The organism is Halobacteriovorax sp. HFRX-2_2, from assembly GCF_043196705.1.
Lineage (GTDB): Bacteria > Bdellovibrionota > Bacteriovoracia > Bacteriovoracales > Bacteriovoracaceae > Halobacteriovorax_A.
In genome coordinates, this window is record NZ_JBEBMT010000002.1 from 585,378 (window position 1) to 640,705 (window position 55,328).

The following is a 55,328-nucleotide window of genomic DNA, read 5'->3' on the forward strand; positions in this document are numbered from 1 at the left end:
AGGCCATATGCCCAGCCTGGATCAGCAAGGTTCCAGAAGCGATCTGTTGGTTTCAAATCAACTGCAAGATCCATATACTGCTTAAACGAAGAGAGGGCAAAGAGTGGAACTGGCACGGCCTTTGGAAGTCCTGTGGTTCCAGAAGTTGAAAGAAGACAGAATGTATCTTCACCTTTTTTCATTACTGGGGTGAAGTCTACACTTTGTTCGGTCATGGCCTTATGAAAGTCAAAATCGTCTTGTGCTAATTGGTAGTCATTAGAACGTACGAGAACACATTTCTTAGGCTTCATTGGAAGCTCATCTAATTTTGCACGATTGGTATCATCGGTAAAAACAATCTTGGCCTGACTTGAATTTAGTCTTTGTTCAATTGCCTTAGGTCCAAACGCTGTAAAGAGTGGCTGATAGATTACGCCAGCTTTCCACGCTCCTAGGATTGTATACAAGAGTTCCGGAGTTCGTGGCAGAAGACCTGAAATAACTTCTCCTGGTTTGACTCCTTGAGCGACAAGAAAGTTTGCAAGTCTAGAGGTTTCATCTTTTAATTTTTTAAAAGTGATAACTTCTTCTTCGCCATTGACGCCTTCCCAGTAGAGGGCAACCTTATCTGAATCTGCATAGCGGTCACAACACTCGACAGCAGCATTGATTGAGTTATTGATATCTCCATCAAAGAATTTATTGAATTCATTAATGTCGAAATTACTATAGTGGTCTACGTACTTTCTTTTCATAACTTCTCCTTAAGGTATGAGTTTAATTATAAGGGGAATTTGATCTGTGTAAAACTTAATATGGTTAAGATGGTTAACTTTAAGCTGTGTTATTAGGTACTTAGTGAAGATTTCTCCTTGTCATAAAATTATCTTATTAGATATTACTCATAAATTTATTGTATTTATTAAGTAGGATTTTCTATCTTACTCTTAACCAAAGGGAGGAGAGATGAAGAATTTTCTACTAATCGCACTTACAATTTTTACGTCTACAAGTCTGCTAGCAAGTGATGGGAGTATCGTTCGCAAAGATTTTGAGGTTCAAAACTACGCTTGTTACACTGATAGTATTGGGGCGCTAAGCGGTGCTGTGGATATGATTCTACATGATGCTCAGAAGTGGTGCGATGGCCTAAATGGAGAATTGAGTCGCCTGAATAGTAACGATCTCGAGGTCGTTGTTCACAACGAATCGCCATTTCCAGGTGGATGTAGCGGTGACGTTACTGTGAAATCGACATTTACTTGCTTTGCTAATGGGAAAATTACTATAATCGAATAGGAGACACCTTTTAAGACTTAAAGAAAAGGCCTATATGAAATCGATTAATGTTGAAAAAATTAACTCTGAAGTAAGTAAATTTATTAGTGAGAGAGATTGGGATCAGTTTCACTCGATTAAGAACTTGGCCATGGCACTTAGTGTGGAAACCTCTGAGCTTGTTGAGATCTTTCAGTGGCTAAAAGAGAGTGAGTCCAATGATATCGCTTCAAATGCAAGTCTTAAGGAGAAGCTTGAGGATGAAGTTGCTGATATCTTTGTTTACCTGATGAGAATCGCTATTAAAGCAGATATTGATATTGAAGAGGTTACTCTTAGAAAAATGCATAAGAATGCAAAGAAATATCCGGTTGAAAAAGCAAAGGGCTCAGCAAAGAAATATACTGAGCTCTAAGCTTTCTTTATTATTTTATATTTACTTCAAAATATCTTTTATCTGAATCAATATTAACTTGATCAGTTACTTCATCAATCGTGAAGTATTCATTCACAAGTTTTCGATACTTTGATCTAAAGATAGTTATTGGCCCTCGGCCACTTAATTCATCAATTAAGTCTTGGTTGAATAGTTCCTTATCGTATTTGACTCTCGCTTCAGCATACTTACCATACTTAAGCTTATGTGCATCTCTCTCTCCTAGGAAAGGATCAAACTTCATAACTCGTCTCTGGTAAATAACTGTAAGCTCGACTTTCTCATTATCTTTTGTCAGCTTAATATCGCCAAGGTGAACAGAGTGGTCGAGTTTATTTAGAGCGACAACTTTAGGTCCTCCACCATAGTCTCCGCCGGCAAGGATACTTGCAGCGATAAAAGATAATACTATCCACTTAAAAAATTTCATAATTCACTCTTTGTAAATGTATCAGTTGTCATATAGGTAAAGACTCTTTTGCCTTTTACATTGGTACGATACTGTTTTGCTATTTCAGCTTTCTTGATAAAGGCTTCTTTATCAATCTCTAACCACATCTGGTAGGCTTCTTCTGGTAGGGATTCTACATAGAGTCCGATGAAGTTATCACCAGTTACTTCACAATTTTGATGCTTAGAATACTTTTCTGACAAAGTAAGCCCAGCCTTCTTAATGATTTCAGCATCGAGCTGAACTCTAGAAGTTCCAAGAGTAATGGCACCATCATCAAGGTACTTAATGGCATTGAGAGAAAACATATTATCAAGAATATGTAGTCCATGCTCACCGTATTTGAACATGATTAGATCACGCGTAACAGGTGCTGTATCAATTAAGAAGTAAATCTCACAAAAGACAGCATTCTTTAAAATTTCACTCTTTATGACTGCGGAGTAATCAACGTCAGTCTCCGGTAAATCAATTCCATCTTTTAAAACAACTTCTTTAATCGAATTTGGAAGCAGGGGAAGGAGCTTCGATGTATTGCTCTCTCCAAGAAGAACGCGGTAAATCTTTAGAATCGTAATGTGTCCCGGAGTATTCTCCTGACGACAGATTCTTTGGATTGTCTTTGGATGGATATCAGCACTTTCGGCCAGCTTCCTTTGACCAATCTTAGGATCCTTGAAATTCACAAGGTAGCGATTGATATCGGCCAGGACTTGTGCCCTAAGGCCAAGCTTTGAATAGGAAGCGGAAATGCTATTTTGCATGGATATATAACTATCGTTCACTATTCATTTAATCAATAATTGTTGTGAAACTATGAAAATTTTGGACAAAAGTCTGGGATTTGTCCGCTCTAGGGCCTTGAAATTAGGATATTGGACAAATGTCTTTGAAAATTTGGACAAAATTTGAAGAATCTATATTTTTTGTCGTGCTTAGTTCAAATTACCTCCATAGAAAACATTGCTAACCAATTCTTGGAGGATTTATGAAAAACTTATTAATCGCACTTACACTAATCGCAGGACTTTCAACTCAAGCAAAAACTATCTCATACGACGTATTCGCAACTGAGAAAAAAGTTGAGTCTTCTAGAACTGTAAAAGTAAACGTATTTGATTTCAAAATTACTGAAGTTGTAAAATCTAAAAATGTTGTTGTTACTAACTGTAACTCTAATGGTCCAGTTAGAGATAGAGCTCAAACAGGTCTTTGTAGTGAAGTAACACTTACAAAAGTTGAAGTTGCTCAAGTTGTTCTAAGCTATAAGCCATTTGGTACAGCTGACCGTCACGGTGAAGTAAATAACGGAAAAAGAAACGAGTTCGTAGCTTTCAATATCTCTCTAGACGAATTATCAAGCTCTGATGTAGAAATTCTTAAGAACGCTAAGAGATCAGATCGTAAAGATCTAGCTCTAGAAATGTTTGAATTTGAAGTTGTTAGAGAAGGTGCTGTTCATACAATCATTCTTCTTTAATTTTATATGTCCATACCTTGATTTCCCTAAGGTCGAGGTATGGACTTTCTCTTAAAATCGCCAACCAAGTATATGCGCGATCTTATTTCCATGAATCATCTCAATTACTCGACTTTCACTTACTCTTTGTTTTATAAGCTCTTTCTCTAGTTCAACGAGATTCTCTTTTTGAGAAATGAGAGTGGTAAACCAGCGACACTGACTCTTAAACTCAACACTTTCTTGAATCATATTTGTCACAAAGGATTTTTCGCCACCTTCGCACCAAAGCTCATTGCTTACACCACCGAAATTTGATTTCGCTGAAGGATTATGACCTTTCTTTACTTTATTAACATTTAAGTTCTTAAGCTTTGTGGCCCTCTCTTTATCGGCTTCTTCTTGTGATGAGTAGAAAGGAGGATTACACATTGTAAAATCGAATTTTTCATCATTCTTAATTAGATCGATAAAGATATGATTTGGTGACTTTTGAAAGCGTGCCTTAATATTCTTCTTAAAGCTTGCATTAGACTTAATGATTGTATTGGCATGATTAATGGCCTCTGAGCTGATATCACTGCCAACAAATTTCCAGCCATAGATACTATTGCCAAGAATAGGGTAGATACAAGTTGTTCCCGTACCAATATCAAGTCCCTTGATTTTTGGGCCAACTGGAATTTTTGCATCATTGTCTTCGGCCAAAAGATCGGCAATATAATGAATATAGTCCACACGTCCGGGTATCGGTGGAACGAGGTTTCCTTGGGGAACACTCCAATTTTCTACTTTGTAGTAATGAGCTAATAGGGCCTGGTTTAAACATAGGACTGCTCCAGCATCAGAGAAGTTCACGCTCTGATTGCCATACTGGTTCTCTTTGACAAAGCCTGCTAGGGAAGGGAATGATTTAATTAAGGCCTTAAAGTCATAGCCCTTATTGTGAAGATTTCTTTGATGTAATGCTTTATTTTCATTTTTCATTCTTTATTTTTAACATATTTTTAGTTCTTTATAAGAAAAAAGGAATTAGCGAAGAAAATACACAATGTTCAGCTGCTTGCAGATAAGAAATTTTTACTATTTATTTGTTGGAGTTTTTTTTGAAATAGAGTGATGATTGAAAAAATATCTCTTGAAAATATCTCTTGGAGGTAGATATGCATCGATCATGGGTTGTTGTCGCAAGTAAGTCTAATGCGCGTATTTATGAGCGTAAAAAAAGAAATACACTAAAATTAATCAAGTCTCTTGAGAACCCAAAAATAAAACTTAAAGAAGGGGAAGTCGACTCTGATCGACATGGTTCAATGGCCAATAGTAATGGCCATGGGTATCAGTCATTTACTCCGAAAAAAACGAATAAGAAGCATCGTGAGGAATTATTTGCAAAAGAAATAAATCAATTTCTCAATCAAAATCATAATAAGAATAACTTTGATGATTTAGTTATCGTTGCTGAGAATTCTTTCTTAGGAGTTATTCGAAATAACTTAAATAGTAAGTTAAATAAGCATGTAAGCAATTACTTAAATAAAGATCTAGGAAACTTACCTGATAGCGAGATTGAAAAAATTATGGCCGCGTAGAGGTTTATAATAGTCTTAAATTGTAAAACATAAGGGCCTTCGATGGCCCTTTTTTATATTCAGATTTTACTTACCAATAATAGATTTATTGACTTTAGACACTATTGTTAAAACTATTAACATAAGTGTGAATTCTTTGTTTGGTACCTATATTTCAACAATCCCAAGTGTTAAATTTGAAAAAAATAAACAAGGGATTAAATATGAGAAAACTTATCTTAGGTATATGTGTACTTTTATCAATCACAACTATTGCATCAGAAGCAAAGGTTCAAGAAGTAAAAAAAGAAAAGGTTAGTAAAGAAGAATCATCAAAAAATTGTCAAAAAAAGAATGAGGCCGGAATCAAAGAATACCGTAGTGAATTCTTTGGAAAATAAGAAAGAGTTAAATACTTTTTGATTCAATTTTATGCTTAAATAAAAATACTCTGAGAGGTGCTGACTTAGGAGATCGATGTGAAAAAGATTGCAATCGTTCAGCTTCCACCGGTATTTTTAAACTTAACTAAAACAATTGAACAGGCCTGTGACTCAATTTCCGAAGCCGCAGCAAATGGTGCCGACTTAGTAATGTTTCCCGAAGCTTACTTGCCAGGCTATCCTTCATGGGTATGGAGGTTAAGACCTGGTGGTGATATCGGTATGTCTAAAGAATTGCACCACCTTCTTTTTAAGAACTCTGTTGACCTTTCCAAGGGACAACTTTCTGAAATTCAAGAAACAGCTAAGAAAGAAAATGTGACAGTCGCAATTGGTTTCAACGAAATTAATTCTGAAGCTAGCGGCTCAACTCTTTTTAATTCCTATGCCATCATTGGACCTGATGGAAAGATTCTAAACAACCATCGTAAGCTTATCCCAACGAACCCTGAGCGTATGGTTTGGGGATGGGGAGATGCTCGGGGATTAAATGTTGTTGATACTCCTGCTGGTAAAATTGGCAGCTTAATTTGCTGGGAAAACTATATGCCGCTTTCTCGCTTCAGCTTATACGCTCAAGGTGTAGAAGTTTACCTCGCACCAACCTGGGATTGTGGAGAGTCTTGGGTCGGTACCCTAAGGCATATTGCTCGTGAAGGAGGCTGCTGGGTTGCCGGATGTTCGACTGCAATTCAATGCCGTGATATTCCAGATGATACCCCATTCAAAGACGACTTGTTTCCAGAACCAGATGATTGGTTATCAGATGGGGATGCGGTTTTATTTAGGCCCTTTGGCGGTGCTGTTGCCGGGCCAATGTCACGTGAGAAAGCAATACTCTATGCTGAATACGATCTTGAAGAAGTTATTGATGCTAGACGATCTCTAGATATTGGGGGCCACTACTCTCGGCCAGATATCTTTGATCTAACTGTCGATAAAAGAAAGATGGACGCTCTTCATTTAAGAAAAGCTAGTTAAACGCGTACCTCCTGCGGTGAAAAACGACGAGTAAAACAAAACATAGCAACCCTACGATGGCACCGATTGGTTGTGCTTGCGCTTTTGAAAGATTTACTCCTATAGGCGCAGTAAGGATATAGGATATCGTAACTGCTGTTCCCACGATAGCTGGAAGACTTACAACCCAATGTATGGCCTTGCGATCAAATAGGTATTTTGTTGCCAACCAGAGTACACTCGTTGATAAGAGCATATTTGAAAATGCAAAGTAGCGCCAAATAAGAGAGAAGTCGATTTTTGTCATAAAGTAGGCGATGGTTAGAATTGGAATCGATACGAAGAGTCGATTCTTTATACTTTGGTGAATATTAAAGGCATCTATGATCGTAAGCCTTAGTGAACGAAAGGCAGTATCTCCAGAAGTTATTGGAAAGATCGCTACAGCAAGTACTGCCATAACTCCACCGAGTGTTCCCAAATAGTTTGATGAGATTTGCTTTACAACTAAACCAGGTCCTCCCTGTGCGATGACTGCCTTTAGTTGAACATAGCCTTCTGGGAATGCCGATATCCCTGCTAGGGCCCAAACACAAGCAACGACTCCCTCTGCTAACATGGCGCCATAGTAAACAGGCCTTACATACTTTTCATTCTTAAGACATCTGGCGATGATAGGGGCTTGGGTTGAATGAAAACCACTGATGGCACCACAAGTGATTGTGACAAATAGTAGTGGCCAGACAGGAGGTCCATTAGGATCTCGATTTAATAATTCATAGTTAAGATGTGAATGAGAAAAATAGGCAAAGATATTTTCGATCTTAGGTAGCATTGGCGCATGGAGTATCAAAGCAAAGGCAATTAAGACCGTCATGACAACCATTAAGAGGCCAAAGAGTGGGTAGAATTTTGTAATGATTTTATCGATAGGAAGAAGAGTTGCAAGTAGGTAATAGGCAAGAATAACTAAAACCCAAAAATTATTACTCGCAAAGATTGTGTCCTTAAAGGCATCAAGGTTACTAATTAAACCGGCCGGACTCATAATAAAGACAACACCAACAAAGAAGAGCAGCATTGCTGTAAAGAGTAGCATGATTGCCTTAAAGTATTGATTCAAGTAATGGCCAGCTATTTCAGGCAAGCTCTTTCCATCTTCTTTGATGCTTAGAACTCCTGAGTAGAAATCATGAACAGAGCCTCCAATGATATTTCCAAGCACGATCCAGACGAGTGCGATAGGGCCGTAGATTGCTCCAAGTATTGGCCCGAAAATTGGCCCCACTCCGGCAATATTTAAGAATTGAATGAGAAAGGCCTTGATAGGTGAAACCTCAACGTAGTCAACACCATCTTCAAACTTTGTAACAGGGGTGTCTTTGCTAGGATCAATGCCGGCCTGTTTCTCGACAAAGGGGCCATAGAAGATATAAGCAAGGGCCAGCATCAGTAGGCAAATAAAAAAAATAATCATTTAACACATCCATGGTTAAGATTTTTCTATTCTTAATTATAAGGGGATAAACAGATGTCGTTGGTTAATTCTAAAAGTAAAATTTCTTGAAATTTATGCTAAACTCCAATCTAAGGAAGTTATAATGAATGAATTTATCTATATTGATTACCTTGGAACATTTGCATTTGCTGTTACTGGCGCGTCAGTAGGAGGCAAGTCAAAACTTGATCTCTTTGGAATGCTATTCTTAGCTTTTCTAACTTCAGTTGGAGGCGGGACAGTTCGAGACCTTATTATTGATGAACCTGTTTTTTGGACGCAAAATACAACTTACCTCTATATTATTATCATTGCGACACTTTCAACATTCTTTATGAGAAAGTTCTATGAGCGCCAGAGCTCTCTCTTGCTCTTCCTTGATACACTAGGACTTGGCTTCTTTGTTGTCATCGGAACTCAAAAGACTTTACTACTAGGTTTTAATAATGAGACTGCTCTTCTTATGGGTGTCATCACTGCTGTTTTAGGTGGTATCTTACGCTCTGCCTTTAGTGGGGAACTTTCAATTCTTTACCAAAAAGAGTTATATGCAACCGTGGCCGCGATCTCATCTCTCGTTTTTATTCTATTGTCTGACGTTGATCTTGAGCCAATTTTTCCTGCAATAACCGTTATCATAACTACTTTTGTTCTTAGATATGGGGCCATTAAATTCGGTTTAAAACTGCCAACAATGAAAGAGTAAAGCTAGTTCCACTTTGGATAGTGGCCAAGTGATTCATGAACGTAGTAGTCATGGGTTGGGATAATAATAAATCCTTCTTCTTGCATACTCTTTACAATTTTAATTTTCTTTTGGGCCACTTCTTTGTCTGTATCAACAAGCTTAGATGAAATGAATGGTTTATTTTGAATTGGGGAGAGCTGTCTAGTAGTCCAGATAGCATCACCAACAAAGAAGTACTTCTTATTCGCTCCATTTAGAATTAGGCCAAGAGAGCCATGCGTGTGTCCAAATAATGGAACAATGATGACTTTATTATCCCCAAAGACGTCATAGTATTTATCAAATCCAAGATAGCTTTCTTGCTTCCACTTAAATGGTTTCGTCTTTGTTCCTTTAAATTGCGAAGGAAATGTTCTATTGGCAATAGGGTGCTCAATTTCTTCCATTTCTTCAGGGCTTACTAGGGTTGTTGTGGTTGGATAATCAACGAGGCCACTGGCATGATCCCAGTGGGCATGAGATAAAATGATATTTTCAATTTGATAATTATCTTTAAGTTGCTCCTTTATTGAATCGAGTTTGTTATAGGCAAAGAGTGGCCTTGCCCACCAGGACATATCTTTATCAAACTGATGATCGACTTCATTTCCTAAACCTGTCTCAAAAAGAATATACTTTCCCATATTTTCAATAAGAAAACCTGCGTGATTAACCATCATTGTTTTAAAGAGACTTCCTTTCTCATATATTAAGGCCTCAAGAGTCTTGGCAGTACCCGTTTGAATAATTGAAAAACGAGGGCCTTCGCTGGCGGCAAATATATTAAGTGCAATTAAGAGAGTGATAAGATATTTCACTTGTTTTCCTTTTTGTTATCAGTTTAGACTAGTATAAACCTTAAACTATACTTTAAGGTCAAGCGTAGGAGAGAAAAAATGAAAATAGGTGATTTATCTAAGCAAACGGGTATACCTTCATCAGCAATACGTTATTATGAGAAGGTTGAATTATTAGTTCCAAGAAGAAGTGGTAATGGTTACCGTGTTTATCCAGAGGAAGCTGTTGATTTACTAAAGCTCATTGTTCAGGCCAAGGAACTAGGATTCTCTCTTGCAGAAATTAAGTCGATGGCAAAAGTTCTAGCAACAAGAAAACCAAATGGGCGACTTAGAAAGCAATTAGAAGAAAAGCTGACTCAATTGGATAATCAAATTAAGGTGATTAGAAAGTTTCAAAAGAATATTAGGGGACTTCTAGACTCTAATTGTCCGCTTTAAAAATATCTACAAGCTTGTCCTTATTAGTAAGGAGATCGGCCAGGGTATAGGCATTCAATGCTTCGTAGAATTGGTTTTGCGCGATCATTAGCGCACCTTTTAACTTGCACGCAGGACTAATAATGCAGCCGCCATTACTTCCAAAGCACTCCACAAGGGGAGAGTCTGCTTCTAGTTCACGTACTAAATTTCCAATGACAATTTGATCTGGAGCACTAGACAGAGTGATGCCTCCGCCTTTTCCTTTATACGAGTCAATGATTCCCATTGATGAAAGATTATGAACAACCTTTACTAAGTGATTACGAGAAATCTTATACTTATCTGCAATTTCACCCACAGTAGAACGTTCATCGCCCTTTGTGGCGATATATAAAAGAACTCTTAGACTGTAATCTGTAAAACTGGCCAAACGCATATTAATTTCCTGTTTACTTTAATACCATTTAAGTCTAGCATACATAATATGTATTTTAGATATATATTAAGGAGATATTATGTCAAAATTATTTGAAAGAATAGGTGGTAGAGATGCTGTTAATGCAGCTGTGGATGTTTTTTATAATAAAGTTTTAGCAGATACACGTATTAAGCACTTCTTTGAGGGGATTGATATGGCCGCACAAAGAAGAAAGCAGATCATGTTCTTAACATATGCTTTTGGTGGCCCAAATACTTATGACGGAAAGGGAATGAGAGAAGCACACGAGGCCCTAGTTGCCCAAGGTCTAAATGATGAGCACTTTGATGCTGTTGTTGAAAACCTTGGTGCTACTTTACAAGAGCTGGGTGTGGCAGATGAGCTAATACAAGAAGCAGCAGCAATTGCTGAGTCGACTAGGGCCGACGTACTTCTTAAATAGGCAGAGAGAAGTGATGGGGTTAAGACCACTATTTTCAATTAGTTTTAGGCCATTTTTTATCATGGCCGGATTAATTGCGGCCCTTAACCCCATTATTTGGGTTTTGACTTATCTGGGACATATTGAAGTTCCAGTCCTTAACTTAAGTTCTCTCTTTTGGCATTCTCATGAAATGCTCTTTGGGTTCACTGGTGCTCTCATTGCTGGGTTTCTACTTACGGCCAGTGCCAATTGGACGGGCTCAAGGCCATATCAAGGAAAGGCCCTCGTTGTTTTACTTCTATTGTGGCTTGTTGAGCGCTTCTCATATTTTTTACCTCTCTCAGGGCCTGCACTACTTATTGCTTTAAATCTTTTCTTTCCAGCGCTTCTACTTATGCTTTTTAGAAAGTTACAAAAATTTCCAAAGCAAAAATATGTCTTTATTCCAATATTATTGGGGTTCACATTTTCTAACTTTTTACATACTTGGGGAAATTTATATTCAGAAGCGGCCATTGCTGATTATGGAAGGGACGTTGCGATTGGCCTAATACGCTTCATTATTCTATTGATAGCTGGAAGAGTCATCCCATTTTTTACGAGAAGTAAAATTCCTAATACTAAGATTGATATTCCTAAGTGGCTTAATCTCCTAAGCTTAGGGTCTGTTCTACTCCTGTCATTTTTTTGGGATCTCATGAACCCATCTGTAGCGTATATTTCAATCCTTATTATTGCAATTATCTCGAACCTTTTTAGACAGCTTTTGTGGCATCCCTTATCAACGAAAAGTATTCCGATTCTCTTTATTCTTCATATTGGGATTGGGTGTATAAATTTAGAGCTGATCTTAAGACTGATTGGAATTTTTGATGTACGTATTAGTCATACAAATGCAGCCTTGCACATGCTACTAGCTGGAGGATTAGCGATTGTTGCCATTGGGATAATGACTCGCGTTTCTCTGGGGCATACTGGCCGAAAAATTATAGCGGATTCATGGACGAAGCTTTCTTATTTATTGATTATAGCAGGGGCCTTAACACGTTCTATAATTCCTATGGTTTCATCACAACACTATTTCACTAGCTTGTATTTTGCAGCTGCCTTATGGTGTTTTGGTTTCTTGATCTTTGTTTTGAGGTACTTTGTTATTTTAACTTCAGAAAGACCAGATGCTAGAGAGTATTAACTGGCCTCCCTCGTTTCAACGATTTCTTCTTCTTTTTCCTTTTCTTCTTTTTTTATTTCCACTAATTTTTCCATGGCCTCTTTTCTCTCATTGTCACCAATATCAGCAGTTCTAGTGCTAATTTCAGTTAACATGTCAGCTCTCCCGTAAAGAATGGCCGTATCTCCCGGAGTGATGACATAGTCTTTTGAGGGAAGTCCTAGATACTCACCATTTGCAACTTGAACTCCCAGGACGATAAGGCCTTCTCTTGGTAGAGAGAGTTCTCGAACATTCTTATTGGCAAACCAGTGCTTATCAGAAACATAGACTTCGCCAATGCCAAAGCGATCACCTAGGTGAAGTAAGTTTGCGTAGTCCACGAGTTCGACATTAGAGAGTTTATTGAGATACTTTTTTAGTTTTTTATTGAGCCATTTATTAAAGAAGCTACTCTGAGTTATATAAATAATAATTGAAAATAAGCAGACTGCGATAGCGAAGCGGCTAAGACCTTGAACCGTCGTATCGATATTTACAAATGATAAGATGGCCGTTGAGATAACGGAGATGATTCCCACATTACTAATTGTCATAAGAAAGCTTAGTACGCGTCTTCTTAGTGGGTGATTGACAAGACTCTCGGATTCACTGGTCGTATACCCTGTGCCTGTAAGAGCTGACTTTGCTTGAAATCTTGCAACTTCGTCACTTAGGCCAGTTAAAACTAAGATCTTTGTTGCTACTTTAACAACAGTAATTGATGTAAATAGTATGATCGTTAACGTTAGTAGGGCCAGCATGATAAACTCCACTTTCCATTATAGAGAAAAACCAGCTAAACTTATCTATAAATGAACTTAAATATACTTAAGGAAGTCTTATGAATTATCTCAAGCTAAAATCGACAGTACTTTGTTTACTCACACTTTCAACATTGCCAACATGGGCAAGTTGTCCAGACCTTGCTGGTACTTGGGAGGGAATGTGTGATCGCGATGGTACAGTGAAGATGGAAAAACTTCATGTAAGACAGCAAAGTTGTGAGCATATCAATTTCTATGGAATGGATTATAAAATTGGTAGGCCTTATAGTGAACAGTATGAGAATAAATTTGAGAAGACATTTAATGTTCATAATCTCTACTGGGGAGCCGATAGGAAAAGTCTCTATTTCAATGTTGACCGCGTCCAGTGGATGAAGGATCGCAATCAAACTTCTAATGCTCAAGGTGTAGGAGTACTTAAGGTCGAAGGTGAGCAAATGGATTATTTAAGAGTCTATAGTGGACGTAGCCGAGATGGACAATATTTTAAAAAGTCGAGAAAGTGTAGCTTTACTCGTATTTAAAAGCAGTGAGAAAACAAATGAATATTAAAGACCTTTTGAATATTGGAAAAGAAATTGAAGCCCTAAAACCTACGGCCGAAGACTTTTCAAAAGTGTGTACTGAATTTCTCATAAAGTCGAAATTCGATTTTGAGCTTGAAGAGCTAGAGTCATTTATCGCGCAGTGGAGTTTAGAGCAAGAAACTTTGCCAGAACAAGTAAATGTATATAATGGATTTGGACAGCCTCCTGTTACCATCTTTAATAATGGACACTTTGTCGTTGATCTTTATTTTTGGCAGACTCTAGATACTTCTATTCACTCTCACTCTTTCTGTGGTGCTTTTCAAGTCGTAGCAGGGGAGTCAAGACATGAAGTGTTTAAGGTTCATAAGAAAGAAGAGTTCTTTCCTGATATTTATACAAGCCAAATTGAATGTGTAATTGATGAAACTCTTGTAAAGGGTGATATTCGTGAGATTAAAAGAGGACTTGAGTTCTCTCATCGAGTGCTTCATGAACAAAATCCAACAGTAACTCTATGTATTCGCACAGTAAATGATAGGACGCCTCAGTGGCATCACTTTGATAATGGCCTTAGTATTCAAAAACGCTCACCTGAGGCCTGTGATATAAAAAGATTATCTATTTATGACTATCTTTTAACTCGAAATCCACAGCATGGGCTGGCCTATCTTGAAAAGCTTATGGATTCCTTTTCGCCAAGTCTTATTATGAATCTCTATGAGCAACTCTCATATGATCAAATGGGGCTTACTGAAGAAGGTGTAGAAGTCTTCTTTGATAAGGTCGTCGAGAGATTTGGAGAAACACCTTGGTTTAAGGTGTATATGGACTTCTTTAATTAATATCTTTTCGTGCTTGATTATAATGATTAAGTACGGAAAGCTTTCGCTCATACTCCGTGTCCATTAAGCTTGAATTAATGAAGTAATCAGCACTTGTTTGATTACAGGCCATTGGAATATTATAGAGTGTTGCAATTCTTAATAAGGCCTTAATATCTGGATCATGTGCCATGGATTCCAATGGGTCCCAAAAAAAGATCAGCATATCAACGCTACCTTCAACTATGGCACTACCAATTTGAAAGTCTCCACCAATTGGTCCACTTAAATACTTATTAATATTGATCCCTAGCTTTTCCTCTAAGAGTCTTCCTGTCGTCCCAGTGGCACAAAGGTTGTAATTGACGAGTTTGTCTTTGTGTTCCAGAGTCCATTGGATAAGGTCATTCTTTCTACTATCGTGGGCCACAAGGGCGATGGTCTTTTTCTTCATAGTATTATTCTATTCTCACACTTTATTTAAGTAAAGTGAACTTAGTGATCATTAATAGAGTGTTTTCCGAGTTATTCCATGCTAAAAGCTCCTATTAGTTTAAAAAAGTGAGATAAAAGTGAAGAAGACGTTTAAGTTAGTAGACGAAAAGCGCGCTCCAGAAAGAGTTGCGGATAAGATAAAATTTGAAGTTAAGAAATATATTAAAAGAGAGCGTAAGAAGGAATTACCTGAAGGTGCTGACTTTTGGGATTTTGACTGTCGTATTGGTACTTCAGAAGAGGCCGCTAAAGAGATTCACGAGAAAGAGATCAATAAGAATATTGATTTAATGGTTAGTGAAAAAGCCGAGTCTTTCTATCTTGAGATTATGGCAAAGCAGGCCCGCCGTACTCGTCGTTTAGATAAATAGAAAATACTAAGTTCCAGGAACCAGTTAAGGTTCCTGGAGATACCAGGAGTTTTGCCAAGGGATAAATTACGCGACTTGTGGTCCACGTAAGTTACTTGCTAAGCTTTTACTAAATCTTTCTCTTTTCCATGTTAATAATTGCTCATCAATAGCCTCTTCAAGAAGTAGAATTGCATGAAATGGGGTATGTGCAACTTTCTTTGCATGAAAGTTCTTGGTATAGGACTTGATACTGAGCTGACCTATGTAATTTGATTCATGCTTTTTGAATTTAAGTTGATAGTGACTATAAATAGGACAGCGATCCATAAGCCTATCCAGTCGTGTTTTAATTTTCTGATACTGCTTTGGCGCTAATTCAATGCCAAATTCTGAAAGTGAAGGTTTTGAAAAATCACATAAATTAGTTTTCTTAAACATAAAGTCTCCTTGATACGGTTTGTAGTAAAAAAGATTCTTTAGAGGTTGAAAAATTAAATATTTACCTCTCGTGATAAAATAATGGTAGCAAAAAAAGTAGTGTCAATGCTAGCTAGGAATTTTTTTTATTTTTGTCTATAACCAGCTTGGTGGGCGATCGGCTTTTGCGTAGCTTAGACGACCTAGTGGGGCCGTGCTAAAGTAAGAGTCTAAACCAGATACACAAATTGTTCCCGCCTTATGAATATCGATATGACCATCTTCTTCGAGGCAATCTTGTGGCAAGTGTACACTTTTAATTTCTCCAATTAAAAAATGAGTACCATTTTCCTCAATTTTAATTTCACGCACAAATTTAATGGCCATCTTTATATTTGCTTCTAAGACAAAGGGTGCAAGGAAGTCGTCTTTATACTCTTCACTTAGGTCACAGGCATCAAACTCACTTTGGTCTTGAGGATAGCGAGCACTCGTTTGATGGGCCTTTTCGACTATTGATTTATTAACATGATTAATTGTGAAGAAACCATTTTCTCGAATATTCTCTAGTGTATCTCTTCTGGCGATATCAGGTCTAATAACGAGTCCAATAAGTGCAGGGGATGCGCCTAGATGAACGACGGAACTAATAATCGATAGGTTTGTTTGTCCTTCATTATTGATTGTTCCTACAAGATTCGCTGACTTAAAACCAGATAAAGCATTAATGAATTTTATTCTTTTTCTTTCATCAAAATTCTTAAAATCAGTATCTTTAATTGTCGTCGTTACCATGGAATTTCTCCGCCGTCCCAAGATAGAAACTTTCCAGTTTCACTAAGTTCTCTATTATTTATAATATTAAGTATATTGGAAGCGGTTTCATGTGTCTCGTGAATTATATAGGAGGTTCTATCAATAAATGGTTCTGACAAGTCTGTTCTAGTAGTCCCTGGGTGAATGGCAAGAACAAGACACTTCTTTCTCTTTCTTTCGAATTCAATGGCAATATTTTTTATAAGCATATTGAGAGCAGCTTTTGAAGCGCGATAGCTATACCAACCACCAATTTTATTATCTTCGATACTACCTACTTTTGCCGAAACTGTAGCAAAGAGGCCAGGAGAGTCGCTTAAGTTCCTTTCGAGGTACTTTGCTAGCAGTGGAGTGACCATGGCATTAACTCTTATGAGTTCAAGAAAGGTATCAGGATCAAATTCACGTAAAGCTTTTTCTGGGGAGATTTTTTTTGTATGAAGAAGGCCTACGCTGTTAATTATTAAATCAAAGGAGCTATCAGTATGCTCTTGGGCAAAGGCACTTATCTGTTCTTCTTTTGTTGGATTCAGCTCTATTACCTCAAGTCTTTTTGGAAATTGTTTCTTTAGATCTAATAAATCTAAGGCATGATCTTTTCTTCGATAAGTTGCCTTAATAGAGAAACCTGAGTAATTCTCTAGTAAATTTTGCACTATCCCAAGTCCAATTCCGTGGCCAGCTCCAATAATTAGAGCGTGCTTGCAATTATTGAGTCGAAAATTCATCCTTTCTCCTTTAGTTAATGCTAGAATAAGAAGGCCAATGAAGAAAATAAATAAAATAAAAAATAAGTTCATTTCAAGACAAGTCGGCGTTGCAAAGCTTGCCCTCAAGATGGGAAAGGACGTTTGGTCTAAACGCAATGAAGATTTAAAAAATAAATTGAGTGGCAGTATTGGGCCTCATGTTGAACTCATTGTAAATGAGTTAGGGGTGATGAAGGGCTCTTTAATGAAGGCCGGACAACTTCTATCAACTTATGCGAGTGCATTTCTTCCTCCTGAGGCGCAAAAAGTTTTAAAACAATTAGAGAGTCAGTCCTACTATTTAGAGTGGGATCAAATCAAAGAACAGCTACCGAAAGAGTTCTTAGAAGAACTTAATATTCAAGAGAAACCAATAGCAGCGGCAAGCCTCGGGCAAGTTCACCTGGCACACTTTAATGGAATCGATTATGCCATGAAGATTCAGTACAAGGGTGTACGTAAGGCCATCAAGAATGATGTGAAGGCATTAAAGATGTTAATGAAGCTTTTGAATGTCATCCCCAAGGAAGTGGATTTAAAAGAAATTTATTCTGAAATTGAAGAAATGCTCTTTCTTGAAACTGATTACCAGGCAGAGGCCAAGTCAATAAATGAGTTTCGTGAAATGCTCAAGGATTATTCGCAATACAAAATTCCCGAAGTATTGGAAGACTTTAGCAATGAGCGAGTTTTAACGATGGAATATCTCGAAGGTCATAGCTTAAGAGACATCGATCAATTGAACTTATCTCAAGAAGATCGAGATGAACTTGGAAGAGACTTTATGAGGCTGATGTTCTTAGAGCTTTTTCAATTCAAAAAAGTACAGACTGATGTTCATATGGGAAATTATATTCTACTACCAAATAATCGTTGGGGCCTAATCGACTTTGGTGCCTCAAAAACTCCACCAGATAATTTCTTAAAAGGTTATCAGACTCTAATCATCGCCTGTGCAAATCTTGACCGCGAACTATTCTTTTCAAATCTTTATGAGATGGAGTACCTATCAAAGAGTAAGAAAACTAATGAAGACTTCTTTTGGGAATATGCCAAAGTTATTGCGGCACCTTTTCAGGGTGGGGTCTATGACTGGGGGAGCTCAAATGTTGCGGACAAGGTCATGGAGATGGCGCCTCAGCTAATGAAAGAAGTAGCTGTCGGTAACCCTTCAAGGCATACCGTTTTCCTCGATCGCAAGATTGGTGGGGTCTTCTTTGTTCTACAAAAGCTTGGAGCACGTTTTGATGTGCGAGCATTACTTGATGAATGCTTATAATTTTTGTGCGGCCTTAATTAGCTTCTCATTGAAGAGTTTAATATGCTCTCTTTGATACTCCCATTGATGTAGAAAAAGTGAAACGCTAAAATCCTTAGAGGGGTTTAGTTGTACAAATTTTCTCTTTTTCATTTCTTTTTCCATATCAATAAAGGGCAGGAGTCCATAGCCATATCCTCCAAGGATTGCTTTTTTAAAGCTTGAGACAGATGGCATAAGGTTAATTTTTGTCAGCTTATCGACTTTAAAGTTTTCTTTTAGATAAGTGTGTTGGGCCTTATCATACTTATCAAAGACGACAAGAGGAGCTTCTGAAAGAGTTTTCTTGTTCACACCTTCACTAAAATATTCTTTATAGAACTTCTTCGAACAAACAAGAGAGTAGACCATATCTCCAAGGTGAGTGGATGTGTGATTAGGAAGTGGCTTCTTCTCAGAGCTAATACACATATCAACCTGGCCACTCTTTAAATACTTCAGTGTATTGTCTTGGTCATCAGCAATAATTTGTAGTGTTAATACTTGTGAGACTTTGCTGTCTGTTAAGACATCGTGAAAGAAGAGATCCAGACTGTCGCGGTTCATGGCGATCTTTAGTGTTGGCTTTGCCTTTTTGATGTCGTCATCTTCTAGCATCTCATTCTCTAAGCTTGTCACCTTACGTAAGAGATTTAAATAAGACTTTCCTTTTTCTGTCGCACGGTAGGGTGTCTTTCGAATTAGTAATTTTGTCCCGAGGAAAGATTCAAAGTTTTGAATACGTTGAGTCACTGCTGACTGTGAGATGCCAATGGCCTTAGAGGCAAGCTCAAAGCTTTGATATTCAATGACGGCCTGTAAGGCCCTTAGTGCATGGTAATCAATCATTATTTACTCTCATAAGTTTTACTAATTAATAATTAAAAAGATTAATTTAACTTATATCACGGTTTGCATTAAATTACGCCTCAGGAGCAGGTTTTATGGAATTTTTTACTCAAGGTTTTTTATTGCAGGCAAGTCTCATTCTGGCATTAGGTGCACAGAACCTATTTCTTATCGATATTGGGACAAAAAAGAAGAATCATTATTTAGCAGCAGCTATTTGTTCTGTCTGTGATATGGCCCTTATTCTATTGGCCGTTCTTGGTGTTTCAGGGATGCTTGTAAAGACTGTTGAGTTTAAAGTTGGTATCGGGCTTCTTGGTGCTTCCTTTCTACTTTACTATGCAGTAATGAAACTTATTGATTCTGTAAAAGGTGTGAAGGAAACTCAAGAGAGTAAGAAATTTGCTCTTTCTCGTCGAATTGTGATTTTAACGACGCTAAGCTTTACGCTTCTTAATCCTCACGTCTATATTGATGCTTTCTTTTTGATCGGCGGTTATTCGACTCGTTTTGATCTTGTTCAACACCGTTTTCTCTTTGGCTTAGGCGCAGGGGTATTTTCAATTGTATGGTTCTACTTTCTTGTTACATTCTCTTCTAAGTTCTCTCATATCTTAACTAAAGAGAAGAACTTAAGAATTTCGTCTCTAGCAACAGCTATCGTTTTAGGATATCTTGCACATAAACTAGGTACAGAGTCGGTAACAGAGTTTATTCAATTGATGTCTTAGGAGATTTTATGTCGACAACAGCTGCTTGGATCATTCTTCTTATAGCGGGACTACTCGAAGTATGTTGGGCCATCGGCCTTAAGTACACTGAAGGGTTCACAAAACTAGTTCCAAGTATTTTTACGCTTGTCACTCTTGCTGCAAGTATGTTCTTGCTTGCTAAGGCCAGTCAGTCCCTGCCTATTGGCACAGCTTATGGTGTATGGGTTGGGATAGGAGCGCTAGGTGCTGCAATTTTAGGAATTGTTCTATTTAATGAACCAATCACTCTTGCACGCACCGTTTTTCTAGCGCTACTTCTTATTTCAATTATAGGACTTAAACTTACTGCTTAAATATTTCAGACAATAATTTTAAGGATTTTATCTTTTTCTCATTATCAAAGATTGAAGTCACAACCATCAACTCGTCAGGTCTGTAGCGCTCAATGAATTGATCGAGACCTTTCTTGACTGTCTCCTTTGAGCCAACAAAAGAGAAGTGAAGCATATGTTGTGCCGTCATCTTCTCATGCATATCCCAATAGGTATCCATATCGTCAATAGGAGCTTGGAATTTCTTCTTTAATCCACGGCGAAGATTGGCAAAGGACTGTTTCTGACTCGTTGAAAGAAATTGAGCTTCTTCATCAGTATCTGCAATAATGACATTTACACCTAACATGACGTAAGGCTTTTCTTGTTGAGCAGATGGCTCAAAGCCTGCATGATAAAGTGATAGCGCTTCTTGAATGGCATCAGGTGCAAAGTGAGAAGCAAAGGCATATGGTAGTCCAAGGTGAGCAGCTAGTTGTGCCCCAAACGTACTTGAACCGAGAATCCAGAGTGGAACTTGTGAGCCAAGGCCAGGTGTTGCCACTATTGGATCACTACCACTTTCTTTAGAAAGGTAGCGCTGAAGTTCGACAATATCTTTTGGGAAGTTATTTGAACTCTGGGCCGTTGTTCTTAGGGCCTGAATAGTCATTTGATCAGTACCTGGGGCTCGGCCAAGTCCTAGGTCGATACGTCCAGGATAGAGTGCCTCTAATGTTCCGAATTGCTCAGCGATAACAAGAGGTGAGTGGTTGGGAAGCATAATTCCTCCCGCACCAATTCGAATAGACTTTGTTTGACTGGCAAGATGTCCAATCACAACAGATGTTGCAGCACTTGCAATGGCCGGCATATTGTGATGTTCGGCCACCCATATGCGATGATATCCATATTCCTCTGCTGCTTGTGCGCTACGTATTGAATGATCAAATGCTTCTTTAAGCTCTTGTCCTTCATTAACAAAGACTAAGTCGAGTAGGGATAATTTTGGAGTCATGGTAAATCCTTTAATGTTGGGTAGTCTGTATAACCAACGTGATCAGGGCCGTAGAATGTTTCAAATACTGGCTCATTTAATGGAGCATCTTTTGCGATCCTCTCAACAAGATCAGGGTTTGCAATAAAGGGAACACCAAATGAAATGGCATCTGCTATTTTATCTTCTAATGCTTTTTCAGCTGTGGCCTTGGTAAATTTCTGATTGGCAATAAGGACGCCGTCAAACTTTTCCTTAAGCTTTGGAAAAAGACTGTCATTATCTAGCGGATCGCGAGTAAAGATAAATGCAATCTTTCTCTTATTTAATTCCTCTACCACATGGCCAAAAAGGGCCAGGGGATCAGAGTCACCCATGTCGTGGCTATCGCAGCGAGGAGCAAGATGAACGCCGACGCGATCAGCGCCCCATACTTCAATGAGTTCGTCTGTAACTTCAAGCAAGAATCTTGTGCGGTTTTCAATACTGCCTCCGTATATATCGTCTCTCTTATTAGTCGAGTCTTGTAAGAACTGGTCAATGAGATATCCATTGGCCGCATGAACTTCAACACCATCAAAGCCTGCCTCCATTGCGTTGATTGCTGCTTGACGATAGTCTTTTACTATTGCTTTTACTTCTTGTGTCTCAAGTGCTCGAGGAGTTTCATAGTTCGTAATTGGACGAACAAGAGAAACATGACCCGCTGGTTGGATCGCACTTGGGGCAACAGGCTTTTGCCCATTTAGAAAACTAGAGTGTGAGATTCTTCCCACGTGCCATAGCTGCATGTAGATCTTTGAGCCTTTGGCATGCACTGCATCTGTAATTCTTCGCCAGCCCTCGATTTGATCTTTCGACCAAATACCAGGAGTATTGGCATAACCAACGGCCGACGGTGTAATAGCGGTTGCCTCTGTGAGGATCATTCCTGCATCAGCACGCTGTTCATAGTATTTAACCATAAGATCATTTGGAACTCGTTCTTCTCCTGCTCTTGCTCGAGTTAGGGGGGCCATAATAATTCTATTTTTGAGCTCAGTTCTTCCAAGCTTTATAGGTGTGAATAAATTCGTACTCAATTGAGACTCCTTTAGTTTGATATTTATCAAACAATAGGCCTGCCCTTGATAAAAATCAAGTCCTTTGTTAGAATTTTATCTAACTATGAATGACTGCACACAGATACCATTGGATAAGATATTTAAATCACTAGGCGACCCTATTCGCATGAGTGTGATTAAGCAGCTAATTGCTTACGAGGAAGAGCATGGACACAAGGAGATAACTTGTGGCGGCTTCGATTATTGTGTGAATAAGGCCACATTTTCACATCATATTAAGATTCTGATTGAGGCCCATATCATTTGCCAGAGGACGGAAGGAGTGAAGAAGTACCTATTTCTCAATCCTAATATCAAAAAGTATTACCCAGGCTTGATCGAAACAATTAAAAAAACATGCGAATAAAATACAGTAAGAAGAATCTCGCTTGTATTAGAGCTTTGGACATAGTATCTTGTGTCAAATTAGGTTTCCTATAGTTCACTTCCTTATTTCGGTTCTGTCTATTTTTAATCTTTTATTATTTAGAAACGACAGAATTGCAGGGAATACCTTAGTGAACGAAGTGCTTAATGCAGACTCAGTACCATTGAAAGATCTTATTAAAAATCCGCGTACATTTATGAGAAGCAATAATCATCCTCTGGAACATGCAAAGGATTTAGATCGGCTGCTTGGTTTTCGTATTCCAAAAATAGAAGGAAAGCTTCTACAGAAATACAAGGCCTATTATAAGCAAAATGATGGCATTAAAGGAAAGCAGCACTTTCAAGGCACGCAAACTTGGATTGGATTACATCCGCAAGTTTTGCAGACACCTTATAATGATATCTTTGATGCACTTTATCTTTTAAAGGATTTTGAGGTTGATAAGATAGTGGATGTTGGTGCTGGCTATGGACGAGTTGGTATTGTGATGAACTCTGTTTTTCCAGAGTCCCGCTTTATCGGCTATGAGATTCTTAAACAAAGAGAGAGCGAAGGAAATCGTCTTTTTGAAAAATTAGATCTCATAAATTGTGAAATTATTTTAGAAGACGTCTTGGATGATGATTTTATTCTACCAAAGGCGCAAATATACTTTATCTATGATTTTAGTGAAATTGAGGATATTTCGAAGATTTTAGATGAATTAGTAAGTCGAATCGGTGACTATAGTTTCTTTTTAGTGACTAGAGGTGATCGAATAGATTTCTTGTTGGAAAGAAAGTATAAACAATTTTGGAAGGCCAATGGCGTTTTAAGCTCTGGCGAATTAAAAATATATAGTTCTAACGTAGACCTAAAGAAACTTAAACATAAGGAGTAAGTATGAAAACAGGTAAAGTTAAGTTTTTTAATGATGAGAAAGGTTTTGGATTTATCGTTCCTGACGATGGAAGCAAAGATCTTTTCGTACACATTTCAGCAGTAAACGGAAACACTCTAAGTGAAAATGACGCTGTTGAATTTGAAGTAGGTGAAGGACAAAAAGGTCCTTGTGCTGTTTCAGTAAGCGTTCTTTCTTAATCTTAAGATTGATACACCGTGCCTTTTAAGAAAGTGAAGAATTTCAGCTTCTTAGAAGGTACACCTTCTTCTAAAGACTATCTGTTTATAAGAATACCTAATATACCCTATAAGATTTAATAAATTTTTTCATTGTGTTCATGTATTTTAGTCGATACTCTCTTTGCATGAAAATCACACACATCACAACTTTTCTAATTTTCATCACAAGCACGGCCTTTGCTTCAACTTGTGATCAAACACAATTTTATTCACGACTTTCTAAGCATGCATCTGGCTACGAGTTTAAATCAGAGCTTTCTTCTCTTTTAAGAAGAGAACATCGTAGTATATCGTATGATGACCTTCTTAAGGCGTATCGTAGCACTGACCTCGATACTACTTACGATGGTGATCGCACGATTATGGATATGTACTCAGAAAATCCAAATGGAAAGGATCCGTATCGTTTTCAACCTGGTCGCAGAACATGTGGCCAATATAAGGGAGAGGGTGACTGCTACAATAGAGAGCACTTATTCCCTCAAGGTCTTTTTAATAAGAGACGCCCAATGAAAACAGATATCTTTCATGTTTATCCTACTGATGGAAAAGTAAACGGACATCGTGGCTCTTATCCTTTTGGAGAAGTTGGTGACGCATCATGGACTTCTAAGAACGGATCAAAGGTTGGGAGAAGCTCAACAAGTGGTTACCGTGGTCGCGTTTTTGAACCAATCGATGAATTCAAAGGTGATATTGCAAGAGCAATGCTTTACTTTGCAGTTCGCTATGAAGCAGAGATTCCAAGATTTAAGAATAACCCAATGACTAATGGTTCACGTGAGCAAACATATAGCACTTGGTTTATTAAACTACTTCTAAAGTGGCACAAGCAAGATCCTGTAAGTGAGCACGAAAGAAGAAGAAATGATATCGCATGTGAATATCAAAAGAACCGCAACCCTTTCATTGACCACCCAGAGTGGGCAATGGCCATTTGGGAGGTTCAATAGATGTTTAGAATTCTAATTACAGTTATTCTAACATTTATTTTTCTCGTTCCGTTCTTCTCCACTCCTGTTGGAGAAGAACTCTACCTCGAATATCAAGACACAGACCTCTACAAATCGATCTATTGCCAATACGTTGAGTGGTTTGGCGCTGAAGGATTTGATAAAATTAAATTTGCAGTAAAGTGTCAGTTGCTAAAGTAATTTCCTTGTTTAAAATTCTATAACCATTTTTCAGCTAGTTAGATCATTTAGCTTGAGTCTTATGTTCTGCTGTGGCATATTCTAGAGTACACGTCTAGACAACTTGTCTACAAATGGAGTGATTGTGAAACAGGATTCAAAAGAGGCCATCTTTGAAGGTGTCTTAGAGCTTTTAAATGAAGAGGCCATTTTAGATATTTCGGTTTCTAAGCTTAAGAAACACACCGGGCTTTCAACTGGAACTTTTTATTATCATTTCCCTGGTGGTATCGAAGATATTTATAAGTCTCTCTTTATAAAGCTTTCATCTAAGATTAGAAATAGGGCCTTTGTCGCTGCCAGTAGTGCAAAGTCGATAGAACAAACTCTAAATGATTTGGTATGCATCTACTTTGGTTGGCATAAGAATGAAGTCAGGGAGAGTGATTTCTTTTGGAAGGCGACAATGTCTGGCTTTCAAGAAATTCGTGAACTCTTAGTGAGTGAGTATGAAATTCTATCCACAAGAATTTATGAAGTCCTCACAAAACAGGCCGAGCTTGAAAATATTAGAATTGTTGATCGCCATATACTTGATGCCATTTTATTTGGTGCGGCCAGAGAGCTTGTTCACTCGTGGATTGGCCGTGGTAGAGATGAGAAAGAATTTGATCTTCTAAAGGAACAATTTATAAAGACGCTAAATCGAGCATGTGTCATTGGAAGCCCTTGTGAAATACAATAAAGACTTCTTTAAACAGTTCGAGCATCGTGGCGAGAAATACGTCATCCGAAGTGTAAGTGAAAAAGATCAAGAAAAATTGATCGAAGCTTTTAAGATGGCCTCTCATCGTACATTGAGTAGTCGCTTTCTAGCGGCAAAGAAAAGTCTCTCAAAAAAGGACTTAGAGTTATTTACTTGTCCTGATTATGTTAACCATGTGGCCTTAACGGTTATGAAGCAAAGTGAAGAGGGGGAGCTTCCGGTAGGCTCCACAAGATTCTACCGTGACTCTGATCATTCACCAAAGGCCGAATTCGCCGTTACAGTGATTGATAAATATCATCGTATGGGATTTGGTGGAATTTTAATTGATCATTTAATTGAGGCCGCCAAAGAGCGCAAGATCAAAGAGATATATGGCACGGCCAGTACTGGCAATCACGCCGTATTAGGGCTTCTAAAGAGCCGCGGCGAAGTTGTCATAGAGCCTGAAACAATGGGAATTGTGAATATAAGATTAAAGCTATAAGAAAAAAGGATATATAAATGAATAAAGTATGGTTAGAGAATTACCCAAAGAATGCTGCAGCAGAAATCAACCCTGATCAATATAATAATATTGTTGAAATGATTGATGAGACTTGTGAAAAATTTTCGGCGAGAAAAGCATTTATCAATATGAATGCTAGTATGACTTATCAAGAGGTAAGAGAGAAGTCTGATGCATTTGCTAACTATCTTATTAAAGATCTAAAGCTTAAGAAAGGTGATGTCATCATGATTCAGATGCCAAACCTTCTTCAATATCCTGTCGCTCTCTTTGGAGCATTCAAGGCGGGGCTAGTTGTTGTTAATACAAATCCACTTTATACAACAAGAGAAGTTAAAAAAGTTCTTGAAGATAGTGGGGCAAAAGCAATTGTTATCTGTTCGAACTTTGTGGCAAATTTAGAAGAGGCCATTGAAGGAAGTAAGATTGAGCATATTATCACAACTGAAATCGGTGACTTCTTTCCTTTAGTAAAGAGAAAGCTTACAAATTTTGTTATTAAGCACGTAAAGAAAATGATTCCTGCTTATAAAGGAACTTACTTAACGCTTAATGAAGCTATTACAAAAGGAAGAGGGGCGAGTGCAACTTTTCCAACGATTGAAAGAGAAGATACTGCTCTTTTCCAATACACTGGTGGAACGACTGGGAAAACTAAGGCCGCGATTCTAACTCACAGAAATATTATTGCTAATATGTTACAAATGGATGTTTGGATCAATGCTGGCCTAGGTACGGAACACGCTAATATTCTAGCTCCACTACCAATTTATCACGTCTTCACTTTATCAGTTAATATCTTTGGGTTCTTTAAGATGGGGATGACAAATGTACTTGTCACAAATCCGCGTGATCTTAATTCATTAATCAAGGACGTCTATACTCATAAGCCTAAAGTTATGATTGTTGTAAACACTCTTCTTCAAGCTCTACTTGCAAATGAGGAATTTAGAAAGCATGACTTAAGCTTTATTGGGTTTAGTGTTGCTGGTGGGATGGCCCTTAAACCTGCTGTGAAACAAGAGTGGGAGAAAGTAACGAAGACAAGAGTTATTGAGGGTTATGGCCTTACTGAAGCGTCTCCAGTTGTTAGTTGTAACCCTACAGATGGGACTGATGAAATTGGTTCAATTGGGCTTCCTCTTCCTTCTACTGATATTAAAATCATTGACGGGGATGAGAATGAATTAGGCTTTAATGAAGAAGGGGAGCTTTGTGTAAAAGGTCCTCAGGTTATGAAGGGCTATTGGAATCAACCTGAAGAGACGAGTAAGACTTTTACAAAAGATGGTTGGCTTAAAACTGGTGATTACGCAACGATTGATGAAAAAGGTTTTCTAAGAATATTAGATCGTAAGAAAGATATGATTGTTGTTTCAGGATTTAATGTTTATCCAAATGAGGTCGAAGGTGTTCTTCTTGAGCTTGATGGGGTTCAGGATGTTGCTGCTATTGGAATTGATAGCGAAAAGTCAGGACAGGTTGTTAAGGTCTTTGTTGTTAAAGCAAATGCCTCTTTAACTGAAGAAGATATTAAGGCCTATGCAAAGAAGAACTTAGCTGGATATAAAGTTCCTAAGCAAATTGCATTTGTCGATGACCTTCCAAAGAATAACGTTGGTAAGGTACTTCGCCGAGAGTTACGTTAAGATGTACTCAAGTTCAAGAAGGTATCGTAAAAATGATTGGTGGGATCTTGTTACCGTCATCGACCAAGAGTTGGAAAAAGATGATGGCCCACAAACGTATTACTATATCCTTGATGAATTAAAGTGGAGAATGGTTGAGTCTATTTCAGAGGGCTCAACCTTTAAAATAAAAAAGAAGGCAACAGAGCTTTATGATCGAATTCAGGTTAGCCAGAAGAAGTGGACTAAAGTTGAACCTGATCTTGCTAAAGAGCTTGAATTGCTTTTAGACTTCTTACTTGATCCTCCGACTAAAATTTTAATTTAATTTACCTACATTGAGATATTGAGGACCGCTATAATATCAAAAATGTAGGAGGAATGATGACGAATGTACTTCACCGCGCGGACTCGCGTGGCTACGCAGAACATGGGTGGTTAAAGAGTAATCATACTTTCAGCTTTGCCAATTATTATGACCCGGAAAGAATTCACTTTGGCACACTTAGGGTTATTAATGACGATGTCGTTGCTCCAGGGGAAGGCTTTGATACCCATCCCCACCGTAATATGGAGATCATTTCGATTCCTTTAAAGGGCTCTCTTCACCATCAGGATACTATTGGAAATGATTTCATTATAAAGAAAGGCGAGATCCAAGTTATGTCTGCTGGTTCGGGAATTTCTCATAGTGAATATAATAACTCTGATCGAGAAGAGGTACACTTCTTACAAATTTGGGTACTGCCTAAAGAGCATAATATTAGGCCTTCTTACTCTCAAAGATATTTCAAAGGCTCTGGGCGAAGAGGAGAGTTTCAATTAATTGTTTCCCCTGATGGCCGAGATAATTCTGTGACGATAAATCAAAATGCCTTTTTCTCATTAGCAAACTTAGAAGAAGGGCAGAATTTAATTTATAAGAAGTATATCAAATCAAATGGTGTCTATCTCTTTGTTATAAATGGCGAAGTAAGGGTTAATGACTTAACATTATCAACTCGTGATGGGCTAGGGATCGATCCAGATAATAATATTGGACTAAAGTCACTCGATGACTCAGAGGTTCTCGTGATGGAGGTACCGATGGATGTTGAAAAATATAACTAAAAACCCTGACATTGATCAGGTTAAACTAATATAATTGTTTGCTAAAATAAAGTATGAAAAAAGAAAATATCGTACTACTTATTCTTATTACTTTAATCTCTTTTGCCGGTGCTGGTTACTATGCATCAAACCTAAATGAAGATACGAGTCTTCAAAGATGGGTATTCTTTGATTTAGGGGATACTATTATCAACACGAAAAAGAGTGGGAATTATCACTACTACGAAGGCTCTCTCGAGTATATCCATGCTTTAAAAGGGATGGGCATTCATGTGGCCATTATCTCAAATATTCCTGAATCTTTTGGTGAGACTTATGAACAGAAGATTACAACGCTAAAGGAATATGTAAGGGCACATTGGAATGATTCAGTAGAATTTGACTGGAGTGTATTTGAAAAAATCTATATTCCTATGAGTAATGATGAACTAAAGCCTGCGCCTTATATTTTTAATAAGGCGCTAGATGAGACGGGACGTTATCCTAGTTTGTATATTTCCGAATCCTTAAAAGAAGTAGAAGCCGCAAGGCAATTAGGGCTTGCAGGATTTCACTTTAAGGAAGGAACTTTAAATAAGGCCAAGTTGATCAAGAAAAATATCTATATCCACTTAGATGAAATCATTGATTATATCGATAATAATAGTCACCTGTAGTAGGTGACTATTTTATTTATTAAAAGATATATTCACCTTCAAATTTATAAGTTGCTTCTTTATCTTCTTTTTTAATATATTTAATACCTAACTTTAAACTGTCTTTTAATATCTTTGTTTGTGCAGCTATATATGTAGACTTTTGGTTTCCTTTCACCCAGAATCCTGTTCTTCCATATAGTGGGGCCTTCATTCCAACTTCAAATGAGTGACGTCCATCTTCTGAGTAGAGCGTAATACTATAGTCCGCTGTCGCACCTTCTTGCCTAATATAGATGATATTTTGAATACCTACTCCATACTCATCCATAATCTGTCTTTTGATTTCATTTTTAATTGTTCCACCAATTACGGCCATCGTGTATTTACCTTCTTCTCTAACATCGGCCTTCATAATAGAAGCGTGGGCAGTTACGATACCTTTCCAATTCACTCCCATGTAGCTCGAATCAGCATATAGGGAAGAAGAGAACATATTTTGGCTGTCGCTAAATTCTCCGTCTGTTTTGAAGTTCTTAGTTTTTATTTTTCCATTTCCAACGGTAATACTTACGTGTGACTTTATGTCCGCGTAGACATTTCTTAGAATACCTAAGTCGACTTTTCCTGACTTCAGTCGTGCATCCATACCGAAGTAAAAGCTAGTGCTATCTTTAACAAACTCTCTATGTTCTAATTTTTTTTGTTCTCTTTGAAGCGCAATTCCAGCGTCAAATTTAATTCTGTTTCCTTGGTTTTTTAGAGTTGCGGCAACACCTGATGCTGTTAGGCCATTTTCAGTTTCTGCATAATAACTCTTTGCTCTTATGGCCCCGTTCTCATAATTCATCGAGATAACATCGATATTATCAAACTCGACACCAGGAGCGACCATATCAATGTCTAGACCGACTGCTTGATTTAGTAAGTAACCAACCTCACTAGGAACTCTGTCAACTGGTTCTCCATCTGCATTAAAAATTCGATAATTAATTCCAAAGTCAGCTAGGGTTGTATCTTGTGCTAAGCTCTGCGCACTTTGCCCCTCATTAATTCTGGTTTCACCGTAGTTGAAATTAATGATGCGATCTTTATTTCCTGGGTCTTGTACAACGACTGTAGCGTGACCTACATTTCTTGTGTTGTAAGCGACAACATAGACGTCTTCAACATTTAACTTCTTTAGGACATTGGCCTGAGTTACGGCAATGTCACGACAAACACCGGCCTTTGTACCACTTCTGATTGCTTCAAAGATATCTTCTGTTGTTACAACGCCATCTTTATCACGTTCAAAATCATAGTGATTATTCATAATTGTCCCAAGAATATGGGCGAGGTACATCTTTTGATTAAAGCTTAAAAGAAGCTTTGCTGATGAATAGATATTCTCTCTTCTAACTTCAGGAGAGCCAATGATTAGGCCCGCGACAACGTTAGTGAAATACATTTCACCTTCTTCTTTACCAAATTGGGCAACGGACTCTTTAAAGATATCCGACATATCCATTTCATTGAAATAGGCACAATTCTCACTTAGACAACCAACAATTGATTTTACAACAGTTGTTCTTCTGACGGTATCTGCCCAATAAGATGATGTATTGAATTCTTCAGTTTGAATAAGCGGTCTCGTATGATACTTGCGCTTTTTAATATCAACATTTGAGCCATTGGCGCTTATGCTAAACTCAGCTTGAGTATTAAAACTTAAAAGTAGACTTAGAAAAAAGATTTTCTTCATTTGAAATCGCTCCGTTCAATATTTCTGTATATTAATGCAAGGGGAGTGCCAGTATTTTTCTTGAATAATCATTTAGTTGGCCTAAGAGCGGTGTTGATAATCCATGCGGCCGTACAAAGTTCATTCATTAATAAAGATTAAGGCCTGTTTTTCTAACTTGTTGAAATTACTAACGATTTATTCAAATAAAGAATATGATAATTTTATGATACTGGTTTTACTGCTATATTTATCTCAATAATTCATTTTGATATTAGACATAGGTTTATTAATGAAGGATTTTCAAATTATTCTGGCCGCAACATCGAGTGTAATACTCTTTGTCTTTGGCCTTGAGAACTTCTCAAAAGAAGTTCAAAATATTACTGGTGAAAAATTTCGAAAATTTCTCGGAAGTGCAACAATGTACCCCGTCGTAGGGCTTTTAATTGGAGCTATTATCACGGCCTTCATTCAGTCGAGCTCTGCAACATCTGTCATCGCAATTAGCTTGGTAAATGCCGGTGTTATGTCCTTTAAAAATAGTGTTGGGATAATTTTTGGTGCTAATGTTGGGACAACGGTTACGGCACAATTAGTTGCCTTTAAGCTGACGGCCTTTGCTCCTGTCTTTATTATCGTTGGTTTTCTCCTTTCTTTTACGAGATCTCGCTACGCTATCTTTGGAAAGACACTTTTCTATTTTGGTTTCGTCTTCTTTAGCTTAAACCTAATCTCATCGGCCCTTGCTCCTCTTCAAACGGATGCGCGCTTAATTGAGTTTCTAACAAAGGCCCATAATCCACTTCTTGGTGTTCTCGTTGGTGCTGTCATTACCGCTATTGTTCAATCAAGTTCAGTAACAACTGGTTTAGCTATTATCTTCACACAACAAGGGCTTATGAGTCTTGATAATGCAATTCCGATTTTAATGGGGTCAAATCTTGGAACAACCGTTACGGCCCTTATTTCTATTATTAGTATGGATATTGCAGCAAAGAAGACGGCCCTTGCTCACTTTCTTTTTAACTTAGGAGGAGTGTTAATCTTTCTTCCAATCGTTATTTTTTGGAGGGAGCACCTTCCTCTGATGTCAGATATTCCGGCCATTGCGCTCGCAAACTTTCACCTCATCTTTAACGTCACCACGAGTTTTATCTTTGTTATTTTCTTAAACCCTTTTACTGCTCTAATCGATCGAATGCTTGGGGAAGGGAAAATGGATTTTGAACGAATTGCTCTAGGCCTAAAAGAAGAATCAGAATTTAGTGAGATTGAAGAAAACTTAATGGATGACCTCGAAAAGACCTTTCAATTTGTACAAGAAAACTACAACCTTATTACCTTAAGTATTGAAACAAATTATAAAGGTATTTATGAGGCGGCAAAGAAGCGTATTGAATATATGGACTTTCTTAAGGCCGAACTTTTAGGCTTCTTTTCTAAGTTCATTTCCAAGTGCAATAATGAAGAAGAAATTGATCGCATCGTAAATATCATGGCCATGTATGAATATATCTTTCAGATGCACGACTCAGTTAAGGATATTACAAGTGTTAAAGTTTCAATGGATAATAACTATGTTGAGCTCAAAAGTGATGTCCTGATGATTGTGCGAGAGATCGCAAGTAGCACGCTTTCGGTTTTCGACTATATTTCAAGTGATAGTCAAAAAGATAAGGATCTAAAGAAAGTATCACAAGACTTTCAAAGAAACCTTGAAGGCTTTGGAAAGAAAGTATTCACACTGATGGCAAAACCTGAACGAAATGATGCAGGCGCAATTATGCACCTTCTTACTTATTCTCAAAGACTTAAAGATAAGTTGATGAATTATTATCACTTGAGAGAAGGTCGAATCGTACCATGAATATGCTGAGGAAAATTGAAAAGCTATATCTTGATATTCTTATCTATTTTGCTTCTAAGAAAAAGGGTCTTATGTTTAGGCTGAGGAAATCTCTAATTATTCTTCGAGATGGCCTTGAAAAGGAAGGAACTGAAACAAAAGAGATGTTTGCCATATATGGACGCTACACTCAGGGACGTGCCTCTAAAGAAGAGATGAAAGAGGCCAATAAGCAATTTGTTGAGGTCATTAAAGGGCTAGGAGTTGGTGTTTTACTTGTACTTCCTTTTGCCCCACTTACAATTCCATTTGTTGTTAAGCTAGGTGAGAGACTAGGTGTCGATATTATTCCTTCATCATTTCGTTCCAAAGATTAGTTATCTAAAATATATTTTAAATTATCATAGAGGTATTCTTTAAATATCTTCACATGTTTTGGAATATGTTTTGAAGGCTTAGAAAGTAAGAAGAGTGTTCTAGCTAAATACTTATAGCTTGGTAATATCTTGATGAATTCATTTTCAACGAGTTCTTTTTTACAGTAAAAACTTGGGATCATTGCTGGTCCCTTATTGTTTTTTACATAATCCTTTAAAATAGGGAATGAGTTGCTTGCAAATTGAGGAACGAGGTCTTTAAAGCATGACTTATTTAAAGGGTTACCATAAAGGTCAGTCAAGATTGCCACCGGATGTTTTTCAAGGTCTGCTAATTTAGAAATTCTTGGAGAGCTTTTCAAATATTGTGAGCTAGCGACTAGGCCAACTTCAATATCACAGACTTTCTTTTGAATCAGTGATGAATCCTTTAATTTTCCAATACGCAGGGCAAGATCTAACTTATGCTCTTTGAAGTCCATAAGGATATTTGTAGAGAAAAGTTCAACTCGTATACCAGGGTATTTATCCATGAAGTCACAAACAATATTAGTAAGGAGGGACTGTGAAAGATCCTCTGGTGCGGTTAATTTAATTAAGCCTTTCATCTCATCTTTTTGGCTCTTTATTTTTAGAAGAGATGCATCAAGAGACTCTAGTGGAGATTTAATCAACTGTAGTAGAGCTAGGCCTTGTTCTGTTAACGTTACTCCTCTTGGCCCGCGAGATAGTAAAGTCTGTTCTAGTTCATCTTCTAACTTGACGAGGTCGCGACTAATTTTGGATTTAGGGTGACCTAGCGCCAGAGAAGCTTTTGTTAGGCTTCCTGCCTCAGCAACTTTTTCAAATATCTTAAGTAAATTTAGATCCATTCAGTGTTCCTTATATGGAACATTATATTGCATTATTGTGGTCTGTTGCAACACTCATTTTTTCTCCATAATACGAATATAGCAAAACAAATCAGGAGAAAAGAAATGAAAGCTAAATTTATAATTCTAGGACTAATTTTAACTTCTTTAACAGCGATGGCCGATAATATTGACTTAGCAAGAAGTTCATTCGTATGGAAAGGTTCAAAAATCACAGGAGATTTTCACTCTGGGCCAATTAAAATGAAAAGTGCCACTTTAGATAATGGAAGAGGGATTTTCGTCGCTGATATGAGCTCTATTGATGATGCAACTTTAAAAGGTGAGTGGAAGGCAAAGTTTCTTTCGCATATTAAAAGTAGTGATTTCTTTGATGTTGAAAAGTACCCAACTGCAAAGCTAAAGATAAATAAGATTGATAACGGACAGCTTTATGGACAACTAACTATTAAAGGCAAGACTAATGCTGTCGCAATCCCTGTGACAAAAAAGGGAAAGATTTATTCTGGGGTTCTTGCCTTTGATCGTACTGAGTTTGATATGGTTTATGGTTCAGGAAGTTTCTTTAAGAACCTTGGTGATAATATGATCTCAGATACAGTAACACTAACTTTTAAAGTCGTTACTAAGTAGTAGGCGGAGCAGTCATGACTAGAGAAAAGATTCCAGCGATATTCTTAGGACATGGCTCTCCTATGAATGCAATTGCAAGTAATGAATTTACTGATCAACTTAGAATAATAGGAAAAGAGCTGCCAAAGCCTAGAGCAATACTAATGATATCTGCGCATTGGGAAACACAGGGAACGTGGATTACAGCAATGGATAAACCTAAAACGATTCATGATTTTTACGGTTTTCCAAAAGAGTTATATGAAATTGAATATCCCGCTCCGGGATCACCTCATCTTGCTAACGAGATTGTCGAACTTATTGGTGAGAGTGTTAAGCTTGATCATGATAATTGGGGGTTGGATCACGGGACATGGACGTTATTGAAGTTTATGTTTCCAAAAGCAAATATACCCGTTCTTCAGTTGAGTTTGGATATTAGGAAGCCTCCACAGTATCACTTTGATCTAGGAAAGAAGCTGAAGGTTTTGAGGAATCAAGGAGTACTCATTATAGGCAGTGGAAATATTGTTCATAACCTAAAAACAATAAGCTGGAGTGAGGATGCTCCTGTCGCTGATTGGGCCATAGAGTATGATGAACTTATCAAAGAGAAGCTTATCAATAGAGAGTTTAATTATTTGATTAATGATTTTCAAAGCATGGATATTGGAAAGATGAGTGTTCCTTCAGTTGAACACTATTTTCCTCTTTTATATGTGATAGGGGCCTCAGATGAAAATGACATCCTGAAGTTTGATTTTGAAGGAATTCAAAACGCTTCCATTTCAATGAGAAGCTTTAGTTTTAGATAATAAGGAGAAATATATGATTGCATTAACAGGTGCATCTGGTCAGCTAGGCCAATTAGTTATTCAACAACTCTTAGATGAGGGGATTAATCCCAATGAAATAGTGGCCATTGCAAGGTCTACTGAAAAACTTGATCAATTTGCAAAAAAAGGTGTTCAAATAAGGTATGGTGATTATGAAAAGCCTGATTCATTGAAAGAAGCATTAAGAGGAATTAATAAGCTTTTATTAATATCTGCAAGTGAGGTTGGTAAAAGACTTCCTCAACATAAGAATGTTATTGATGCTGTAAAGGAATCTTCAGTTAAACATCTTATTTACACTAGTATTCTTCATGCAGATACATCTCCACTTGGGCTTGCGAAAGAGCATGTTGAAACGGAGGATTTGCTAAATGACCTTAATATATCAACGACGATACTTCGTAACGGTTGGTATTCTGAAAACTACATGATGGGATTACCTAGTATTATTGAACATTCAGCTGTTATTGGTTGTGCTGGTGATGGCAAGCTTTCAACTGCAGCACGTGTGGACTATGCTCTTGCCGCTGCGAAGGTCCTAACTGGTACAGGTCATGAAGGAAAGATTTATGAATTAGCAGGGGATGAAGCATTTACCTTATCTGAATTTGCAGAAGCTGTAGGTAAAGAATTTGGAAAAGAAATACAATTTCAAAATCTAAGCGAAGCTGATTTCAAAAATGCTTTAATGCAGGGAGGTCTCCCTGAAGGATTTGCACAATTATTGGCAGACTCTGAAAAAGGAGCGTCCGTAGGAGGCTTATTTGATAATCAAAAGCAATTATCAAGTCTCATCGGACGCCCAACGATACCTATCTCAAAATCAATTAAAGATTTTAAAGAAAGCTATCAGTCTTAGTTATTTTGATTTGCTAAAGACTCATTCATGCTAAGTACCTGATGAACTAAATCGTTACCGATATCGTTTATCTCTTTTAACGATTGCTTGAGTGAGTCTTTAAAGTTAGTCAATTGATCGAGAAGTCCCGAAAGCTCTCCTGAATTTCTATTAAGTCTTGCTGCTTCGATCTTTCCGCTGATACTTACCATCTCTAGGCCAATTGATAACTTCTTCACGTCGTTACACACTCTTTTGAATTCACTAAACTCCGTTTGAATTTCAATGAGGCTAGTCTTGGCATTCTTAATCTGCTGTTCTTGTAACATTGACAAGATACCCATCTCATTTGCCTTTTGAATTGGTGAAGGCTTTGTTTCTTTTTCAAAGAAGTTGTAAATCTCTCTTTGAAGAATTGAATTACAAACAAAGAATTGGCAATCCTTTACTTTCTCTTGAACAAGCTTTCCAGAGACCATGAACTTATTAATTTCGTCTTGAATCTCTTTAGCAAGATTGTCGTACTGAGTAGAAATCGTCGCCATTGAAGCTGCTTCTTCCCCAATCCTTGCAGCTTGAACTTCTAGGTTCATAGGCACAAGTGATGTCTTCTTGTATTCTTCAAATATACCTTCTGACTTCTCTTGTAGAAATGAGCCGGATTCTAGGGCCTTTCTTAATAAGTTAAGCTCTGCAATTGGCTCTTCTCCAAGTGCTTTTTGTCTTGATTCAAGCTCTTGCATGAGGGCCTCAATCATGAAGTGCTCGTAGGACTCAAAGCCTAACTCATTAATCATTGCTAGAAGAGTTTCTTGTGATTGTGCCGGTGTAAGTTTCTTACGCTTTTCTAATTGAGCTAGCTCAATATACTTTTCCTTCACGATCTCAAAGAAATGACTACTAGGCTTTAGTCTTACTGACAGGTAGCCATCGTCTATAGGTGAGACGAGGGCAAAGACCCAATAATTGCTTCCATCTTTAGCTTGATTGTTGACATAGGCGCCGATCATCTTGTCTTGGGCAATAGTGTCCCAAAGTAATGAAAATACCCCGCGAGGCATTTCCGGATGTCTAACCACCTTGTGGGGTTTGCCAAGCATCTCTTCCCACTCGTACTGACTGACTCGTTGAAATACTGAATTTCCAGACGCGATAACTCCTCGCTTATCGGTCCTGGAAAAGAATAGTTCATCAAAATCGAAGTTACTCTCTCTCTCCTTCGACATGCATCCTCCCTTTTCTGAAAAATGATGAATATTTTCTGTTTAGAATAAAAAAAAAGAACAAAACATGATATATGTCATAAACTGTTGATTTTATTGAACTCTTAACATTACTGCCATCTTAACTCGTCAAAATAAATTTACAACTAAATAATTAGTGTATAAATTTCACCACTTATTTTCTTTGTTACCTGTTCAGGGTAGATAGACATATGAAAAATCATCTACTTATCTTTATTCTGTCATTGAATATGAGCTTTCAGGCATGTGGGTTAAATCTCGCGGGAGAAAGTGCGTACTTTGATAAGAAAGATATCGCAAAGGCCCAGGCAGAACTGAGTTCTCAAGAGCAGGCCTTATTAGATGAAGTGGAGCTTTCATCACGAACTTGTGAGTATGAGCTTTTAGAAGATTTAAATCAATTTGCGCAAGGTAAGTTGAAAGAAGCTCTCGTTTACTTACGAAGTAATTCTCGAATCGATGACACCCAATACCGCTTACTTTTAAGAACCCTAAGATCATTTGAAATCTCTAAATTAGAAAAACATCTTTCTCCTTTTAACCCTATTGTTAAAAACTTCAAGGCGCAGACTTTTGAAAACTTTCAAAGGGCACAGCAAAGAGGTCTTTGCTTCAATGCTATTGCTAAGAATTTATTTAAAGAATTAGGAGAAAAGAAACCAGCTAAGTTTCTAAAGAAGGCCTATCATAAAAATTTAATTGATAAGCGTACCTATTGGATGCTCAAAAGACTAGTTCAAGAGGACTATCATCTTGAACCACAGATATTAGCAGAGTACTTGAAAGAACAAAAATTTCTAACAAGGCAATTTCCAGAGCGCCTTAATATTCAAAAGACAAATTATATTTCAGGGCGACGTGATAAGAGTAAGGTGTCACGTAGAGAGGCCTTGCTTGCAAAGTACAATCAATTTCAAATTATTTACCTAAGTGGAATGACTCAGAGGCTACTTAATCGTCTTAATGCGGATGAAGTAATTATCAACGTTATGATTGATGATGAAAGTGTTGAGGAGATTATTCTAGATCCAATGGAGCAGTATCGTTTCGCCGCTAAAATGGTAAGGAAAGAGTTAGGTGATCTTCAGATGATGAATTTATTTGAAGGTACTAATGTTGGTTTTGAAGATATTCTGGCCGCAGCATTTGAAACAGGCCTGGTCTCTGGTGGGGACTTGAGCACACTAGCATTAGTCGATGATGTATGGAACCCTGAGCTTACAAAAGCAGAAAAGAGAAAAAGATTTATTAGAAGATATGGAACAATCTTTGTTGCAGCTATTCCAACAACATTTTACTTTGTAAAAGTTTTATCATTAGTTGGTATCGAGATGTTAACAGAGACAAAGCAGGAGCCACAACGTGATCATTCAATTTTCTAAGCTCCTTCTACTGTCACTTCTCGCATCGTCAATCATGGCAAGCTTTAAGGCCCAGGTTATCACTCGTGATGATGATATGGACTTGGTTAAGAAGGAAGTAGAGCTTGATCTAGCAAAAGCATCATTACTGGAAAACCAGAGCTTTAAAATTGTATACGGTAAATCAAATGAAGCGATAAATTTAGAGACTTTAGAAGATGAAGTTGAAAAGCTTAGAGCAGCAAGTGTTTTCTATCACCTGACAAAGGCAAAGAGTTATTTCTTAAACGTTGTTCAGTCTTCATACGTAAAAGAGCTTCCTCAACTTGTGGTACGTTTAAATATAACAAACCAATTTAATTCAATTGGGCATTTTGCACATGACAACTTATCTCCTGAGTATAATAACGCTCTTTCGATTCCACCTGGTGAGGGAAGAGAAAAGTTTGGGATTAAGCCTTGGAATTATGAAATTTGGTTTCGTCCGGCCAAGGAGATTAATCTTCCTAAGGAAGGTTTAAAGAATGACTTTGAACAAACTGCCGCAATCTTTAGTGAGTTTAGAAACCAGTCACGTTTAGCAAGCTTTCAAAAATTTGTTAGTGACCTATTTTTACTTACAGGAGATGCCCTAAAAGACAGCGGGCTTAATATTCTGGGCTCAACGGCCATTATCGAGGCATCATTCTTTGCTATGAAAAAGCTCTACGGACTACTTCAGGGAAAGAAATTCTTTTTAGATACAAGCTTTATTCCCGAAGTTGTCTACCATGAGTTTGCCCATGTCGCACTCAGTGATCATCTAGGGCTTAGCCACTCTTCTCCCGTTAATGAAGGGATGGCCGACTTCTTTGCTGCCTCTATCGCAGATAGTGCAACGATTGCTGATAATGTAAAAGACTATGCAAAAAGAGTTCGTGAAAAGGATGCCTTTCGCGATGAAGTTTATAATGCTGGCTTTGAAACTAATGCTTATGCCAATATTGATTTTGTTCTTGGGGTTTTGTGGCAAGTTCGCGAGCTTGATAAAGACTCAAGTCATGGGCTGATTTATGATGTTCGCAAGAATATTACTAGTAGCTCAAATATTAGAGGAGATTTATTGAAATCAATTCTTAAGGAGTGTCGTAGAAGTTGTAAGTCACCCTTGAGAGATCGCATAAATCTTCAAAACGCCTATCATGAGATGGGTTTGTAAAGGAAGTTAACTTTTATTAAATTGACAAAATATATTTAGATAGGGTAGTTACCCATATCTGTTACTAATAGGGAGATGTTCATGTTAAGAAAATTAGCTGCTATGGCACTTGTATGCTTTTCGTTCTCAGCTTCTGCAAATGTTGAAGCTAAAATCGCGCCAATTTTTGAAGAAGTTGAATTTAAATTATCTGTAGAGTGGGATCAAAAAGATCAAAATTTCTACAATGAAACTGTAAAATCATTTGAAAAACAACTAGGTGATCTAGCTCAAGAAGGTATCACGCCATCTGAGGTTTTAAATTACCTACAAGCAAATATCAAAGATAAGAAAGTTGCATCAGAACTTTCTAACCTTGTTGGATCAATTGACGTAGAGAATATGACTCTTGAAGAATCAAAGTCACTAATTCAAGACTATGTTGATGGTATGAAGAACACAGGTGCTAACTACTCTGGTTACTATAGCTACGACTACGGTTTATACTTTGTTGTATTCGGTGGTGTTGCATTCTATTACTACTGGTATGCATTTCAGTACACTTACTACTATGACTGCTACCGTGATTACTGGGGTAATTACTACTGCTACTAAAATCAAATTAATAAAGGCCTCCTTTCGGAGGCTTTTTCATTTTTAAACTCTTCCAAACAAATAATCTCTAAGTAAAGTTGTCCAGTATATTGCCGATAATGCCCTAATCATTTTAAGGGCTCTCGTATGGTTTTAAATATAAGATCAAAGGTTGTTGGCTACGAAGTCGCAACCCCAAGTGGAAGTGATCGTGTTTTTAATTTTATCAAATTTGAAAATGGCGTAATAATAGAAAATGTTGTTACATCGGTTTCAATAGCTGAAAACTTCGATAAGGGTGAAGAAGTTGAATTGGCCTACTTTAAGGTAGGGAGGTTCTTCTATATTGCAATGGCAAAGATTGGAAAAGAGGTGCTGACTGCAACGACGACTAGAGCAATTATCTTTAGTATGATTGTAAACTTTATTCCTATTTTTCTATGCTTTGGAACGATTCTCTTTATTAGTACATTTTCAGCAATTGCTTATTTCCTAAATGACTTTGCAATGGCCATGTCCTATGGGGCAGTAATAGGAATTCTTCCTGGCGCATATTATCTGACAAAGTTTATAAAATTCTTTCTAGAGCTCAAGCAGTGTAAATCACTTATAAAGTAGGGCATTATAAATTGCTTATTAACCATTTCAAACATACAATATTTACATGCAAAATAAATTTAACGTAACGTACGTATTCTTCGGTTGTATCTTTCTTTTAGTCTGTTACCTTGTTTGGATGATGGCCAAGCAAATGATTGCTCCAATCATTTTTGGCTTTGTCTTAGCAGGTGTTTTTAATCCACTAAATAATCGCTTAATTGAGAAGTATAAACTTTCTGATAATTTAGCGGCCACAGTTACAAGCTGTATTATTATTCTACTGGTTCTTATACCTCTCATCTTTCTATCAATCGCTCTTAGTAAGGAAGCCTTAAGTCTTTATCAAACAATAATGAAGGCAATGTCTCACCATGAGGTAAATGATTTCTTATTTGGAGATGGTCCCGTTGCTGTTCTTATTAAAAGTGTATCTGATATCACTGGTGTTGATATTGATATGGAGCAAGTTAAGACAACTGTATTTGGAACTCTAAAAGGAATTTCTGGAACGGTTATTTCAAGTATTAACTCGATCGTTGGAAATATCATTACTTTTATTTTTGATCTTGCGATAATGATGATTGTGGTCTTTGGTATTTTTGTTGAAGGAAAAAGACTTAAAACATATATTTTTGATCTTTCACCACTACCATCTGATCAAGAACAAAAGATTCTCGATAAATTTAACCAAATGAATTATGTGACTCTTGTTTGTAATGGAGTTGGAGGGGTGATTCAAGGTGTGCTTGGAGGACTTGCACTTTGGGCCGCTGGTATTGAGTCTGTTGTGCTTTGGACAGTTCTGATGATATTCCTAGCATTTGTTCCACTCGTTGGGATTTCAATTGTAACAATTCCTGCAAGTCTTTATCTCGTTCTGACTGGTAGTCCAACTTCAGGAGTGGTGCTATTTATTTTTACAACACTTGTTGGCCTGATTGTTGAAAATTGGTTTAAGCCAAAATTCATTGGAAATCGTATTCAAATTAATTCAACTTTTGTCTTGCTTGCAATTATTGGAGGGATGGGAGTATTTGGAATGGGTGGTATTTTCTATGGCCCAATTATTGGAATCCTCTTTTTGACAATTGTTGAAATTTATCATGATCAATATAACGTCGTATCATAGGCGAAAGGAAGTGAAGGGCAGTGGAAGTCTTTAAGCTCATTTATTCTGTTTTTGGAGGACTTGGAATTTTCTTCTATGGAATGAAGAATATGTCAGAGGCCTTACAATCTGTAGCCGGTGATGTTGTTAAAAATACAATTAACAAAATTACAACGAATCGCTTCTCTGCCATTGTCGTTGGAACTCTTGTCACTGTCTTTGTTCAAAGCTCATCTGTAACATCTGTTATGACGGTAGGCTTTGTTAATGCTGGCCTTATGAACTTAAGCCAAGCAATTGGTGTTATTCTAGGTGCAAATATTGGAACAACCGTAACGGGTTGGATTATCTCAATTAAGGTAGGGAAGTATGGCCTACTCTTTATTGGCCTAGGTATTTTTCCTCTCTTATTTGCTAAAACTAACCGCTATCGTCAAATTGGGCGTATCTTATTTTCAGTCGGGATGATCTTCTTTGGCCTAAGTATTATGTCTAATGCATTTAAGCCTCTAAGAACGATGCCTGAATTCTTAAGTATGATTTCATACTTTTCTGAACAAAATTACGGCGCATACTTTGCGTGTATCATCGTTGGTTGTATTTTGACTGTCGTTATTCAATCTTCTTCGGCCATGCTAGGGATTACCATTGCTCTTGCTAGTTCTGGAGTGATTCAATTTCATACGGCAGCAGCACTCGTATTAGGTGAGAATATTGGAACAACGATTACGGCCCTTCTCGCTAGCGTTGGGGCAAATATAACGGCGAAGAGGGCCGCACGTGCTCACGCTATCTTCAATCTTCTGGGTGTCCTTATTATCTTCTTATTCTTTCCATTCTATGTTGAGTTTATCGATTATCTTGTTCCCGGAGCTGCCAACGCTGTGAACGCAGAAGGTGACTTTGTTAATGTTGCAGTTCATATTGCAACTGGACATACGATCTTCAATGTTGCGGCAACGATCATCTTTATTCCATTCCTTACTCAGCTAGCAAACTTTGTCACTAAGATCACGCCTGCGACGGGAGAAAAAGAGCAGCATCATCTTGTGATGCTTGGAGATCCAAGTCAAATGGTGACAGCTGCAGCACTTGCTCAGGCACAGGCCGAAGTTAATAAAATGAAAGATATCGTTTCAAGACTTTACGCTCTTGCTGAAGAGATTTACATAAAACAAAATTTTAAGGATCAAGAACGAATTTCTCTAAAGGCCAAGGACTACGAGAGGATTACTGATAATATTCAAAAAGAAGTTACGATCTTCATTGTAAAGCTTATGGTTAATCCTTTGAGTGAAGATGAATCCCGTCGTGCTCAATCGATGATTAAAGAAGTAGATGAACTGGAGAGTATTGCGGACTATATTGAAAGGCTTATTGCTTACAGTGCTCGCGGTGATATCTCTAAGCTAATTCGTGATGAAGCAAAGAAAGATTTTGATGCCTTATTTGTTAATGTTAAGGCCTTCTATGATTCAGTATCAAATCAAATATCACTGGATAGAGTGGACTATAGCGTTGCAGAACGAAAGTCTAAGGAATTAAGAGATCAGGCCGAACAAATAAGAAAGAAGCACTTAGATCGTGTTTCAAGTGGTGAGTATGATGCTTTGGGTGCGCTTACTTATTCAGATATGATTGTGGCGCTTAGAAAAATTAGAAGTCATACAGAAAATGCAGCTCAAGCACATGTTTAATTAGGAGTAGTTATGGGGACGTATACAACGATTACTAAAGGTAATTCTGAAAGTATTGAGTTAAGTCTTACGGCAGATAAGAAGCAAAGTATTACGATTACTCCTCCGCCTGAGTTTAATGGAGTCGAAACAGAATGGAGTCCTGAGGATCTCTTTAGTGCGAGTATTTCAAGTTGTTATATCTTAACATTCAAATCATTTGCTTCTTTTAAGAAACTTGATTTTAGAAATATTAAAGTCAAGGCAGATGCTCATCTCGAGAAAGTTGCCAAGGGTTATGAGTTCACTAAATGTGATATCCACGTTTTTCTGGAGATTTGTTGTGAGTCGGATGTTGATCCCTACTTAGATCTTCTCTACAAGGCCAAAGATAATTGTCTGGTAACAAAGTCGATGAAGTGTGAATTTACACTTCACCCTAAAATAAAGAACTTAGCAAAGAAGTAAATTACATTCGACCTTTTAGCATTCCGTGCCAGTAAACGACAGGTAGGATATGTGCTTTTAAAAAGTACATACTCCAACGAGGCTTTGCTTGGTCAAAAGGGAACGTTTCACAAGGCTTCCCATCGTAATCAAATTCTGCAAGGATCAGTTGCCCGTAACCAGTTACAATCGGACAAGAAGTATAGCCATTGTAGCTAGTGTTAAAATTTGTTTTCTTGTTAATGAATTTAACAATATTTTCCACAAGAACTGGAGCTTGTTTTCTTACGGCCGCACCAGTCTTAGCTGTCGGAACATTTGTAGCATCTCCAATAGCAAAGATATTTGAGTACTTCTTGTGTTGAAATGTATGCTTATCGACATCAATCCAACCTGTATTATCGAGTAGGTCACTGTCTTTTAAAAAGTCTGGAGCTGACATCGGTGGGACAACATGTATGAATGAGTAGTCTTTTTCAATAACTTCATTTGTTTGAAGATCTCTAAAATAGGCCTTGTTATTTTCACCATCTATTTTTTCTAAATTGATTTGAAAGTGAGTTTTGATATCTCTTTCATTAATGATTTTCTCAAGTGCGGCCTTGTACTTCGGAATACCGAAGATTGCCTGTCCAGGACTCGCAAATTCAATTGTTACTTCTTTGCGATTACCATGTCTTCTGACATAGTCCTCTACAAGATACATAATTTTCTGAGGTGCTCCACCACACTTTAGAGGAGAGTTTGGAAAGGTAAAAAGGGCACTACCACTTTTAAGCTCCTGTAGAAACTTCCAAGTATAGTCGACATAATCATAACTATAATTTGAGCAAACACCTTTCTTTCCCATGGCCTCTTTTAGGCCTTCAATCTCGTTCCAGTTGATTTGAATACCAGGAGCAACGACTAAAATATCGTAGGTAAGGGTTCCATGCTCAAGGGTTTCGACTTCATTTTTGTCTGGTCTAATCTGTTGACAACGATCTTTGATCCACTCGACACCATCTGGCATGACTGAAGCAGTTGTTCGTCTCGTATCTTCCTTTTTCCCGATACCAGCTCCATTTAGAGTCCAGTAGGGTTGGTAGTAGTGATAATCAGAGGGCTCAATTACTGAAATCTTAAATGTCTTATTCAATTCATTTCTTAAGCGTGCGGCCATTGTAATACCGGCCGTACCACCACCAACGATAATAATTTTCATAGCTGTCTTCTCTTATTTTTGCGTCTTAAACGTTGCCCAAAAGTATCCTCGAATATCACCACTCTTATAGCCTGTGGCCTTATCACTTGGATAAAGCTGAGTGATTTTATTTTGTACTTCCGGTTTTAGGTTATTTCCATGACAGTTAAGACAAAGAGGCATTGTTTTGATAGGCATGATAATACCATTCTTATCAGAATCAATTCTTACGACAGAATATTTCTTCTTATTCTTTCCTGATTCATAACTCATGATTGCGTCATTCATCCAGCCCTTTACGGTATTATTTGGGTTACGATTTTTTAGACTCACGCGACCAACTTCAATACCATCTTCATGATACTTCTTAGTGATCGGTAGGGCCTTTGTGTTGCAAACTGACACAGCGTTAACGGGAGATACTTTCATTGCTGATTGTAGCTCTTTCTTTAGCGCCATTGCTGTCTTCTGTATTGCTTGTACGGCCTCTTTCTCTGAGGCAAATAAACTTGATGTAAATAGTAGGGCGATGATTATTTTTTTCATACAAATATCCTACCATAATCTCTATTTAGTAAGTTTGATCTTCGTCAAGTTTAGATTTTTTTTACCTCTAATGGTTGTTATACTTTATGCATTATAAGGAGAAAAATATGGATCAAAAATATACACCACCAAAAGTGTGGACATTTAAAGAAGGAAATGGGGGAGAGTTTGCAAGCATCAATCGCCCAACAGCTGGGGCCCGCTTTGAAAAGAAACTTCCTCAAGGGGATCATCCGTTTCAATTATATTCGTTAGGAACTCCAAATGGGGTTAAGGTTACGATTATGTTTGAAGAGCTTTTAGAGCTTGGAATTAAGGAAGCAGAGTATGATGCTTATTTAATTAATATTGGTGAAGCAGACCAGTTTGGTTCAGACTTTGTTGCTATCAATCCAAACTCTAAGATACCTGCTTTACTTGATAAGAATAATGGTAATCCAATTCGTGTTTTTGAGTCGGCTTCAATTCTTGTCCACTTGGCAGAAAAGTTTGGTCACTTCTTACCAAAGGAATCAGCTAAGAGAGCAGAAGTATTTAACTGGCTTTTTTGGCAAATGGGAAGTGCTCCATATTTAGGCGGAGGCTTTGGCCATTTCTATGCATATGCGCCGGAGAAATTTGAATACCCAATAGACCGCTTTGCGATGGAGACAAAGAGACAACTTGATGTACTCGATAAACAATTAGCAAGTCATAAGTATATAGCGGGAGATGAATATTCAATTGCGGATATGGCAATCTTTCCATGGTACGGAGCACTTGTAAAAGGCAAGCTCTATGATGCAGCAGAGTTCCTGTCAGTACATGAGTATAAGAATGTAATCCGTTGGGCAGATGAATTAATTAAGAGGCCAGCTGTTTTAAGGGGGAGATTAGTGAATCGCGCTTGGGGAGATGAAGATCAACAAATCCTTGAGCGCCATAGTCAAAGTGACTTTGACGCTAAGGATATTACATATCGTTAAAACTTATAACCAAACCCAAGGCCTAGTCGATTTACTGTTAAGTCGGTTGGGCCATCCATAAAGTGCATTTTAAAGATGACGTGAGCAAAGATCTTCTTTGTGATATCACCCATGACATAGGCCATGGCCTTACCACCAGTAAACTCTTGCTTATCACTTGTATTTGCATAACCAATATCACGGCTTGAAAACACTGAGTGAGAGTAACTAAACTTTGCTAAGAAGTTTCTACGATATAACTTAAAATTCTTTTGAACTCCTACAGTTAAGAAAAAGATTTGATTCTTATCAAATGTCACTTGGTCAGCATCTGTTAGGCCATCGAAGTTGAAAGTATTAAAACGTTCAAAATCAAGTCCACCATAGGCTTCAAGTCCATAATCAGCAAATTTATAAGTTCCATATAAGTTAAATCCAATCTCCGGATCTACAGAAACATTATCAAGGTACTTATTTGCTGAGGCCGTGTTAAGTTGAGAGTAGTAAAGACTTGCTTGGGCGCCATACTTTGTATTAATTTGATAATTTGTCGTTAGACCTAGAGAAACAGAAGAGTTTTGTTTAAACTCGACTGAGCCTGGTGCGCTTTTTTGGTTAAACTCACCAAGAGAAGTCATATAGAAAACAGAAAAGCTTAAAGGCTTCGTGTTCTTTTGTGTTTGAGCTACTTGCTCCTTTGCCTTAACAACGCCAAATAGGGCCTTTATTTGCTCATCAGATAAGTTTAGAATCTTCATAAATTTGTTAATATCGATAAGTTCAATCTCGACATAGAGTCTAAAGTTCTTCTTCTTTAAACTGGCCCAGTCCTTAATATGACCATTTTCACGTCTGGTCTTCTTGGCCATCGCATCTTCTTCAGTGTAGCTATAAGAATCAACTAAGATCTGCTCATAGATTGTTTCAAGGTTCTCACTATTTACGGACTGATATGAAAGTCTCAGGTATTGATGCTTAGAATTCCTCTTTGATTCCTCAAAGTTTATTGAATCTGCATGTAAATAATTAAATGATAAAAAGAAAAGGCAAGTTAGTTTTAATAAATTTTGTTTCATTGATTCTCTCTTATATTTATTAATTTGAGTTAAACCATTTTAATTGAAGATTAAACTCTGTCATATAGAGCTATTTCTGCAGTCAATAAAAAGATAACTGATGTAAATGATCGATTTTTATAAATTTTTTTTAACCATAGTAAAATTTTGTTTAAATAAGTGAAAAGTATTTACCGATATAAATTATGTTGTTTTATAAGGTGAGGGAAATGAAAAACATTCTATTATTGTCGGTTATATTTTTAATGACTAGTTGTTTGAAGGAGTCTGAAGTTGAATTTAATTTCGGATTTGATGTTGCGGGCTTGGAAGTTATCTTAAGTGATAGCAGCTCTGGATCAACAACTCACTCTAATATTAATAGCATTGATATTGCAAAAACTGGTGGTGATGATCTTACTCAGTACTGTATTAGTGAAACGCAAACAACACCTCCGGCAGATACGAGCGCTGGCTCATGTGGAGGAGGAAATTGGGTTACTGGCTTTCCTTCGTCATTTGCACTCTCTGGTGGAGATGGACTAAAGACTGTTTATATTTTTGGCGCCGATAGCTCAAATGCTATTTCGTCTGAGAGTGTAACAAAAAACATTACTCTCGATACAACAGACCCTACTGCTGTGTCGGCCCTTACTCTTGGTGCAGTTCCTGCAAGCTTATCAACAACACCTACCATTACGTGGACGACTGATTCAACTGATAACCTTGTTCTTGTTGGCTATCAGGTAAGAGTCGTTAAGGTTTCTGATTCCTCTATTGAGCAAGATTGGACTTCTTTTACAAAGGGAGACTCCGTAAGTGGACTGTCTTTAGATGGAGCGGAGGATTATCGAATCGATATTCGTGCCATTGATGAAGCCGGAAACACAAGCGTTGTCGTTTCTGAGACCTTTACAACTTTAAATATAGCAGGAGGTTTAACTCTTGGTGCAACGGAATTTTCTCTACTTTATCAACCTGGTGGAGCAGGACCGGGGGAGACCCAGTCGATTACTTTAACGAACTCTGGTGGTATAACAACTGGTCTTTTACAAGCACCGCTTATCTATGGAAGTTCAGGAAATTTTCAAATGACAAACGATACTTGTACTGGAACCACTTTAAATCCAGGTGAAACTTGTACCATCGATATGACAATTAATGCAGCTGCTGATGGATTTTATTTCGCAAATATCTATATTACGGATGGGACAATTGTTTCTTCTGAGCACCGAGTACAGGGGATGGCCACAGGCTATAGTGCTGGAAACCTTTATTACTTTGGCTCTTGGGATGTTGGTGCACCTATTGATGTTTATGATCCACAAAAATTTCAATCTCTTTATCCAAATGATCTGAATAAGGTCTTAGGGAATTTAACTTGGTCAAAAATAGTTGGTGGAGATCAACACTCTTGTGGAATTACAACTGAGTCAAAACTCTACTGCTGGGGTGAAGGTTGGTATGGTGAGATTGGCTACGGAGTTGATGAACCTAAGTATATTCCTCATATCGTTGATGGTGAGAAAACATGGAAGGATGTCTCAACTGGTTATCGTTTAACATGCGGAATCGATGGTAGTGATGACCTCTACTGTTGGGGAGATAATAGTTATTATCGATTTGGTGATGGAACAGCAACTGATTCATTTGTTCCAAAGCTTGTTCCGGGAGGAATGAAGTGGAAAATGGTTTCAACTAGAAACTTTCATGTTTGCGCTATTAACTCCCTTGATGACCTTTATTGTTGGGGAAGAAATAATTACGGTCAAATCGGAATGGGAGATAACACAACAGTTATTACAGCACCTGAGCATATAAGTTCAGGAACAAAGTGGAAAAATGTTGCTGTCGGTGAATATTCCACATGTGCAGTGACGGTCGCGGGAGTTGGGTACTGTTGGGGAATGGGGTCTAACCATGTTTTAGGGGATGGGCTAAGTGCTGATACTTATTCTCCTAGTCCTGTCAGTGGTGGCCTTACATTTGATAAAATTGAAGTTCATTGGTTTCACGCTTGTGGGCTAACAAATACAAGTGATATTTATTGCTGGGGAACAGACTTTGGTGGGGAAGGAAACTTAGGTGATGGCCTAGGGACAACTTCTAATGTCCCGGTACAAGTGACTGGTTCTCAAGACTGGGTTGATGTTTCGGTTAGGGGAAGACACTCATGTGGTATCGATAATCTAAATCAAATGTACTGTTGGGGTGAGGGTGAAGAAGGAGAGATCGGAGACGGTGATATTCAAAATCGCCTGACACCAACTCTTGTTATTGGTGGCCATAATTGGGCATCTGCTTCAGCTTCTGACTATTTAAGTTGTGGTGTTACAACAGGTGGTGATGGCTACTGTTGGGGACAATATTGGAACTGGGGACAGGCCGGAACAGGTGTGGGGAATGCTGGGCTTTTTATGCCTAAGAAAGTTCCTTTGGCAAAAACTTGGAAGTCAATGGCCGCTGGTTATATGCTCTATTGTGGTATTGATAACTCTGACGATGCGTATTGCATGGGACGAGACCTCGATGGGGCGCTTGGAAACGGCGCAGCTGATACGGCCACTTATTCTCATCCATCGACAATAGTTACAGGTGGTCACAAGTGGGACGCTCTTAGTGTCAATGAGCGCTCAGTTTGTGGTGTAACAACTTCTAACGATGCTTATTGTTGGGGTAATAATAGTTATGGAAATCTTGGAAGTGGAAATACAACAAGCTCCTTCCATGATCCTAACTTAGTTGTTGGTGGTCATAGTTGGAGTAAAGTTTCGGCGGGTTATTATCATACTTGTGGAATGCGTACCGATGGTGCTGTTTACTGCTGGGGAGCAAATCGTTTCGGTGGTCTAGGAAATGGAGTGGCCACTGGAAATACGACTACCCTTACGACAACACCTACTGCTGTCAACGGTGGCCTTACCTTCACTGATATTGGAGTTGGAGATCACTTTACTTGCGGGTTGGCAACAGATAGTAAAATCTATTGCTGGGGACTCGATTCTCAAGGACAGTTAGGAAATGATACATCTTACACAAGCTCTTCTACACCTGTTGAAGTTGTTGGTGGAGCAGTTTGGACGAGTTTATCTGTTGGGGCATCTCACGTGTGCGCTCTTCAGGCCAGTGGTAATGGATATTGTTGGGGTGGTGGTAATAATGGAGCTCTTGGGCAAGGGGATTCTTCAAACCGACCTGAGCCTGCAATCATAGCGGGACATTCATGGAACAAGCTTGTTTCTGGGATGTGGCATACTTGTGGGATCGAAAATGTAACAGGAGATTTGTACTGCTTTGGTTATGGTCAAGGTGGGGAGGTAGGAAATTATCCAGACACTTTCTGGGGCACTATTGAAACACCACTACTATACGATCGAGGAATTAAATTCTCAGAGATCTTCTTAGGAGGGTCAGCGACATTTGGAATCGCCGCCCCTTAAAAGATAAAGTGATTAATTAGAATTGATAGTTAAATTCGATTCTGTGGTCACCGTCAGCAATGTCTACTAGGTTACTCCAATTCGCAAAGTAGCGAAGATTAAAGCGTGGAGTAAACTGGTAGCTTGCTACGAATTCGTGAAGAAGAATATTATCCTTTCCACCGTATGCTGATGACTCGTAGAGATCAGAACCTGCTAGGGCCGCTGCCCAGATTGGGTTGTAGTTAAGCCAGATCTTTTCTGTAATTGTAAATTTTCCGTAGAAACCAACTACACTATTAACACCAATAATAGAGAAGCCACTATCAATAGAGCTATCATCTTCAACAGTATTTTTTCCAAACTCAACGCCAGCGCCAATTAGAGGATAGAGATTAACAATCCAAAATTTTGGTAGCGCTTGTAGAATCGAATAAGAAGCATTACCTGTTCTTTCCGCAAGAAATGATTCTTTGAGGCTATAGTTGATATCAAGTTGAGAGCCTCTACCTGACTTTATATTTGCGCTAAAATTTCTAAAGCGAAAACTATCAAGTCGATTTGTCTTCTTGGATGAACCATCCCATCCAAGATCTTCTCCAAAGAAGCCCTTGAATTCGATAACATTCATGGCCGCAACGTCTTTGATTCCCGTATCGTAAGATATACCAATCTTTGCGTTTAGCCCTTTGTTGGTTGCCCCAAGACCGGCCTGAGTATACACCGCCAGAGGATCTGACATATCTTGAACTTCCTTTGCTGCTACAGTTGAGCTTAAAAGAAGTGAAGTAATCACTAATGATAAAAGACGTTTCATATTTCTCCCTTTTTTATCCTAAATAATAAATATTATTCCTGAGAGATAAAAGCATGCCAAATAATTCTTTAAGAAATTTTAATATTCTTAAGTTTTTATCCCAGAGCGCAAAAGGTAATTTTTTTGTAGAACTAAATTTTATAAGTATTTAGGAGTCATTATCGAAGCATTTAGCGATAAATTATTAGATATGATTGAGCGAAAGTCTCTATGCGTCGAAAAGTATCGACTCGTAAGAGAGGCCAGTCTAAAGATCTGCGTAGGTCTTAAGATTGAAGACTTTACGGTGCAATCAGCTCCCGAAGTGAGCCCTCCGAAGTGGCATCTCGCTCATACGACTTGGTTCTATGAAGAGTTCATTCTTGCCAAGTACTCACCAGGATATGAGAAGTTTAATGATGAATATGGTTTGTTATTTAACTCATACTACAAGTCAGTAGGGACCCATTGGAAGCAAGAAAAGAGAGGCCTTTTATCTAGGCCCACTGTTCAAGAAGTTCTGAGTTATCGCAATCACGTGGATACTGCAATGTTGACCTTGTTGGAGACAACAATGGAGCCTGAAAGAATTGAGTTTCTCTTAGAAGTAGGACTCAATCACGAGCAACAGCACCAGGAATTACTTTTAATGGATATTAAACATATCCTAAGCTCATCTCCACTGATTCCTGTTTACTCTGAAAAGAGAGTGGAAGCTTTCTCGGCCGGTTCATTAAAGTGGAGACACTTTAAAGAGGGAGTTTATGAATTAGGTAATAGTGACAGTGGGTTTGCTTACGATAATGAGAGGCCATGTCATAAAAAATATATAAACTCCTTTGCCATTCGTGAAAGCTATATTTCAAATGGTGAGTACTTAGAGTTTATTAATTCTGGAGGATATCAAAGCTTTCAGTATTGGCTGAGTGACGGTTGGGACTGGATTAATGAAGAAAAAATTTGCTCTCCACTTTATTGGCGACTAATCGAAGGAGAGTGGTACGAATTCACTCTACATGGTTTAGTGCCTCTTGATATGTATGCACCTGTAACTCATATAAGCTTATATGAGGCCCAGGCATTTGCGAAATGGTCTGGTCAGCGCTTGCCAACAGAGTTTGAATTAGAACTGGCCCTTGGGGATAAGAAATTACCTCTTTGGTGTTGGACTTCATCACATTACTCACCATACCCATCCTATGAATCATATATGGGGGCCTTGGGAGAATATAATAGTAAATTTATGTGTAATCAGTTTGTTCTGCGTGGAGGCTGCTTTGCGACTCCTGATGAACATTACCGAAATACATACCGAAACTTCTACCGTGCTCATCAGAGGTGGATGTTCTCGGGGATTAGAGTTGCAAAGGATATATAATGGAAGTGTCAGTACTTAGAGAAGTTAGTGAAGAACAAAACTCAGAATTTTTAGAAGAGTTTGCAATTGATGTTTTAACGGGTTTATCAAGGCCCGAAAAAAGATTATCGACGAAGTATTTCTATGATGATCGTGGAAGTGATTTATTTCAAAAGATCACACAGCACCACGACTACTATTTAACTCGCACAGAATTTAATATCTTAAAAGAGTCGAGTGCAAAAATAGCGAATTTAATTAGCGAAGATGAAATTGATATCATTGAACTTGGCGCTGGTGATGGCCATAAGAGTGAGCTGGTCATCGATGGGTTCTTAGGACAAGGAAAGAAAGTTAATTACTTTCCAATTGATATTTCTGCCCAGGCCCTTAAGCAGATGGAAGAGCATATCACGCACAAATCTGACCTAACGATACATGGTATTGTTGCAGACTACTTGCAGGGGCTTAAGTTCTTAAAGGAAAAGTCAAAGAGGAGAAAGCTCGTTCTCTTTCTTGGATCAAATATTGGAAATTTTGATCGTACTCAAAGCGAGAATTTCCTTAGACAGCTATGGAAGTATTTAAATAGTGATGATTATCTTTTAATTGGCTTTGACCTGAAAAAAGATGTGGAAAAGCTAAGTGCTGCTTATAATGATTCAAGTGGCTACACTCGTGACTTTAATCTCAACTTACTGGATCGAATAAACCGAGAGCTTGGTGGCAACTTTGATAAAAAGAAGTTTCAGCATATTGGTGTCTTTAATCCAAAGTTGGGAGCGATGGAGAGTTACTTACTTCCTAAGGAGAAGCAGGAGGTGTATATCAAAGAGCTAGAGCATAGCTTTGAGTTTGAAGCCTATGAGCCACTTCATCTCGAATATTCATTCAAGTACACGAAAGAGGATATAGAGCGAACGTGTCAGTACACGGGCTTCAAATTAAAGGATCACTTTACTGATAAAGATCAGCTATTTATCGATTCTCTTTGGCAGGTTGTAAAGAACTAGACTTGGCCTAGGCTTTCTTTACAACTGAACACTTAAGATACATCGAGCCATGGCCGTCGACTTTACAGGCA

Annotated in this window: 66 protein-coding genes (1 of these 66 only partly in view); 43 read left to right on the top strand and 23 right to left on the bottom strand. The window is 37.9% G+C overall.

Annotated elements, in window-relative coordinates; all coding sequences use genetic code 11:
- A partial coding sequence (locus tag ABMA79_RS08045) for an AMP-binding protein (RefSeq protein WP_393091663.1) occupies positions 1-737 on the bottom strand: 737 nt, incomplete at its 3' end.
- Between the two features lie 211 nt (positions 738-948).
- On the opposite strand from ABMA79_RS08045, the gene ABMA79_RS08050 reads away from it, so the two are divergent.
- Both ABMA79_RS08050 and ABMA79_RS08055 read left to right on the top strand, forming a co-directional pair.
- Positions 949-1,281, top strand: a complete 333-nt coding sequence (locus tag ABMA79_RS08050) for a hypothetical protein (RefSeq protein WP_393091665.1) — start codon at positions 949-951, stop codon at positions 1,279-1,281.
- A gap of 34 nt (positions 1,282-1,315) precedes the next feature.
- Entirely contained in the window at positions 1,316-1,675 is a 360-nt protein-coding gene (locus ABMA79_RS08055) for a nucleotide pyrophosphohydrolase (protein ID WP_392859282.1), read from the top strand.
- A 10-nt stretch (positions 1,676-1,685) separates the two neighbouring features.
- Here the strand turns inward: ABMA79_RS08055 and ABMA79_RS08060 are convergent, their stop codons facing one another.
- A complete protein-coding gene (locus tag ABMA79_RS08060; protein WP_392859284.1) occupies positions 1,686-2,126 on the bottom strand; it encodes a hypothetical protein in 441 nt (146 codons plus the stop codon).
- Complete coding sequence (locus tag ABMA79_RS08065) at positions 2,123-2,911, bottom strand: hypothetical protein (RefSeq protein ID WP_393091667.1); 789 nt, start codon at positions 2,909-2,911, stop codon at positions 2,123-2,125. Before ABMA79_RS08065 ends, ABMA79_RS08060 begins: the two co-directional genes overlap by 4 nt.
- Before the next feature lie 224 nt (positions 2,912-3,135).
- Between ABMA79_RS08065 and ABMA79_RS08070 the strand changes: the two genes are divergently transcribed.
- Positions 3,136-3,627 carry a hypothetical protein gene (locus ABMA79_RS08070; protein ID WP_392859289.1) on the top strand — a complete coding sequence of 164 codons (492 nt, stop codon included), beginning with the start codon at positions 3,136-3,138 and terminating at the stop codon, positions 3,625-3,627.
- A gap of 51 nt (positions 3,628-3,678) precedes the next feature.
- On the opposite strand, the gene rlmF is transcribed toward ABMA79_RS08070, so the two are convergent.
- Complete coding sequence (rlmF, locus tag ABMA79_RS08075) at positions 3,679-4,593, bottom strand: 23S rRNA (adenine(1618)-N(6))-methyltransferase RlmF (RefSeq protein WP_393091670.1); 915 nt, start codon at positions 4,591-4,593, stop codon at positions 3,679-3,681.
- 176 nt (positions 4,594-4,769) lie between these two features.
- Here rlmF and ABMA79_RS08080 point away from each other — a divergent pair, with 176 nt between their 5' ends.
- The 3 genes from ABMA79_RS08080 to ABMA79_RS08090 all read left to right on the top strand — a co-directional run bounded on the left by ABMA79_RS08080 (position 4,770) and on the right by ABMA79_RS08090 (position 6,601).
- Entirely contained in the window at positions 4,770-5,198 is a 429-nt protein-coding gene (locus ABMA79_RS08080) for a host attachment protein (protein ID WP_392859294.1), read from the top strand.
- Between the two features lie 203 nt (positions 5,199-5,401).
- On the top strand, positions 5,402-5,578 hold the full coding sequence (locus tag ABMA79_RS08085; RefSeq protein WP_393091672.1) for a hypothetical protein: 177 nt from the start codon (positions 5,402-5,404) through the stop codon (positions 5,576-5,578).
- 78 nt (positions 5,579-5,656) lie between these two features.
- A complete protein-coding gene (locus ABMA79_RS08090) occupies positions 5,657-6,601 on the top strand; it encodes a carbon-nitrogen hydrolase family protein (RefSeq protein WP_393091674.1) in 945 nt (314 codons plus the stop codon).
- Here the strand turns inward: ABMA79_RS08090 and ABMA79_RS08095 are convergent.
- Positions 6,594-8,057, bottom strand: a complete 1,464-nt coding sequence (locus ABMA79_RS08095) for a carbon starvation protein A (protein WP_393091676.1) — start codon at positions 8,055-8,057, stop codon at positions 6,594-6,596. The genes ABMA79_RS08090 and ABMA79_RS08095 overlap by 8 nt on opposite strands.
- Positions 8,058-8,181: 124 nt before the next feature.
- On the opposite strand from ABMA79_RS08095, the gene ABMA79_RS08100 reads away from it, so the two are divergent.
- Complete coding sequence (locus ABMA79_RS08100) at positions 8,182-8,784, top strand: trimeric intracellular cation channel family protein (RefSeq protein ID WP_393091678.1); 603 nt, start codon at positions 8,182-8,184, stop codon at positions 8,782-8,784.
- A 2-nt stretch (positions 8,785-8,786) separates the two neighbouring features.
- On the opposite strand, the gene ABMA79_RS08105 is transcribed toward ABMA79_RS08100, so the two are convergent.
- Positions 8,787-9,623: an MBL fold metallo-hydrolase gene (locus tag ABMA79_RS08105; RefSeq protein ID WP_393091680.1), complete on the bottom strand. Its 837-nt coding sequence runs from the start codon at positions 9,621-9,623 to the stop codon at positions 8,787-8,789.
- 78 nt (positions 9,624-9,701) lie between these two features.
- Between ABMA79_RS08105 and ABMA79_RS08110 the strand changes: the two genes are divergently transcribed.
- Positions 9,702-10,043 (top strand): MerR family transcriptional regulator, encoded by a 342-nt coding sequence (locus tag ABMA79_RS08110; protein WP_392859307.1) that lies wholly within the window; start codon positions 9,702-9,704, stop codon positions 10,041-10,043.
- On the opposite strand, the gene ABMA79_RS08115 is transcribed toward ABMA79_RS08110, so the two are convergent.
- Entirely contained in the window at positions 10,027-10,461 is a 435-nt protein-coding gene (locus ABMA79_RS08115; RefSeq protein ID WP_393091682.1) for an Rrf2 family transcriptional regulator, read from the bottom strand. The two genes, ABMA79_RS08110 and ABMA79_RS08115, sit on opposite strands and share 17 nt — an antisense overlap.
- 79 nt (positions 10,462-10,540) lie before the next feature.
- On the opposite strand from ABMA79_RS08115, the gene ABMA79_RS08120 reads away from it, so the two are divergent.
- Positions 10,541-10,906, top strand: a complete 366-nt coding sequence (locus tag ABMA79_RS08120) for a group 1 truncated hemoglobin (protein ID WP_392859312.1) — start codon at positions 10,541-10,543, stop codon at positions 10,904-10,906.
- A gap of 13 nt (positions 10,907-10,919) precedes the next feature.
- Positions 10,920-12,080, top strand: a complete 1,161-nt coding sequence (locus ABMA79_RS08125) for an NnrS family protein (protein WP_393091685.1) — start codon at positions 10,920-10,922, stop codon at positions 12,078-12,080.
- On the opposite strand, the gene ABMA79_RS08130 is transcribed toward ABMA79_RS08125, so the two are convergent.
- Positions 12,077-12,862, bottom strand: coding sequence for a TrkA C-terminal domain-containing protein (locus tag ABMA79_RS08130; RefSeq protein WP_392859317.1), 786 nt, complete (start codon positions 12,860-12,862; stop codon positions 12,077-12,079). The genes ABMA79_RS08125 and ABMA79_RS08130 overlap by 4 nt on opposite strands.
- An 80-nt stretch (positions 12,863-12,942) precedes the next feature.
- Between ABMA79_RS08130 and ABMA79_RS08135 the strand changes: the two genes are divergently transcribed.
- Together ABMA79_RS08135 and ABMA79_RS08140 are read left to right on the top strand one after the other, a co-directional pair.
- Positions 12,943-13,410 carry a hypothetical protein gene (locus tag ABMA79_RS08135; protein WP_393091688.1) on the top strand — a complete coding sequence of 156 codons (468 nt, stop codon included), beginning with the start codon at positions 12,943-12,945 and terminating at the stop codon, positions 13,408-13,410.
- A gap of 5 nt (positions 13,411-13,415) precedes the next feature.
- Positions 13,416-14,258 (top strand): hypothetical protein, encoded by an 843-nt coding sequence (locus ABMA79_RS08140; RefSeq protein WP_393057533.1) that lies wholly within the window; start codon positions 13,416-13,418, stop codon positions 14,256-14,258.
- Here the strand turns inward: ABMA79_RS08140 and ABMA79_RS08145 are convergent.
- On the bottom strand, positions 14,251-14,691 hold the full coding sequence (locus tag ABMA79_RS08145) for a methylglyoxal synthase (protein WP_393091690.1): 441 nt from the start codon (positions 14,689-14,691) through the stop codon (positions 14,251-14,253). The genes ABMA79_RS08140 and ABMA79_RS08145 overlap by 8 nt on opposite strands.
- A gap of 118 nt (positions 14,692-14,809) precedes the next feature.
- Here ABMA79_RS08145 and ABMA79_RS08150 point away from each other — a divergent pair, with 118 nt between their 5' ends.
- The gene (locus ABMA79_RS08150; protein WP_392859327.1) at positions 14,810-15,103 is read left to right on the top strand and encodes a DUF6172 family protein; all 294 of its coding nucleotides are present in this window, start codon (positions 14,810-14,812) and stop codon (positions 15,101-15,103) included.
- A 66-nt stretch (positions 15,104-15,169) separates the two neighbouring features.
- On the opposite strand, the gene ABMA79_RS08155 is transcribed toward ABMA79_RS08150, so the two are convergent.
- From ABMA79_RS08155 to ABMA79_RS08165, 3 genes are all read right to left on the bottom strand, one after another.
- Positions 15,170-15,523: a hypothetical protein gene (locus ABMA79_RS08155; RefSeq protein WP_393091692.1), complete on the bottom strand. Its 354-nt coding sequence runs from the start codon at positions 15,521-15,523 to the stop codon at positions 15,170-15,172.
- A 135-nt stretch (positions 15,524-15,658) separates the two neighbouring features.
- Positions 15,659-16,297: a flavin reductase family protein gene (locus tag ABMA79_RS08160; protein ID WP_393091695.1), complete on the bottom strand. Its 639-nt coding sequence runs from the start codon at positions 16,295-16,297 to the stop codon at positions 15,659-15,661.
- On the bottom strand, positions 16,291-17,046 hold the full coding sequence (locus tag ABMA79_RS08165) for an SDR family NAD(P)-dependent oxidoreductase (protein WP_393091698.1): 756 nt from the start codon (positions 17,044-17,046) through the stop codon (positions 16,291-16,293). The genes ABMA79_RS08160 and ABMA79_RS08165 overlap by 7 nt, the downstream gene beginning before the upstream one ends.
- Before the next feature lie 37 nt (positions 17,047-17,083).
- Here ABMA79_RS08165 and ABMA79_RS08170 point away from each other — a divergent pair, with 37 nt between their 5' ends.
- Entirely contained in the window at positions 17,084-18,346 is a 1,263-nt protein-coding gene (locus ABMA79_RS08170) for an ABC1 kinase family protein (protein WP_393091701.1), read from the top strand.
- Here ABMA79_RS08170 and ABMA79_RS08175 read toward each other — a convergent pair.
- Positions 18,341-19,213: an ArgP/LysG family DNA-binding transcriptional regulator gene (locus tag ABMA79_RS08175; RefSeq protein WP_392859338.1), complete on the bottom strand. Its 873-nt coding sequence runs from the start codon at positions 19,211-19,213 to the stop codon at positions 18,341-18,343. The two genes, ABMA79_RS08170 and ABMA79_RS08175, sit on opposite strands and share 6 nt — an antisense overlap.
- Positions 19,214-19,308: 95 nt before the next feature.
- Here ABMA79_RS08175 and ABMA79_RS08180 point away from each other — a divergent pair, with 95 nt between their 5' ends.
- Positions 19,309-19,944 (top strand): LysE/ArgO family amino acid transporter, encoded by a 636-nt coding sequence (locus tag ABMA79_RS08180; RefSeq protein ID WP_392859340.1) that lies wholly within the window; start codon positions 19,309-19,311, stop codon positions 19,942-19,944.
- Between the two features lie 8 nt (positions 19,945-19,952).
- Positions 19,953-20,279, top strand: coding sequence for a quaternary ammonium compound efflux SMR transporter SugE (sugE, locus tag ABMA79_RS08185; protein ID WP_392859342.1), 327 nt, complete (start codon positions 19,953-19,955; stop codon positions 20,277-20,279).
- Here the strand turns inward: sugE and ABMA79_RS08190 are convergent.
- Together ABMA79_RS08190 and ABMA79_RS08195 are read right to left on the bottom strand one after the other, a co-directional pair.
- Positions 20,269-21,255: an LLM class flavin-dependent oxidoreductase gene (locus ABMA79_RS08190; protein WP_393057545.1), complete on the bottom strand. Its 987-nt coding sequence runs from the start codon at positions 21,253-21,255 to the stop codon at positions 20,269-20,271. The genes sugE and ABMA79_RS08190 overlap by 11 nt on opposite strands.
- Positions 21,252-22,316, bottom strand: coding sequence for an alkene reductase (locus ABMA79_RS08195; RefSeq protein ID WP_393091704.1), 1,065 nt, complete (start codon positions 22,314-22,316; stop codon positions 21,252-21,254). The genes ABMA79_RS08190 and ABMA79_RS08195 overlap by 4 nt, the downstream gene beginning before the upstream one ends.
- 148 nt (positions 22,317-22,464) lie before the next feature.
- On the opposite strand from ABMA79_RS08195, the gene ABMA79_RS08200 reads away from it, so the two are divergent.
- The 11 genes from ABMA79_RS08200 to ABMA79_RS08250 all read left to right on the top strand — a co-directional run bounded on the left by ABMA79_RS08200 (position 22,465) and on the right by ABMA79_RS08250 (position 29,651).
- Positions 22,465-22,704 carry a winged helix-turn-helix domain-containing protein gene (locus tag ABMA79_RS08200; protein ID WP_393091707.1) on the top strand — a complete coding sequence of 80 codons (240 nt, stop codon included), beginning with the start codon at positions 22,465-22,467 and terminating at the stop codon, positions 22,702-22,704.
- Positions 22,705-22,855: 151 nt separating this feature from the next.
- A complete protein-coding gene (locus ABMA79_RS08205) occupies positions 22,856-23,608 on the top strand; it encodes a hypothetical protein (RefSeq protein WP_393057549.1) in 753 nt (250 codons plus the stop codon).
- Between the two features lie 2 nt (positions 23,609-23,610).
- Complete coding sequence (locus ABMA79_RS08210; protein WP_103218258.1) at positions 23,611-23,808, top strand: cold-shock protein; 198 nt, start codon at positions 23,611-23,613, stop codon at positions 23,806-23,808.
- Between the two features lie 167 nt (positions 23,809-23,975).
- Positions 23,976-24,803: an endonuclease gene (locus tag ABMA79_RS08215; protein WP_392859354.1), complete on the top strand. Its 828-nt coding sequence runs from the start codon at positions 23,976-23,978 to the stop codon at positions 24,801-24,803.
- Positions 24,804-25,004: a hypothetical protein gene (locus ABMA79_RS08220; protein WP_392859356.1), complete on the top strand. Its 201-nt coding sequence runs from the start codon at positions 24,804-24,806 to the stop codon at positions 25,002-25,004. It abuts the gene before it with no gap.
- A 124-nt stretch (positions 25,005-25,128) separates the two neighbouring features.
- Entirely contained in the window at positions 25,129-25,728 is a 600-nt protein-coding gene (locus tag ABMA79_RS08225; protein ID WP_392859358.1) for a TetR/AcrR family transcriptional regulator, read from the top strand.
- Entirely contained in the window at positions 25,715-26,236 is a 522-nt protein-coding gene (locus ABMA79_RS08230; protein ID WP_393091710.1) for a GNAT family N-acetyltransferase, read from the top strand. Before ABMA79_RS08225 ends, ABMA79_RS08230 begins: the two co-directional genes overlap by 14 nt.
- Before the next feature lie 17 nt (positions 26,237-26,253).
- Positions 26,254-27,906, top strand: coding sequence for an AMP-binding protein (locus tag ABMA79_RS08235; RefSeq protein WP_393091712.1), 1,653 nt, complete (start codon positions 26,254-26,256; stop codon positions 27,904-27,906).
- Between the two features lies 1 nt (position 27,907).
- Positions 27,908-28,213: a hypothetical protein gene (locus tag ABMA79_RS08240; RefSeq protein WP_392859367.1), complete on the top strand. Its 306-nt coding sequence runs from the start codon at positions 27,908-27,910 to the stop codon at positions 28,211-28,213.
- A 56-nt stretch (positions 28,214-28,269) separates the two neighbouring features.
- Positions 28,270-28,995 carry a pirin family protein gene (locus ABMA79_RS08245; protein WP_393091715.1) on the top strand — a complete coding sequence of 242 codons (726 nt, stop codon included), beginning with the start codon at positions 28,270-28,272 and terminating at the stop codon, positions 28,993-28,995.
- A 53-nt stretch (positions 28,996-29,048) separates the two neighbouring features.
- Positions 29,049-29,651: an HAD family hydrolase gene (locus tag ABMA79_RS08250; protein ID WP_393091718.1), complete on the top strand. Its 603-nt coding sequence runs from the start codon at positions 29,049-29,051 to the stop codon at positions 29,649-29,651.
- A gap of 19 nt (positions 29,652-29,670) precedes the next feature.
- Here the strand turns inward: ABMA79_RS08250 and ABMA79_RS08255 are convergent, their stop codons facing one another.
- Complete coding sequence (locus ABMA79_RS08255) at positions 29,671-31,374, bottom strand: transglutaminase-like domain-containing protein (protein WP_393057559.1); 1,704 nt, start codon at positions 31,372-31,374, stop codon at positions 29,671-29,673.
- Positions 31,375-31,645: 271 nt separating this feature from the next.
- Between ABMA79_RS08255 and ABMA79_RS08260 the strand changes: the two genes are divergently transcribed.
- Together ABMA79_RS08260 and ABMA79_RS08265 are read left to right on the top strand one after the other, a co-directional pair.
- The gene (locus tag ABMA79_RS08260) at positions 31,646-33,223 is read left to right on the top strand and encodes a Na/Pi cotransporter family protein (protein ID WP_393091721.1); all 1,578 of its coding nucleotides are present in this window, start codon (positions 31,646-31,648) and stop codon (positions 33,221-33,223) included.
- On the top strand, positions 33,220-33,579 hold the full coding sequence (locus ABMA79_RS08265; protein WP_393057563.1) for a hypothetical protein: 360 nt from the start codon (positions 33,220-33,222) through the stop codon (positions 33,577-33,579). Before ABMA79_RS08260 ends, ABMA79_RS08265 begins: the two co-directional genes overlap by 4 nt.
- On the opposite strand, the gene ABMA79_RS08270 is transcribed toward ABMA79_RS08265, so the two are convergent.
- Complete coding sequence (locus tag ABMA79_RS08270) at positions 33,576-34,451, bottom strand: LysR family transcriptional regulator (RefSeq protein WP_393091724.1); 876 nt, start codon at positions 34,449-34,451, stop codon at positions 33,576-33,578. The genes ABMA79_RS08265 and ABMA79_RS08270 overlap by 4 nt on opposite strands.
- A 105-nt stretch (positions 34,452-34,556) precedes the next feature.
- On the opposite strand from ABMA79_RS08270, the gene ABMA79_RS08275 reads away from it, so the two are divergent.
- The 3 genes from ABMA79_RS08275 to ABMA79_RS08285 are packed head-to-tail and all read left to right on the top strand — an operon-like array spanning position 34,557 to position 36,758.
- Complete coding sequence (locus ABMA79_RS08275) at positions 34,557-35,084, top strand: YceI family protein (RefSeq protein ID WP_393091727.1); 528 nt, start codon at positions 34,557-34,559, stop codon at positions 35,082-35,084.
- 14 nt (positions 35,085-35,098) lie between these two features.
- The gene (gene ygiD, locus ABMA79_RS08280; RefSeq protein ID WP_393091730.1) at positions 35,099-35,878 is read left to right on the top strand and encodes a 4,5-DOPA dioxygenase extradiol; all 780 of its coding nucleotides are present in this window, start codon (positions 35,099-35,101) and stop codon (positions 35,876-35,878) included.
- Positions 35,879-35,891: 13 nt separating this feature from the next.
- Positions 35,892-36,758 carry an SDR family oxidoreductase gene (locus ABMA79_RS08285; RefSeq protein WP_393091732.1) on the top strand — a complete coding sequence of 289 codons (867 nt, stop codon included), beginning with the start codon at positions 35,892-35,894 and terminating at the stop codon, positions 36,756-36,758.
- On the opposite strand, the gene ABMA79_RS08290 is transcribed toward ABMA79_RS08285, so the two are convergent.
- Positions 36,755-37,963, bottom strand: a complete 1,209-nt coding sequence (locus ABMA79_RS08290) for a PAS domain-containing protein (protein ID WP_393091734.1) — start codon at positions 37,961-37,963, stop codon at positions 36,755-36,757. The two genes, ABMA79_RS08285 and ABMA79_RS08290, sit on opposite strands and share 4 nt — an antisense overlap.
- A gap of 209 nt (positions 37,964-38,172) precedes the next feature.
- Between ABMA79_RS08290 and ABMA79_RS08295 the strand changes: the two genes are divergently transcribed.
- The 7 genes from ABMA79_RS08295 (at position 38,173) to ABMA79_RS08325 (ending at position 44,965) form a co-directional block, all read left to right on the top strand.
- Positions 38,173-39,363, top strand: a complete 1,191-nt coding sequence (locus ABMA79_RS08295; RefSeq protein ID WP_393091736.1) for a hypothetical protein — start codon at positions 38,173-38,175, stop codon at positions 39,361-39,363.
- On the top strand, positions 39,344-40,540 hold the full coding sequence (locus tag ABMA79_RS08300; protein ID WP_393091739.1) for a hypothetical protein: 1,197 nt from the start codon (positions 39,344-39,346) through the stop codon (positions 40,538-40,540). Before ABMA79_RS08295 ends, ABMA79_RS08300 begins: the two co-directional genes overlap by 20 nt.
- Before the next feature lie 81 nt (positions 40,541-40,621).
- On the top strand, positions 40,622-41,134 hold the full coding sequence (locus tag ABMA79_RS08305; RefSeq protein ID WP_393091742.1) for a hypothetical protein: 513 nt from the start codon (positions 40,622-40,624) through the stop codon (positions 41,132-41,134).
- Positions 41,135-41,260: 126 nt separating this feature from the next.
- Positions 41,261-41,731 (top strand): hypothetical protein, encoded by a 471-nt coding sequence (locus ABMA79_RS08310; protein WP_392859398.1) that lies wholly within the window; start codon positions 41,261-41,263, stop codon positions 41,729-41,731.
- Positions 41,732-41,777: 46 nt separating this feature from the next.
- Positions 41,778-42,842 carry an AI-2E family transporter gene (locus ABMA79_RS08315; RefSeq protein WP_393091745.1) on the top strand — a complete coding sequence of 355 codons (1,065 nt, stop codon included), beginning with the start codon at positions 41,778-41,780 and terminating at the stop codon, positions 42,840-42,842.
- 20 nt (positions 42,843-42,862) lie between these two features.
- Positions 42,863-44,518, top strand: coding sequence for a Na/Pi cotransporter family protein (locus ABMA79_RS08320; protein WP_393057573.1), 1,656 nt, complete (start codon positions 42,863-42,865; stop codon positions 44,516-44,518).
- 12 nt (positions 44,519-44,530) lie between these two features.
- On the top strand, positions 44,531-44,965 hold the full coding sequence (locus ABMA79_RS08325) for an OsmC family protein (protein ID WP_393091748.1): 435 nt from the start codon (positions 44,531-44,533) through the stop codon (positions 44,963-44,965).
- Between the two features lies 1 nt (position 44,966).
- Here ABMA79_RS08325 and ABMA79_RS08330 read toward each other — a convergent pair whose 3' ends face one another.
- Together ABMA79_RS08330 and ABMA79_RS08335 are read right to left on the bottom strand one after the other, a co-directional pair.
- Positions 44,967-46,148, bottom strand: a complete 1,182-nt coding sequence (locus ABMA79_RS08330; RefSeq protein WP_393091750.1) for an FAD-dependent oxidoreductase — start codon at positions 46,146-46,148, stop codon at positions 44,967-44,969.
- A 12-nt stretch (positions 46,149-46,160) separates the two neighbouring features.
- Positions 46,161-46,673, bottom strand: a complete 513-nt coding sequence (locus tag ABMA79_RS08335; protein WP_393091753.1) for a DUF3365 domain-containing protein — start codon at positions 46,671-46,673, stop codon at positions 46,161-46,163.
- A 107-nt stretch (positions 46,674-46,780) separates the two neighbouring features.
- Between ABMA79_RS08335 and yghU the strand changes: the two genes are divergently transcribed.
- Entirely contained in the window at positions 46,781-47,638 is an 858-nt protein-coding gene (yghU, locus tag ABMA79_RS08340; RefSeq protein WP_393091756.1) for a glutathione-dependent disulfide-bond oxidoreductase, read from the top strand.
- Here yghU and ABMA79_RS08345 read toward each other — a convergent pair.
- Positions 47,635-48,693 (bottom strand): hypothetical protein, encoded by a 1,059-nt coding sequence (locus ABMA79_RS08345; protein ID WP_393091757.1) that lies wholly within the window; start codon positions 48,691-48,693, stop codon positions 47,635-47,637. The two genes, yghU and ABMA79_RS08345, sit on opposite strands and share 4 nt — an antisense overlap.
- A 209-nt stretch (positions 48,694-48,902) precedes the next feature.
- Between ABMA79_RS08345 and ABMA79_RS08350 the strand changes: the two genes are divergently transcribed.
- On the top strand, positions 48,903-52,112 hold the full coding sequence (locus tag ABMA79_RS08350) for a hypothetical protein (RefSeq protein WP_393091760.1): 3,210 nt from the start codon (positions 48,903-48,905) through the stop codon (positions 52,110-52,112).
- A gap of 16 nt (positions 52,113-52,128) precedes the next feature.
- On the opposite strand, the gene ABMA79_RS08355 is transcribed toward ABMA79_RS08350, so the two are convergent.
- Positions 52,129-52,908, bottom strand: coding sequence for a hypothetical protein (locus ABMA79_RS08355; RefSeq protein WP_393091763.1), 780 nt, complete (start codon positions 52,906-52,908; stop codon positions 52,129-52,131).
- A gap of 190 nt (positions 52,909-53,098) precedes the next feature.
- On the opposite strand from ABMA79_RS08355, the gene egtB reads away from it, so the two are divergent.
- Both egtB and egtD read left to right on the top strand, forming a co-directional pair.
- Positions 53,099-54,265, top strand: a complete 1,167-nt coding sequence (gene egtB, locus ABMA79_RS08360) for an ergothioneine biosynthesis protein EgtB (RefSeq protein ID WP_393091765.1) — start codon at positions 53,099-53,101, stop codon at positions 54,263-54,265.
- Positions 54,265-55,257: an L-histidine N(alpha)-methyltransferase gene (egtD, locus tag ABMA79_RS08365; RefSeq protein ID WP_393091766.1), complete on the top strand. Its 993-nt coding sequence runs from the start codon at positions 54,265-54,267 to the stop codon at positions 55,255-55,257. The genes egtB and egtD overlap by 1 nt, the downstream gene beginning before the upstream one ends.
- Positions 55,258-55,264: 7 nt before the next feature.
- Here egtD and ABMA79_RS08370 read toward each other — a convergent pair whose 3' ends face one another.
- Positions 55,265-55,328: the 3' end of a zinc ribbon domain-containing protein YjdM gene (locus tag ABMA79_RS08370; protein WP_393091768.1), read on the bottom strand. It continues 284 nt past the right edge of the window; the window shows 64 of its 348 coding nt (coding positions 285-348); its start codon lies beyond the right edge, outside the window — the gene reads right to left on this strand; it ends in the stop codon at positions 55,265-55,267.

Excerpts from the sequence above, each read along its gene's own strand:
- ABMA79_RS08055 (WP_392859282.1), top strand. The coding sequence starts at position 1,316 with ATGAAATCGATTAATGTTGAAAAAATTAACTCTGAAGTAAGTAAATTT.
- ABMA79_RS08285 (WP_393091732.1), top strand. The coding sequence starts at position 35,892 with ATGATTGCATTAACAGGTGCATCTGGTCAGCTAGGCCAATTAGTTATT.
- sugE (WP_392859342.1), top strand. The coding sequence starts at position 19,953 with ATGTCGACAACAGCTGCTTGGATCATTCTTCTTATAGCGGGACTACTC.
- ABMA79_RS08295 (WP_393091736.1), top strand. The coding sequence starts at position 38,173 with ATGAAAAATCATCTACTTATCTTTATTCTGTCATTGAATATGAGCTTT.
- ABMA79_RS08165 (WP_393091698.1), bottom strand. The coding sequence starts at position 17,046 with ATGAATTTTCGACTCAATAATTGCAAGCACGCTCTAATTATTGGAGCT.
- ABMA79_RS08270 (WP_393091724.1), bottom strand. The coding sequence starts at position 34,451 with ATGGATCTAAATTTACTTAAGATATTTGAAAAAGTTGCTGAGGCAGGA.
- ABMA79_RS08120 (WP_392859312.1), top strand. The coding sequence starts at position 10,541 with ATGTCAAAATTATTTGAAAGAATAGGTGGTAGAGATGCTGTTAATGCA.
- ABMA79_RS08350 (WP_393091760.1), top strand. The coding sequence starts at position 48,903 with ATGAAAAACATTCTATTATTGTCGGTTATATTTTTAATGACTAGTTGT.
- ABMA79_RS08050 (WP_393091665.1), top strand. The coding sequence starts at position 949 with ATGAAGAATTTTCTACTAATCGCACTTACAATTTTTACGTCTACAAGT.
- ABMA79_RS08155 (WP_393091692.1), bottom strand. The coding sequence starts at position 15,523 with ATGTTTAAGAAAACTAATTTATGTGATTTTTCAAAACCTTCACTTTCA.
- ABMA79_RS08305 (WP_393091742.1), top strand. The coding sequence starts at position 40,622 with ATGTTAAGAAAATTAGCTGCTATGGCACTTGTATGCTTTTCGTTCTCA.
- yghU (WP_393091756.1), top strand. The coding sequence starts at position 46,781 with ATGGATCAAAAATATACACCACCAAAAGTGTGGACATTTAAAGAAGGA.
- ABMA79_RS08240 (WP_392859367.1), top strand. The coding sequence starts at position 27,908 with ATGTACTCAAGTTCAAGAAGGTATCGTAAAAATGATTGGTGGGATCTT.
- ABMA79_RS08080 (WP_392859294.1), top strand. The coding sequence starts at position 4,770 with ATGCATCGATCATGGGTTGTTGTCGCAAGTAAGTCTAATGCGCGTATT.
- ABMA79_RS08310 (WP_392859398.1), top strand. The coding sequence starts at position 41,261 with ATGGTTTTAAATATAAGATCAAAGGTTGTTGGCTACGAAGTCGCAACC.
- ABMA79_RS08220 (WP_392859356.1), top strand. The coding sequence starts at position 24,804 with ATGTTTAGAATTCTAATTACAGTTATTCTAACATTTATTTTTCTCGTT.
- ABMA79_RS08250 (WP_393091718.1), top strand. The coding sequence starts at position 29,049 with ATGAAAAAAGAAAATATCGTACTACTTATTCTTATTACTTTAATCTCT.
- ABMA79_RS08200 (WP_393091707.1), top strand. The coding sequence starts at position 22,465 with ATGAGTGTGATTAAGCAGCTAATTGCTTACGAGGAAGAGCATGGACAC.
- ABMA79_RS08100 (WP_393091678.1), top strand. The coding sequence starts at position 8,182 with ATGAATGAATTTATCTATATTGATTACCTTGGAACATTTGCATTTGCT.
- ABMA79_RS08115 (WP_393091682.1), bottom strand. The coding sequence starts at position 10,461 with ATGCGTTTGGCCAGTTTTACAGATTACAGTCTAAGAGTTCTTTTATAT.
- ABMA79_RS08145 (WP_393091690.1), bottom strand. The coding sequence starts at position 14,691 with ATGAAGAAAAAGACCATCGCCCTTGTGGCCCACGATAGTAGAAAGAAT.
- ABMA79_RS08345 (WP_393091757.1), bottom strand. The coding sequence starts at position 48,693 with ATGAAACAAAATTTATTAAAACTAACTTGCCTTTTCTTTTTATCATTT.
- ABMA79_RS08190 (WP_393057545.1), bottom strand. The coding sequence starts at position 21,255 with ATGACTCCAAAATTATCCCTACTCGACTTAGTCTTTGTTAATGAAGGA.
- ABMA79_RS08085 (WP_393091672.1), top strand. The coding sequence starts at position 5,402 with ATGAGAAAACTTATCTTAGGTATATGTGTACTTTTATCAATCACAACT.
- ABMA79_RS08265 (WP_393057563.1), top strand. The coding sequence starts at position 33,220 with ATGAATATGCTGAGGAAAATTGAAAAGCTATATCTTGATATTCTTATC.
- ABMA79_RS08175 (WP_392859338.1), bottom strand. The coding sequence starts at position 19,213 with ATGATTGATTACCATGCACTAAGGGCCTTACAGGCCGTCATTGAATAT.
- ABMA79_RS08130 (WP_392859317.1), bottom strand. The coding sequence starts at position 12,862 with ATGCTGGCCCTACTAACGTTAACGATCATACTATTTACATCAATTACT.
- ABMA79_RS08275 (WP_393091727.1), top strand. The coding sequence starts at position 34,557 with ATGAAAGCTAAATTTATAATTCTAGGACTAATTTTAACTTCTTTAACA.
- ABMA79_RS08135 (WP_393091688.1), top strand. The coding sequence starts at position 12,943 with ATGAATTATCTCAAGCTAAAATCGACAGTACTTTGTTTACTCACACTT.
- ABMA79_RS08315 (WP_393091745.1), top strand. The coding sequence starts at position 41,778 with ATGCAAAATAAATTTAACGTAACGTACGTATTCTTCGGTTGTATCTTT.
- rlmF (WP_393091670.1), bottom strand. The coding sequence starts at position 4,593 with ATGAAAAATGAAAATAAAGCATTACATCAAAGAAATCTTCACAATAAG.
- ABMA79_RS08170 (WP_393091701.1), top strand. The coding sequence starts at position 17,084 with ATGAAGAAAATAAATAAAATAAAAAATAAGTTCATTTCAAGACAAGTC.
- ABMA79_RS08215 (WP_392859354.1), top strand. The coding sequence starts at position 23,976 with ATGAAAATCACACACATCACAACTTTTCTAATTTTCATCACAAGCACG.
- ABMA79_RS08335 (WP_393091753.1), bottom strand. The coding sequence starts at position 46,673 with ATGAAAAAAATAATCATCGCCCTACTATTTACATCAAGTTTATTTGCC.
- ABMA79_RS08325 (WP_393091748.1), top strand. The coding sequence starts at position 44,531 with ATGGGGACGTATACAACGATTACTAAAGGTAATTCTGAAAGTATTGAG.
- ABMA79_RS08290 (WP_393091734.1), bottom strand. The coding sequence starts at position 37,963 with ATGTCGAAGGAGAGAGAGAGTAACTTCGATTTTGATGAACTATTCTTT.
- egtD (WP_393091766.1), top strand. The coding sequence starts at position 54,265 with ATGGAAGTGTCAGTACTTAGAGAAGTTAGTGAAGAACAAAACTCAGAA.
- egtB (WP_393091765.1), top strand. The coding sequence starts at position 53,099 with ATGATTGAGCGAAAGTCTCTATGCGTCGAAAAGTATCGACTCGTAAGA.
- ABMA79_RS08095 (WP_393091676.1), bottom strand. The coding sequence starts at position 8,057 with ATGATTATTTTTTTTATTTGCCTACTGATGCTGGCCCTTGCTTATATC.
- ABMA79_RS08210 (WP_103218258.1), top strand. The coding sequence starts at position 23,611 with ATGAAAACAGGTAAAGTTAAGTTTTTTAATGATGAGAAAGGTTTTGGA.
- ABMA79_RS08065 (WP_393091667.1), bottom strand. The coding sequence starts at position 2,911 with ATGCAAAATAGCATTTCCGCTTCCTATTCAAAGCTTGGCCTTAGGGCA.
- ABMA79_RS08355 (WP_393091763.1), bottom strand. The coding sequence starts at position 52,908 with ATGAAACGTCTTTTATCATTAGTGATTACTTCACTTCTTTTAAGCTCA.
- ABMA79_RS08260 (WP_393091721.1), top strand. The coding sequence starts at position 31,646 with ATGAAGGATTTTCAAATTATTCTGGCCGCAACATCGAGTGTAATACTC.
- ABMA79_RS08060 (WP_392859284.1), bottom strand. The coding sequence starts at position 2,126 with ATGAAATTTTTTAAGTGGATAGTATTATCTTTTATCGCTGCAAGTATC.
- ABMA79_RS08070 (WP_392859289.1), top strand. The coding sequence starts at position 3,136 with ATGAAAAACTTATTAATCGCACTTACACTAATCGCAGGACTTTCAACT.
- ABMA79_RS08255 (WP_393057559.1), bottom strand. The coding sequence starts at position 31,374 with ATGAAGAAAATCTTTTTTCTAAGTCTACTTTTAAGTTTTAATACTCAA.
- ABMA79_RS08160 (WP_393091695.1), bottom strand. The coding sequence starts at position 16,297 with ATGGTAACGACGACAATTAAAGATACTGATTTTAAGAATTTTGATGAA.
- ABMA79_RS08180 (WP_392859340.1), top strand. The coding sequence starts at position 19,309 with ATGGAATTTTTTACTCAAGGTTTTTTATTGCAGGCAAGTCTCATTCTG.
- ygiD (WP_393091730.1), top strand. The coding sequence starts at position 35,099 with ATGACTAGAGAAAAGATTCCAGCGATATTCTTAGGACATGGCTCTCCT.
- ABMA79_RS08110 (WP_392859307.1), top strand. The coding sequence starts at position 9,702 with ATGAAAATAGGTGATTTATCTAAGCAAACGGGTATACCTTCATCAGCA.
- ABMA79_RS08245 (WP_393091715.1), top strand. The coding sequence starts at position 28,270 with ATGACGAATGTACTTCACCGCGCGGACTCGCGTGGCTACGCAGAACAT.
- ABMA79_RS08330 (WP_393091750.1), bottom strand. The coding sequence starts at position 46,148 with ATGAAAATTATTATCGTTGGTGGTGGTACGGCCGGTATTACAATGGCC.
- ABMA79_RS08235 (WP_393091712.1), top strand. The coding sequence starts at position 26,254 with ATGAATAAAGTATGGTTAGAGAATTACCCAAAGAATGCTGCAGCAGAA.
- ABMA79_RS08125 (WP_393091685.1), top strand. The coding sequence starts at position 10,920 with ATGGGGTTAAGACCACTATTTTCAATTAGTTTTAGGCCATTTTTTATC.